General features: G+C 43.4%; 46 protein-coding genes, 1 tRNA gene and 1 rRNA gene. 31 read left to right on the top strand and 17 right to left on the bottom strand.

Features of this window, described 5'->3' with window-relative positions; genetic code table 11:
- The first annotated feature begins 2 nt into the window (after positions 1-2).
- Positions 3-118 (top strand): 5S ribosomal RNA (gene rrf / locus GQA99_RS17865).
- 104 nt (positions 119-222) lie between these two features.
- Positions 223-299, top strand: a tRNA-Asp gene (locus GQA99_RS17860).
- Positions 300-511: 212 nt separating this feature from the next.
- Here GQA99_RS17860 and rbsK read toward each other — a convergent pair.
- On the bottom strand, positions 512-1,423 hold the full coding sequence (gene rbsK / locus GQA99_RS17855) for a ribokinase (protein WP_160056222.1): 912 nt from the start codon (positions 1,421-1,423) through the stop codon (positions 512-514).
- Between the two features lie 49 nt (positions 1,424-1,472).
- On the bottom strand, positions 1,473-2,405 hold the full coding sequence (rihA, locus tag GQA99_RS17850) for a pyrimidine-specific ribonucleoside hydrolase RihA (protein WP_160056220.1): 933 nt from the start codon (positions 2,403-2,405) through the stop codon (positions 1,473-1,475).
- Positions 2,406-2,638: 233 nt separating this feature from the next.
- On the opposite strand from rihA, the gene GQA99_RS17845 reads away from it, so the two are divergent.
- On the top strand, positions 2,639-2,890 hold the full coding sequence (locus tag GQA99_RS17845; protein ID WP_160056218.1) for a YkgJ family cysteine cluster protein: 252 nt from the start codon (positions 2,639-2,641) through the stop codon (positions 2,888-2,890).
- 35 nt (positions 2,891-2,925) lie between these two features.
- Complete coding sequence (locus GQA99_RS17840) at positions 2,926-3,381, top strand: Rrf2 family transcriptional regulator (protein WP_160056216.1); 456 nt, start codon at positions 2,926-2,928, stop codon at positions 3,379-3,381.
- Here GQA99_RS17840 and GQA99_RS17835 read toward each other — a convergent pair.
- The 3 genes from GQA99_RS17835 to gpmM all read right to left on the bottom strand — a co-directional run bounded on the left by GQA99_RS17835 (position 3,356) and on the right by gpmM (position 6,932).
- Positions 3,356-4,114: a divergent polysaccharide deacetylase family protein gene (locus GQA99_RS17835; RefSeq protein ID WP_160056214.1), complete on the bottom strand. Its 759-nt coding sequence runs from the start codon at positions 4,112-4,114 to the stop codon at positions 3,356-3,358. The genes GQA99_RS17840 and GQA99_RS17835 overlap by 26 nt on opposite strands.
- A gap of 132 nt (positions 4,115-4,246) precedes the next feature.
- Complete coding sequence (locus GQA99_RS17830; RefSeq protein ID WP_160056212.1) at positions 4,247-5,380, bottom strand: murein hydrolase activator EnvC family protein; 1,134 nt, start codon at positions 5,378-5,380, stop codon at positions 4,247-4,249.
- Between the two features lie 10 nt (positions 5,381-5,390).
- Positions 5,391-6,932, bottom strand: coding sequence for a 2,3-bisphosphoglycerate-independent phosphoglycerate mutase (gene gpmM / locus GQA99_RS17825; RefSeq protein WP_160056210.1), 1,542 nt, complete (start codon positions 6,930-6,932; stop codon positions 5,391-5,393).
- A gap of 240 nt (positions 6,933-7,172) precedes the next feature.
- On the opposite strand from gpmM, the gene GQA99_RS17820 reads away from it, so the two are divergent.
- From GQA99_RS17820 to GQA99_RS17805, 4 genes are all read left to right on the top strand, one after another.
- Positions 7,173-7,607 (top strand): rhodanese-like domain-containing protein, encoded by a 435-nt coding sequence (locus GQA99_RS17820; RefSeq protein ID WP_160056208.1) that lies wholly within the window; start codon positions 7,173-7,175, stop codon positions 7,605-7,607.
- Positions 7,608-7,809: 202 nt separating this feature from the next.
- Positions 7,810-8,283 carry a protein-export chaperone SecB gene (gene secB / locus GQA99_RS17815; RefSeq protein WP_160056206.1) on the top strand — a complete coding sequence of 158 codons (474 nt, stop codon included), beginning with the start codon at positions 7,810-7,812 and terminating at the stop codon, positions 8,281-8,283.
- A 3-nt stretch (positions 8,284-8,286) separates the two neighbouring features.
- The gene (gene gpsA / locus GQA99_RS17810) at positions 8,287-9,303 is read left to right on the top strand and encodes an NAD(P)H-dependent glycerol-3-phosphate dehydrogenase (protein WP_160056204.1); all 1,017 of its coding nucleotides are present in this window, start codon (positions 8,287-8,289) and stop codon (positions 9,301-9,303) included.
- A gap of 116 nt (positions 9,304-9,419) precedes the next feature.
- Positions 9,420-10,601 (top strand): BaiN/RdsA family NAD(P)/FAD-dependent oxidoreductase, encoded by a 1,182-nt coding sequence (locus GQA99_RS17805; protein ID WP_160056202.1) that lies wholly within the window; start codon positions 9,420-9,422, stop codon positions 10,599-10,601.
- Between the two features lie 51 nt (positions 10,602-10,652).
- On the opposite strand, the gene GQA99_RS17800 is transcribed toward GQA99_RS17805, so the two are convergent.
- The gene (locus GQA99_RS17800; protein WP_160056200.1) at positions 10,653-11,060 is read right to left on the bottom strand and encodes a MarR family winged helix-turn-helix transcriptional regulator; all 408 of its coding nucleotides are present in this window, start codon (positions 11,058-11,060) and stop codon (positions 10,653-10,655) included.
- A 7-nt stretch (positions 11,061-11,067) separates the two neighbouring features.
- Entirely contained in the window at positions 11,068-12,042 is a 975-nt protein-coding gene (gene dmeF, locus GQA99_RS17795; protein ID WP_160056198.1) for a CDF family Co(II)/Ni(II) efflux transporter DmeF, read from the bottom strand.
- A gap of 335 nt (positions 12,043-12,377) precedes the next feature.
- Between dmeF and GQA99_RS17790 the strand changes: the two genes are divergently transcribed.
- The 7 genes from GQA99_RS17790 (at position 12,378) to GQA99_RS17760 (ending at position 18,692) form a co-directional block, all read left to right on the top strand.
- Positions 12,378-13,199, top strand: a complete 822-nt coding sequence (locus GQA99_RS17790) for a metalloregulator ArsR/SmtB family transcription factor (protein WP_160056196.1) — start codon at positions 12,378-12,380, stop codon at positions 13,197-13,199.
- 40 nt (positions 13,200-13,239) lie between these two features.
- Positions 13,240-13,746 (top strand): phosphatase domain-containing putative toxin, encoded by a 507-nt coding sequence (locus GQA99_RS17785; protein WP_160056194.1) that lies wholly within the window; start codon positions 13,240-13,242, stop codon positions 13,744-13,746.
- A gap of 114 nt (positions 13,747-13,860) precedes the next feature.
- Complete coding sequence (locus tag GQA99_RS17780) at positions 13,861-14,871, top strand: ArsJ-associated glyceraldehyde-3-phosphate dehydrogenase (protein WP_160056192.1); 1,011 nt, start codon at positions 13,861-13,863, stop codon at positions 14,869-14,871.
- A 6-nt stretch (positions 14,872-14,877) separates the two neighbouring features.
- Positions 14,878-16,089: an organoarsenical effux MFS transporter ArsJ gene (arsJ, locus tag GQA99_RS17775; RefSeq protein ID WP_160056190.1), complete on the top strand. Its 1,212-nt coding sequence runs from the start codon at positions 14,878-14,880 to the stop codon at positions 16,087-16,089.
- 375 nt (positions 16,090-16,464) lie between these two features.
- The gene (locus GQA99_RS17770; protein ID WP_160056188.1) at positions 16,465-16,638 is read left to right on the top strand and encodes a DUF1328 domain-containing protein; all 174 of its coding nucleotides are present in this window, start codon (positions 16,465-16,467) and stop codon (positions 16,636-16,638) included.
- A 111-nt stretch (positions 16,639-16,749) separates the two neighbouring features.
- Positions 16,750-16,944 (top strand): hypothetical protein, encoded by a 195-nt coding sequence (locus tag GQA99_RS17765; protein ID WP_160056186.1) that lies wholly within the window; start codon positions 16,750-16,752, stop codon positions 16,942-16,944.
- 68 nt (positions 16,945-17,012) lie between these two features.
- Positions 17,013-18,692: a diacylglycerol kinase family protein gene (locus GQA99_RS17760; protein ID WP_160056184.1), complete on the top strand. Its 1,680-nt coding sequence runs from the start codon at positions 17,013-17,015 to the stop codon at positions 18,690-18,692.
- 529 nt (positions 18,693-19,221) lie between these two features.
- On the opposite strand, the gene GQA99_RS17755 is transcribed toward GQA99_RS17760, so the two are convergent.
- Both GQA99_RS17755 and GQA99_RS17750 read right to left on the bottom strand, forming a co-directional pair.
- Positions 19,222-19,719: a hypothetical protein gene (locus tag GQA99_RS17755; protein WP_160056182.1), complete on the bottom strand. Its 498-nt coding sequence runs from the start codon at positions 19,717-19,719 to the stop codon at positions 19,222-19,224.
- 741 nt (positions 19,720-20,460) lie between these two features.
- Positions 20,461-21,822: a sigma-54 interaction domain-containing protein gene (locus GQA99_RS17750; RefSeq protein ID WP_160056180.1), complete on the bottom strand. Its 1,362-nt coding sequence runs from the start codon at positions 21,820-21,822 to the stop codon at positions 20,461-20,463.
- 259 nt (positions 21,823-22,081) lie between these two features.
- Between GQA99_RS17750 and GQA99_RS17745 the strand changes: the two genes are divergently transcribed.
- The 6 genes from GQA99_RS17745 to GQA99_RS17720 all read left to right on the top strand — a co-directional run bounded on the left by GQA99_RS17745 (position 22,082) and on the right by GQA99_RS17720 (position 26,492).
- Entirely contained in the window at positions 22,082-22,561 is a 480-nt protein-coding gene (locus GQA99_RS17745; RefSeq protein WP_160056178.1) for a glutamyl-tRNA reductase, read from the top strand.
- Between the two features lie 188 nt (positions 22,562-22,749).
- The gene (locus GQA99_RS17740; protein ID WP_160056176.1) at positions 22,750-23,307 is read left to right on the top strand and encodes a BON domain-containing protein; all 558 of its coding nucleotides are present in this window, start codon (positions 22,750-22,752) and stop codon (positions 23,305-23,307) included.
- A gap of 127 nt (positions 23,308-23,434) precedes the next feature.
- Positions 23,435-23,704 carry a hypothetical protein gene (locus GQA99_RS17735; RefSeq protein WP_160056174.1) on the top strand — a complete coding sequence of 90 codons (270 nt, stop codon included), beginning with the start codon at positions 23,435-23,437 and terminating at the stop codon, positions 23,702-23,704.
- Between the two features lie 301 nt (positions 23,705-24,005).
- On the top strand, positions 24,006-24,590 hold the full coding sequence (locus GQA99_RS17730) for a TetR/AcrR family transcriptional regulator (protein WP_160056172.1): 585 nt from the start codon (positions 24,006-24,008) through the stop codon (positions 24,588-24,590).
- Positions 24,591-24,688: 98 nt separating this feature from the next.
- The gene (locus GQA99_RS17725) at positions 24,689-25,252 is read left to right on the top strand and encodes an NlpC/P60 family protein (RefSeq protein WP_160056170.1); all 564 of its coding nucleotides are present in this window, start codon (positions 24,689-24,691) and stop codon (positions 25,250-25,252) included.
- Positions 25,253-25,460: 208 nt separating this feature from the next.
- Positions 25,461-26,492, top strand: a complete 1,032-nt coding sequence (locus GQA99_RS17720; RefSeq protein WP_160056168.1) for a LacI family DNA-binding transcriptional regulator — start codon at positions 25,461-25,463, stop codon at positions 26,490-26,492.
- A 96-nt stretch (positions 26,493-26,588) separates the two neighbouring features.
- Here GQA99_RS17720 and gtfA read toward each other — a convergent pair whose 3' ends face one another.
- Positions 26,589-28,070: a sucrose phosphorylase gene (gene gtfA / locus GQA99_RS17715; protein WP_160056166.1), complete on the bottom strand. Its 1,482-nt coding sequence runs from the start codon at positions 28,068-28,070 to the stop codon at positions 26,589-26,591.
- Positions 28,071-28,258: 188 nt separating this feature from the next.
- On the opposite strand from gtfA, the gene GQA99_RS17710 reads away from it, so the two are divergent.
- The 3 genes from GQA99_RS17710 to GQA99_RS17700 all read left to right on the top strand — a co-directional run bounded on the left by GQA99_RS17710 (position 28,259) and on the right by GQA99_RS17700 (position 33,311).
- The gene (locus GQA99_RS17710; protein ID WP_160056164.1) at positions 28,259-29,479 is read left to right on the top strand and encodes an MFS transporter; all 1,221 of its coding nucleotides are present in this window, start codon (positions 28,259-28,261) and stop codon (positions 29,477-29,479) included.
- Positions 29,480-29,855: 376 nt separating this feature from the next.
- Entirely contained in the window at positions 29,856-32,252 is a 2,397-nt protein-coding gene (locus GQA99_RS17705) for a TonB-dependent receptor domain-containing protein (protein WP_160056162.1), read from the top strand.
- A gap of 81 nt (positions 32,253-32,333) precedes the next feature.
- Positions 32,334-33,311, top strand: a complete 978-nt coding sequence (locus GQA99_RS17700) for a carbohydrate kinase family protein (RefSeq protein WP_160056160.1) — start codon at positions 32,334-32,336, stop codon at positions 33,309-33,311.
- A gap of 70 nt (positions 33,312-33,381) precedes the next feature.
- Here GQA99_RS17700 and GQA99_RS17695 read toward each other — a convergent pair whose 3' ends face one another.
- Positions 33,382-36,522 (bottom strand): efflux RND transporter permease subunit, encoded by a 3,141-nt coding sequence (locus tag GQA99_RS17695; RefSeq protein WP_189386251.1) that lies wholly within the window; start codon positions 36,520-36,522, stop codon positions 33,382-33,384.
- An 11-nt stretch (positions 36,523-36,533) separates the two neighbouring features.
- Complete coding sequence (locus GQA99_RS17690; RefSeq protein WP_160056156.1) at positions 36,534-37,772, bottom strand: efflux RND transporter periplasmic adaptor subunit; 1,239 nt, start codon at positions 37,770-37,772, stop codon at positions 36,534-36,536.
- A gap of 400 nt (positions 37,773-38,172) precedes the next feature.
- Between GQA99_RS17690 and GQA99_RS17685 the strand changes: the two genes are divergently transcribed.
- Positions 38,173-38,793, top strand: a complete 621-nt coding sequence (locus tag GQA99_RS17685) for a TetR/AcrR family transcriptional regulator (RefSeq protein ID WP_160056154.1) — start codon at positions 38,173-38,175, stop codon at positions 38,791-38,793.
- A gap of 158 nt (positions 38,794-38,951) precedes the next feature.
- Here GQA99_RS17685 and GQA99_RS17680 read toward each other — a convergent pair whose 3' ends face one another.
- The gene (locus GQA99_RS17680; protein WP_160056152.1) at positions 38,952-39,446 is read right to left on the bottom strand and encodes a type II secretion system protein; all 495 of its coding nucleotides are present in this window, start codon (positions 39,444-39,446) and stop codon (positions 38,952-38,954) included.
- A 204-nt stretch (positions 39,447-39,650) separates the two neighbouring features.
- Between GQA99_RS17680 and mog the strand changes: the two genes are divergently transcribed.
- Complete coding sequence (mog, locus tag GQA99_RS17675; RefSeq protein ID WP_160056150.1) at positions 39,651-40,184, top strand: molybdopterin adenylyltransferase; 534 nt, start codon at positions 39,651-39,653, stop codon at positions 40,182-40,184.
- A gap of 131 nt (positions 40,185-40,315) precedes the next feature.
- On the opposite strand, the gene GQA99_RS17670 is transcribed toward mog, so the two are convergent.
- The 4 genes from GQA99_RS17670 to GQA99_RS17655 form a co-directional block, all read right to left on the bottom strand.
- Positions 40,316-40,540, bottom strand: coding sequence for a hypothetical protein (locus GQA99_RS17670; RefSeq protein ID WP_160056148.1), 225 nt, complete (start codon positions 40,538-40,540; stop codon positions 40,316-40,318).
- Positions 40,541-40,663: 123 nt separating this feature from the next.
- Positions 40,664-41,797, bottom strand: a complete 1,134-nt coding sequence (locus GQA99_RS17665; protein ID WP_160056146.1) for an ABC transporter permease — start codon at positions 41,795-41,797, stop codon at positions 40,664-40,666.
- Positions 41,797-42,531 carry an ABC transporter ATP-binding protein gene (locus GQA99_RS17660; protein ID WP_160056145.1) on the bottom strand — a complete coding sequence of 245 codons (735 nt, stop codon included), beginning with the start codon at positions 42,529-42,531 and terminating at the stop codon, positions 41,797-41,799. Before GQA99_RS17660 ends, GQA99_RS17665 begins: the two co-directional genes overlap by 1 nt.
- Before the next feature lie 2 nt (positions 42,532-42,533).
- Positions 42,534-44,138 carry an alpha/beta hydrolase gene (locus GQA99_RS17655; protein ID WP_160056144.1) on the bottom strand — a complete coding sequence of 535 codons (1,605 nt, stop codon included), beginning with the start codon at positions 44,136-44,138 and terminating at the stop codon, positions 42,534-42,536.
- Between the two features lie 94 nt (positions 44,139-44,232).
- Here GQA99_RS17655 and GQA99_RS17650 point away from each other — a divergent pair, with 94 nt between their 5' ends.
- From GQA99_RS17650 to GQA99_RS17630, 5 genes are all read left to right on the top strand, one after another.
- Positions 44,233-44,610, top strand: a complete 378-nt coding sequence (locus GQA99_RS17650; RefSeq protein ID WP_160056143.1) for a GntR family transcriptional regulator — start codon at positions 44,233-44,235, stop codon at positions 44,608-44,610.
- Positions 44,611-44,647: 37 nt separating this feature from the next.
- Positions 44,648-45,517: an ABC transporter ATP-binding protein gene (locus GQA99_RS17645; protein ID WP_160056142.1), complete on the top strand. Its 870-nt coding sequence runs from the start codon at positions 44,648-44,650 to the stop codon at positions 45,515-45,517.
- Positions 45,514-46,806 (top strand): ABC transporter permease, encoded by a 1,293-nt coding sequence (locus tag GQA99_RS17640; RefSeq protein ID WP_160056141.1) that lies wholly within the window; start codon positions 45,514-45,516, stop codon positions 46,804-46,806. Before GQA99_RS17645 ends, GQA99_RS17640 begins: the two co-directional genes overlap by 4 nt.
- 139 nt (positions 46,807-46,945) lie before the next feature.
- The gene (locus GQA99_RS17635; protein WP_160056140.1) at positions 46,946-48,739 is read left to right on the top strand and encodes an AMP-dependent synthetase/ligase; all 1,794 of its coding nucleotides are present in this window, start codon (positions 46,946-46,948) and stop codon (positions 48,737-48,739) included.
- Positions 48,740-48,865: 126 nt separating this feature from the next.
- Positions 48,866-49,171 carry a hypothetical protein gene (locus GQA99_RS17630; RefSeq protein WP_189386250.1) on the top strand — a complete coding sequence of 102 codons (306 nt, stop codon included), beginning with the start codon at positions 48,866-48,868 and terminating at the stop codon, positions 49,169-49,171.
- The last annotated feature ends 110 nt before the right edge of the window (positions 49,172-49,281 follow it).

Raw genomic sequence — 49,281 nt, 5'->3', positions numbered from 1 at the left:
TGTCTGGAAACCATAGAGCTGTGGTCCCACCTGATCCCATTCCGAACTCAGAAGTGAAACACAGTATCGCCGATGGTAGTGTGGGGTCTCCCCATGTGAGAGTAGGTCATTTCCAGACGCCTAATTATCTCGTTAAGAGATGCTTGAAAGAGCAAGTCTCCTGGTTATGACATACTAGCGACTTAAAAAGCATTTAGCATCCTGCGTAAGCAATTTGCTAAAGGAGCGGTAGTTCAGTTGGTTAGAATACCGGCCTGTCACGCCGGGGGTCGCGGGTTCGAGTCCCGTCCGCTCCGCCAACTTAAGATGAAGGCCTTTGCAGTAATGCAAAGGCCTTTTTCGTATCTGAAATTTGAGTGTGGAAATGCCGTTTGCAGCACTATATATGTACCGCAGACGACTTGTCATGCCGTTCCTCGCGAGTTCACTTATATTACGATCATTGTTGGCTCCGACAATGACAAAAAGCCTCGTCATTTAGGCGAGGCTCTTTGTTGTGTAGAACTTGATATCAATTATTTAACTGATCTCGGTATGGAATACTGCTTTGTGCTCCATGACGGGTAACCGCAATTGATGAGGCTTTATTAGCAAAAATTACTGCTTCTTGCAGCGATTTACCTTCATCTAATGCCACCATCAGTGCGCCATTAAATGTATCTCCCGCCGCGACAGTATCGATAGCATTAACTATTGGTGCAGGTATGAGTTGCCCTTTACCTTGTTCACTAACATAAGCACCTTTGCTACCTAGGGTGATTACAACTTTATTGATACCCTGTTGATGAAAGTAATCAGCTGCTTTTGAGGCGCTTAATTCGTCACTTATCTCTACTCCTGTTAATGCATAAGCTTCTGTTTCATTTGGTGTAATAATGTCGACTAAGCTAAGTAGTTCTTTGCTCAACATAGCTGCTGGCGCAGGATTGAGTATGCTGATGCATTGATGTTGTCTTGCAAGTTGTAATGCTGCCTTAACACTTTCTAATGACGTTTCTAGTTGGATTAACATGTAACTTGCTTGAGCAAACTTAGTCTGCTGTTGTTGACAGTGTTCAGATGAGAGGTAGGCATTAGCCCCCGTAACAACTCCAATGCTATTTTCACCTTGTTGATTAACAAAAATCATCGCTGTTCCAGTACTTTGGCCTGGTATCTGATAGCAACCCGTTAGATCGATTCCATCAGAGGCCCATGCGTCGCGCATCATTTTGGCATTAGCGTCGTCACCAAGAGCAGAGATAAAGCTAACCGTTTGTTGTAAACCACGTAAGCGTGCAGCGGCTACAGCTTGATTTGCTCCTTTGCCACCAAGTTCAAGGCGATATTGTTGGCAGATTAAGGTTTCTCCGGCCTGGGGAAGATCATCAAAAGTCAGGACATGATCGGCATTGGCGCTACCGACAACTAATAAAGTGCTCATGCTTTTCCTTTATTACCATGTAGATATCAATCGACATGACATTTTGGGGTTAGTAATCGTTTAGTCGCTCTACGATAAAGTCGACAAAACCTTTACGGTTTATATTAAACAAGACTTTGGTATTGTGCGGTTTTCCTGTTAATTGATAACGGTCTACAACTGTCATGCCTTGAGTGTGTTCACCTTTTGTTTCAACGCCAACCCAACAATCTACTGTGGTAAATAAGGATGGATTTAACAACCAGGCAATGGTGCAAGGGTCATGCAGTGGCGCACCAGTAAAACCCCATTTAGGATCGCGATGATAAATCATAAAGAAGTCGAGCAGTTCAGCAACGCATTGAGCGACAGGATTATTAATTGCTCTAATACGCTCAATGTCCTCATCCATAATCTGTGCTTCATGAGTAACATCTAAGCCACACATCACAATAGGAATACCCGATTTAAACACCATGTCAGCGGCTTCAGGGTCGACAAAAATATTGAATTCAGCCGCTGGAGTCCAATTACCGACACCTGCAGCACCACCCATCAGTACAATACTGTCGATGTTATGATGTAGCTCTGGATGAGCGGATAAAAATAGCGCAATATTAGTTAATGGGCCGGTAGGAACCAGCGTAACCGGTTGTTGACTGTTTTTGACTTTCTCGGCCATTAATTCTATGGCCGTTTGGCTGACAGGAGCAAATGCGGGATCGGGTAATTTAGGGCCATCAAGGCCGCTTTCTCCATGCACATTGTCTGCAATGATCAATTCGCGTGCTAAAGGTTTAGGTGCTCCGGCTGCTACAGGTATATCATGACGGCCGAGTAAGGTCAGTACGCGTAAGGCATTATTGAGGGTCTTATCTGGTGTTTGATTACCGGCGCTGGTTGTCACCGCGAGGACGTCTAATTGGTCTGAGCTTAGTGCTAGAATTAATGAGATGGCATCATCATGACCCGGGTCGCAATCGAGAATAACTGGGCGTTTCATTGGTAATTTCCTTATTTATCAAAAAAGTCTACTGTACCACTAGGACTGTTGTCGGTTTAACGCTTAACAACTGAAAATGTGATCTGATGAGTGTTGATGAAAAATGTATCACAGATAACTTGCCTCAGCTTGCCTGTTGTTTCAATTATTGCGTGTTCAAATAATGTAATTAAACATGTCTATATGACGTTGTTTTTTAAATAAATCTGTAGCTATAATCAGTAGGAATAAATATGCATTGCCGTCTAGGTTGTGGTGCTTGCTGCATTGCCCCTTCAATTACTAGCCCCATTCCAGGGATGCCAAATGGCAAACCTGCAGGAGTGCGTTGTATTCAATTGGATGACGACAACCTGTGTTTGATTTTTGGGCAGCCAGAACGACCAGCTGTTTGCGGAGCGTTTTCAGCAAGTATTGAGGTTTGTGGTACCACAAATGAGCAAGCTTTATGGTTGATCACTGATTTAGAGTCTTCGACATGCTAACCTTTGATTATTATTTATTTTGGGCAATTTAAATCATGCAACTGACTCGATATACAGATTTTGGTATTCGGATTTTAATGTATCTCGCGGTGCAACCAGAGCGAGAAACCTTGTTTCGAATTGCAGAAGTCACCAGCGTATTTGATTTATCGTCGAATCACGTGGCTAAAATTATTCATCAGTTAGGAAAGCTGGGCTATTTGCAGACTATTCGCGGTAAAAGTGGTGGGTTCAAGCTTGCAAAAACTGCTGATCAGCTCCATTTAGGCCAATTGGTACGTGATTTAGAGCATTCGCTTGCACCAATTGATTGTGAATCGCCTTATTGCCGCTTTACGCCTATTTGTAAACTCAAAGGTGTGCTAGGTAAAGCTGTAGCCGCATATCTGGCGGTACTCGATCAATATACTTTGGCTGATATTGTTGATAATCGGTCTGATATTTTGGCAACGTTACCTGACTTGTCTATTTCAGTGTTGCAGTTGGATTAGTGCGATTTGAAGTGGCAACATTGATGTCATCAAATAACTGAGATGTATGCACTAATATAATGCCATTGGCCTCTAAGCGGGCGATGTTAGCCCGTAAAAAACGAATGGTTTCAGGGTAAGGGTGGGCAATGGCTACTAACTTACCTTGTTGTTTTGTTCGCTCAATGATCACCTTAAATTGTTTTTCTAGCCCACGTTGACTGATGTCATTATCTAAAAACACTTCTCGTCTTAGTAACGGCACCCCAAGCTGATTAGCGGTATTGCCCGCTTTAGTGTACTTAGTGGTCACGCTGTCGACAAAAAACAATTGTTGTTGTTTTAGGCTTTGCATCACCCATAACATAGGCTCATCCATTTGAGTTAATAGACTACCCATATGGTTATTGGCTCCTTTGGCAAAAGGAATGCTATTAAATGCGGCTTGTAGCTGTTGTTTTATTTGTGTTTCGTTCATGTCATTGGTTAATCCGCCCGGGCCTAAGGCTTTACCATTTAAGGCCTGCATCGGTAGATGCAACATGATTTCATGACCTTTTTGGTGGCCATCGTTAGCCAGCTTTTGGCCGAGTGGAGTATGGGGTAATACAGATAAGGTAATGTTTTGCGGCAGGGTTAATGCGGCTTCGTCAGTTAACCGATAACCAATATCATCAATGATAATGGCTAGTCTCGCGGCGCTAGCGGGGAAAATACTGCACAAGCAAAGTAAAATTATAAATTGAATTCGCACGTTAACTTATCTTTTTATGGGTTATGGATATCTGATTATTCATTCGGTCGATTTATAGTTACAATTTACAGCCTAAAACGACTTGTGAGTTAGCAGTGCAATTGTTTATTAAAATAAGGCATCACGAAAACCTTAGCGACAGTAATAAGCAGGGTCTACAGCCTGGCCTTTATTGCGTATCTCGAAATATAATCCTGGTTCGCTTTGTCCACCCGAGCTACCCACTAATGCAATAGATTCTCCGCTTTTAACCATGTCGCCTGGTTGTCTTAGCAATGTTTGTGCATGACCATATAAGCTCATATAGCCTTTGCCGTGGTCAATAACCAATACCATACCAAACCCACGTAACCAGTCGGCATAAATGACTTTACCTGATGCTACAGCATAAATGTTTTGCCCTTCAGGTGCGGACAATACGCTACCTTTCCAGACTATTTGTCCTGAGCGCCTGCTGCCAAAGCGCTTGCTCATACGGCCTTTAGTCGGCCACTTTAACTTGCCGCGTTGATTGGCTAAGCCGTCCATAGTGGGGTTGGCTTTAGCCGTTACCATGGCTTGTTGAACAATCCGTTTTAAACTGGCTTCTTCTATTTGTAACTGTTCGAGCTCAGCACCTTTACTCGACAAGGTCCGCTGAAGTTGCGTTAGCGTTTGTTTACGCTGTCCTTGTTCTTTTGATAATTGTTGTGCCTGCCTTTTTTGCTCAATCACCAAAGCATTGAGCTTTTGTTGCGAAGCTACTTGCTGTTGCTTCACTTTGTCTAAATCAATGCTGGTTTGCTTTAGCTGTTTAATCGCTTGAATTCGGGCACTGTTTAAGAATTGATAATACGCCAGCATTCGTTCAACGGTGGCAGGGTTTTGCTGATTGAGCATCATTTTTGTGTAGTCATGATTACCGGCAAGGTAGGCACTAGATAATTGCTTTGATAAGGTATCTTGTTGGCTACTTTTTGTGGCCGCGAGCTCGACTTGTTGTTTGTCTAATTCGCGTAATTTAGTGTTAACTGCGGCAAGAGAGGCTTGTGATTGATTGACTTTTTGAGCCGCTTTTGCAATGGCTTGTTCGTCACTTTTTAATAAGTTAATCAGTTTCTCGCGCTGTTTAGCGGTATCTTTTAGTGAGCTTTGTTGTTGGTTTATTTGTGCTTGAATAGACTTTAACGCCGATTGACGTGAGGCCAAGTCAGCACTGTTTGCCGTACATGAAAGGATTAGAAAGCCAGCAATTATGCTGGCTTTAACAAATAAACGAGTTATCACGAGTTAATGTTTACTCTTTAAGGTCAATGATACAGCGTCCGCTCATTTCTTTCGGGATGCTTTGGCCCATCAAGGTTAACATAGTTGGCGCGATATCGCTCAAGCGTCCACCATCTTTTATTGTGGCGTCACGGCCAACATAAACGAACGGTACCAAGTTACTGGTGTGAGCTGTGAATGCTTGTCCGTTAGAAGGATCTTTCATTTTTTCAGCATTACCATGATCGGCAGTAATCAAGCATTCGCCATCAACTTTCGCTAACGCTTCAACCACTCGTCCAATACAGGCATCGACAGCTTCACAGGCTTTAACCGCAGCATCAAAATTACCCGTATGACCAACCATGTCACCATTGGGGTAGTTACAAATGATCACATCGTATTTGCTTGATTCAATTGCGGCAACGAGTTTATCGGTAAGTTCAGTAGAACTCATTTCTGGCTGTAAATCGTATGTCGCCACTTTAGGTGATTGGATTAAAATCCGATCTTCACCTTCAAACGGATCCTCTTTGCCACCGTTAAAGAAGAACGTCACGTGTGCATACTTTTCAGTTTCTGAAATACGCAATTGGGTTTTACCCTGATTTTGCAAGGTTTCGCCCAGAGTATTCACTAGATCTTCTGATGGATAAGCCACTGCAGCGTTAATGTCGCCAGCGTACTCAGTTAACATCACAAAATCGACTTTTGGGGTTTTATTACGAACAAAACCATCAAAGTCAGGGTTGACGAAACAACGGGTAATTTGGCGGGCACGGTCAGCACGGAAATTCATAAAAATAAGTGCATCGTTGTCGTTTAATTCAGCGACTTGACCTTGATTATCAGCAATGGTCGATGCAGCAACAAACTCATCGTTTTCATCACGAGCATAAGCTGCTTCTAGCGCTTCAGGGGCGCTTGTATAGCTAAAATTGCCTTTGCCTTCTGTGATTAGTTCGTAGGCTTGTGAAACGCGATCCCAACGATTATCACGATCCATCGCAAAGTAACGACCAATAATCGATGCCGTGCGGCCATGGCCTAATGAGGCAAATAGTTCATCAAAATGCACTAAGCTGTTTTTGGCACTACGCGGTGGCGTATCACGACCATCTAAAAAGGCATGTAAATACACTTTTTTTGCGCCACGCTCAACAGCCATACGGCACATGGCTTCAATGTGCTCTTCGTGGCTGTGTACGCCACCAGGAGACAATAGCCCCATGATGTGAACCGCACCATTGGCTGCTATAGCTTTGTCTACCGCATCACAAAGCGCCTGATTTTTTTCAAACTCATGATCAGCAATAGCTTTACTGATACGAGTCAGTTCTTGATACACAATACGGCCAGAACCAATATTGATATGGCCAACTTCAGAGTTACCCATTTGGCCGTCTGGTAAACCAACATCAATACCAGAACCTGAAATTAAGCTGTGAGGATATTGTGCATTTAGCTTATCTAGCACTGGGGTGTTTGCATGGAAAACCGCATTGTCTTGCGGATCTTCACTGTAACCCCAGCCATCGAGGATAAGTAATGCTAAAGGACGTTTCTGAGTCATTTGCAAGTACCTTTTAAGTTAAAAAGAGAAGTGTTATAAAATTTTAATTGTATGAATATTACTACTTATCGATAGCGTGCAAAAGGCATATAGGTTTGAAGATATAACTAAAGCATTCATTAAAGTGGTGCGAGTCACGAATAAACGCGTTATTTAGGCGTTTCACTAATGAAAACTACCTAGCAAAACGATATACTCGGTGGCATCTCATCTTAGTCATCGTCAGAGAAATCAGTAATTATGCAAGAGTACATGGAATTTTTTAAAGCTAACCCAATGTTAAGTTTAGCGTGGGTAGGCTTATTTGTGGCGCTTGTTGTTAGCGTCATTAAATCGGGTACATCTAAAGTAAAAAACGTTAGCCATCAAGAATTAACCATTATGGTTAACAAGCAAGATGCCAAAGTTATTGATGTACGCGGTAAAGAAGAATTTAAGAAAGGCCACATCGTTGATGCACTAAACGTGACCTTGTCTGAAATTAAAAATAATCAAGTATCAAACCTTGAAAAGTACAAAACTAGCCCCATTATAATAGTATGTAACTCAGGTATGACATCGTCACAAGCCGCTCAACTCCTTATTAAACAAGGTTTTGAAAACGTGTTTAACCTTAAAGGTGGCATGGGCGAATGGCAGGGTGCAAATTTACCCGTAGTTAAAAGCAAGCGTTAATACGCCGCTTAATATATGCAGTGTTAACAAATTGGGAATGCGCTAGCACTGCTTATAAACAAGGTTTTGTTGAAGGTTTTCAGCAAAATCAACTTTACGGGACAGCACTAACGATAAGTCAATCGATTGATTATTAGTTGCGAAAGCCCAACACAATTAGCTTCACAGAAAAGCTAAATAACATATATATAGGTAGGATATTATGGCTGAAGTCGCAAACAACGAAGCACAAGCACCACAATTTAACATTCAGCGTATTTATACAAAGGATTTGTCTTTTGAAACGCCAAACAGCCCAGCTGTTTTCCAAAAAGAATGGAACCCAGAAGTAAAATTAGACTTAGATACTCGCAGTAATAAATTGTCTGACGATACATTCGAAGTGATTTTATCTCTTACTGTTACCGCTAAAAATGGCGAAGAAACCGCATTCTTATGTGAAGTGCAGCAAGCGGGTATCTTCTCTATCTCTGGTTTAACAGAGCCGCAACTTGCTCATTCTTTAGGAGCATACTGCCCTAACGTGTTGTTCCCATACGCACGTGAATTAGTGGGTAACCTAGTTGGCCGTGGTACATTCCCACAACTAAACCTAGCGCCAGTTAACTTTGACGCGCTATTTGCTCAGTATGTTCAACAGCGTCAAGCTGCTGCAACTGAAGAAGCAACAGCATAATTTATGAGTAATACTGCCGAAATTACGGTATTAGGGGCGGGGTCTTATGGCACCGCCCTTGCTATTTCTTTGGCAAGCAACGGCCACAAGACTTTGCTTTGGGGACATGATCCTAAAAGCATGCAAGTATTAGCAGACAGTCGCAGCAACGAACGGTTTTTGCCTGGTATTCAGTTTCCTGATTGTTTAGCAATCGAGCCTGACTTAGGTAAAGCCTTAGCTGCTAGCAAGAATATTTTGGTTGTTGTGCCAAGCCATGTATTTGGTAATGTACTGCAACAAGCTAAGCCATTATTGCGCGAAGATGCACGCATTGTCTGGGCCACCAAAGGTCTAGAGCCTGAAACTGGCCGTTTATTACAAGACGTTGCACGTGAGCAGTTGGGTGAGCAATATCCATTAGCGGTATTGTCAGGCCCAACGTTTGCGAAAGAACTCGCCGCAGGCTTACCTACTGCCATTTCGGTTGCAGGTACTTGTCCTCAGTTTACCCATGACTTAGTTGAACTACTCCACAGCCCAAAACGTTTACGTGTTTATGCTAACGACGACTTTACTGGTATCCAGTTAGGCGGCGCAGTGAAAAACGTTATCGCCATTGGTGCTGGTATGTCAGACGGTATTGGCTTTGGTGCTAATGCTCGTACTGCATTAATTACCCGTGGATTAGTCGAGCTGACTCGTTTAGGTGAAGCGCTCGGCGCTGATGCCTCTACCTTTATGGGGATGGCCGGTTTAGGTGACTTGGTACTGACATGTACCGACAATCAGTCGCGTAATCGCCGTTTTGGTTTGGCCCTAGGCCAAGGTAAAGATGTGATGACCGCACAAGATGAGATTGGCCAAGTGGTTGAAGGTTATCGTAACACCAAAGAAGTGTTTACCTTAGCTAAACGCCTAGGGGTAGAAATGCCCATCACTGAGCAAATCTATCAAGTGCTATATCAGGGTAAAGCGCCAGTGGAAGCAGCAAAAGAGTTACTGAGTCGTGATAAAAAGTCTGAGACACTCAAAAAATAGTGTGTCACAACGGCTAAGTAAACTGTGAATACATAATAAAAAGGATGCTAAAATAGCATCCTTTTTTGCATTTATACGTAACGTAAATCATCAATTCAAATTGTGTGGAGTATAGCGTGAAACATCATGACGTAATCATCATCGGCGCCGGTGCGGCAGGGTTAATGTGTGCTGCAACAGCGGGCTATCGAGGTCGTGATGTATTAGTGCTAGACAACGCCAAACAGGCTGGTCGCAAAATTTTGATCAGTGGCGGTGGGCGCTGTAACTTCACCAATCAAAAGGTTGAACCGCATCAGTTTATTTGTGGCAATCCACACTTTGTTAAATCGGCATTAGCGCGTTATCGCTCAAGCGACTTTATTGAGTTGGTTGAACGCCATGGTATTGAATATCACGAGCGCGATCATGGTCAGCTATTTTGTAACGATTCAGCCAAAGACATCGTCACCATGTTAATGACCGAATGCGAGTGGGCAGGCGTTAAGATAAAGCTTCGCACAGAAATACTCTCGGTAAGTAAAACGGAGAGTGGCTTCAGCTTAAGTACCTCAAATGGTGACTTTAGTTGCACATCGCTAGTGATCGCCACTGGCGGATTATCGATGCCTAAACTCGGTGCTACGCCATACGGGTATAAGCTCGCGGAACAATTTGGTTTAACCGTATTACCCACCAGTGCAGGGTTAGTGCCTTTTACTTGGCATGCCGATCAAAAGGTGCGTTTTGAACCGTTGTCGGGTATTGCAGTTCCTTCAACGATCACCGCACAAGATGGCACTCAATTTAGCGAAGCACTATTATTTACCCATCGCGGTTTATCTGGCCCAGCTGTACTGCAAATTTCAAACTATTGGCAAGCAGGCGAAGCTATTTCAATTAATTTATTACCGGGTGAGAATGCGTTAGAAAAAATCGAACTCGCGCTTAAAAATCATCCCAAACAAAGTTTACGCAACACCCTTAGCCATTGGTTGCCAAAACGCCTAGTCGAAGCCTTATTTGAAGAAGCACTATTAGATAAAGCCTTAAATCAACTTGGCCACGGCGAGCGTGAACTACTCGCTCAAAACTTAAATGACTGGTCAATTGTGATGAATGGCACCGAAGGTTATCGCACCGCAGAAGTCACCTTAGGTGGTGTTGACACTAATGAGCTGTCATCGAAAACCATGCAAGCTAATAACGTCCCAGGATTATACTTTATTGGTGAGGTAATGGACGTAAGTGGTTGGTTAGGCGGGTTTAATTTTCAGTGGGCCTGGTCATCTGGCGTTGCAGCAGGGCTGGCTGTTTAGTGTTTTTTTATAAAAATGGCTCGCTGAGCATTTAACTCAGCGAGCCTCATTTCAAAACTCGCGGTTCATTTTTTCAAAGCTTTGAGTGAGCACTTTGATCGACTCTGGGTCTAAATGACGGGTGATGTCTTCTGTTAGTTGTAAATGCATGCGGTTGTGGTGCTTGTGCAACGCTGTACCTTCACTGGTTAATTCGACCAGTATTGAGCGGCGATCAACCTCATGCGGAGTGCGGACGATAAGACCCAATTGCACCAACTTTTCTACCTGCACCGTTAGTGTGCCGGTGGTAATCCCCAATCTATCAGCTAACTCTTTCATTCGCATTGGGCCGTGCGAGCCCAATACTTCAATGGTATGTACCTGTGCTAATGAGTAACCAGTATCTTTAACGACAGACAGCTCCCAAGAAGACAGTTTGTCGTAAAATTCGATGATTAGGTTATTCAAAGAATGCATAAGAGCCTCAGGCGTAATTCACTTCGATTGTTAAGTGGTTTAGCTTACCAAACTTACTCAGTGATTGTTTAAATGTTTCAGCATTCGTGTCGCTTGTGGTGCAAATTGCAATGGCGGCCGAATAGTGATCTGCGCTTATTCTCCAAATGTGAATGTCGGTCACTTTGGTTTGCTCATTTTCAAGTGCGTTAATAATGTCAGCTTGATAATGCTTGTCGATGTTTTCATCTAACAAAATTGGGCTCGTTTGTTTCATTAAGCCTAAAGCCCATTTCGTGATAACCACGGCACCCACAATCCCCATAACAGGATCTAACCAATACCAGCCAAGATACTTACCCACTAAAAGCGCACCAATAGCTAACACTGAGGTGAGCGCGTCAGCGAGTACGTGAAAATAGGCTGCTTTGAGATTATGGTCGCTATGTCCATGATGGCTATGATCATGATCGTGTGTATGGCCGTCATCTTCGTGGTGAGCATGGTCATGATCATGGTGGTGGTCGTGATGATCGTGCCCATGGTGGTGATGTTCATGACCAAGAATAAACATGCTCGCCACGTTAACCACTAAACCGATAATTGCGACCATAATGGATTGGTTAAATTGAATATCAACTGGCGACAGTAAGCGATGTATTGATTCAACCAACATAATGAGCGCGACAATACCCAAACCAATCGCACTAGTGTATCCGCCGAGTACGCCAACCTTACCTACACCAAAAGAGAATCTGTCGCTATTGGCGTGTTTTCTTGCATAGTGATAAGTAAATAGCGTGATGCAAAAAGCGGCTGCGTGGGTTCCCATGTGCCAACCATCGGCAAGTAACGCCATAGAGCCATAAATCGTACCGGCGGTCACTTCGATAACCATAGTAATAATCGTAATCACGAGTACGTACCATGTACGGCGTTCGTTTTGTGCATTCACAGAGGTGAAGTTATGCTGGTGGGCATATTTATCGGCAAAGTTGGTCATAATTTATTAGTTTGATTATCAAGTTATTTGGACTTTATGTTATTTGACAATCAAAGTAAATGGTTGGTGGTTGATTTTATTGCTTCTGATATGCATCCATTAAATATTGAAGACAGAGCTTGTACGTGAATTTAAAAGAAAAGCTGTAATGTTAGTGGCTAAAACAGCATGTCATTAGTATGGCCCTTAGCCTTGAATTGGCTAGATAAACACTAGCGTTGAGCGTTGTTATAAGCCTATTCATCATTTTGAATAGGTTTTTTATTGCCCTAGTCTTGTATATATAAATAATCATATATACAATGTTTTTAAGATCCCAGCTGAGTCCATTATCTATGAAAAAGAAAAGCGTATTGTTTTTGTGTACTGGAAATTCTGCCCGTTCACAAATGGCCGAAGCGTTATTAAGAAGCAAAGCCGGTGATCAATTTGATGTATTTAGTGCGGGTACCCAGCCAGAAGACATTGATGTTAGGGCGATTGAAGCAATCCAAAAGTTTGGTGTCGACGCCAGTCATTTAGCGTCTAAAAATGTACAAACGTTTGCAGGGCAAGCCTTTGATTACGTGATTACGCTTTGCGATAAAGCCAATACCGAATGCCGCAGTTTTCCTGGGGCGGGTAAGCAACTCGCCTGGGATTTTCCTGATCCTAAAACGCGCAAAGGTAATCATCCTTTCTCCAGCACTTTAACCGAGCTTAACAATCGCTTATCGATGTTTTTGCTGGTGGAACGTAAAGCGTTTGCAGCAGCAACTATTGAAACACCAGCCGAAGTTGAACCGCTCGCCGAGGAGGCGCTAACCGATGTCGATCCCATCGCGTTTTATAAATGCTTAACCGACGACATCCGTCTAAAAACCTTAATGTTGACCCATTATCATGGTGAGTTGTGTGTGTGTGAGTTGATGACGGCGCTTGATGAAGATAGCCAACCTAAAGTATCGCGTAACTTAGCCTTACTGAAAAAAGCCAACATTCTTAGCGATCGAAAACACGGCCAATGGGTGTTTTATCGGATTAATTCAGCGTTACCGTTATGGGCAAAGTCGGTGATTGCGCAAACGACTGAAAATAACATCGCGTTAATTTTGCCGTATCTTGAGCGTTTAGACGCTATGAAAAATCGCCCTGATAAAGTCAGTTTTTGCCGTTAGATTTTGCCGTATTTCAATATATAAGATTTGGGAGTAATTAATGTCGCCACATCCGTTTAATATTTTGCCTTTAGATCCACTCAATGAGAATGGCGCTAAATTGATTTTTACCCCATGCCCAGGCACTAAAGAGCAAGCATTGGCTGAGTCGCTCACTACGTTAAAAGCGGCGGATACTCAAATGCTACTTACCTTGATGTTTGACGAAGAAATGGCCCGCAATCAAGCCAGCGATTTAGCCGCACAATGTGCCAACCAGGGCATTAAATGGGTGCAATTACCTATATTAGATGACGCCGCACCGGGCGCTGAATTTGAAGCCAGCTGGTTAACCAATAAAGCGCAAATCTTAGATTTGATGCACAACCAGGGCACAATTGCTGTGCATTGCAAAGGCGGCTCAGGACGCACAGGGCTAGTGATTGGATTGATTCTTGCCAGCTTAGGCTGGCCAAAAGACAAAGTCGTTAGTGCAGTACAAGAATTGCGACCAAAAGCATTAGCGCACCCAGTACAGCGCGAATATTTTGATGCGTTTACTCTATGATCTTTTTCATACGAGATTGTTCATAAGAGATTATTGATAAAAGATTACTGATTAAAGACGACTAATTAAAGATTACTGACTAATAAGCCAAATAACATTATTTAGGACAATATTATGACGATTAAGATAGGTATTAACGGTTTTGGCCGTATGGGACGTTTATCAATGCGCGCAGCGTACGATTGGGACGACGTGGAAATTGTCCACATTAACGATCCTGCTGGCGACGCCGCAACGTTAGCACACTTAATGACCTTTGATTCAGTGCATGGGCGCTGGCATCACGAGGCGACCCATCAAGGCGACGCCATTGTGATTAATGGCAAAGCCATTCCATGTACTCAAAATAAAGCCACTCAAGATACCGATTGGTCACAATGCGATGTAGTGATTGAAGCGTCGGGTAAAATCAAAACCAAAGCGTTACTGCAAGCGTATTTAGATCAAGGTGTTAAGCGTGTTGTGGTAACAGCACCTGTAAAAGAAGAGGGCGTGCTCAATATTGTGATGGGCGTGAACGATGATCTTTATGATAAAGCGATTCACCCGATAGTGACGGCGGCATCTTGTACCACCAACTGTTTAGCGCCAGTGGTAAAAGTAATCCACGAAAAAATCGGCATTAAACATGGTTCGATGACCACAATCCACGATATCACTAATACCCAAACCATCTTAGATGCACCGCACAAAGACTTACGCCGTGCCCGTGCATGTGGTATCAGTTTAATCCCCACCACAACTGGTTCAGCTACCGCCATTACCCATATTTTCCCTGAGCTTAAAGGCAAGCTAAATGGCCACGCGATCCGTGTACCGTTAGCCAATGCTTCAATTACCGACTGCGTATTTGAAGTGGCACGCGGCACCACAGTAGAAGAAGTGAATCAACTGCTTAAGCAAGCCGCAGATACTGAGCTTAAAGGCATTATGGGTTATGAAGAACGCCCATTAGTGTCAGTTGATTATAAAACCGATCCACGCTCGAGCATTATTGATGCCTTGTCGACCATGGTCGTTAACGACACTCAGGTGAAATTATACGTGTGGTACGACAATGAATGGGGATACGCTAACCGTACTGCTGAGCTTGCCCGCAAAGTCGGCCTAGCAGATAAGGAATAACCCAGCATGGGGCTGTTATCACTGAGCGCATTGCCGCCGCAGATTAAACAATACCTAATTATTACCGGTAATTATTGGGCGTTCACCTTAACCGACGGCGCATTGCGGATGCTGGTGGTGTTGTACTTTCATCAACTCGGTTACAGCCCGCTTAACATTGCCATGTTGTTTTTGTTTTATGAAATCTTTGGCGTAATAACCAACCTCGTTGGCGGCTGGTTAGGCGCAAGGTTGGGGTTAAATAACACCATGAACATTGGTCTTGGGCTGCAAATTGTCGCCCTTGCCATGCTAACGGTACCCGCCGATATGCTTACCGTAATGTATGTTATGGCAGCGCAGGCCTTGTCTGGTATTGCTAAAGATCTCAATAAAATGAGCGCCAAAAGCGCGATTAAAATGCTGGTGCCGGGTGATGCTCAGGGTAAGTTGTATCAGTGGGTTGCGATTCTTACGGGGTCAAAAAATGCCTTAAAAGGGGTTGGCTTCTTTTTAGGTGGCTTATTGCTAACGTTACTTGAGTTTCGCGGCGCCGTGATAGCAATGGCCGCCATGTTGACCATAGTGTGGCTAATGAGTTTACTCAGCTTAAAAGCCGATTTAGGTAAAGCTAAAAACAAGCCTAAATTTACCGATATGTTCTCAAAAAGCCCGGCAATTAATATGCTGTCGGCAGCGCGGATGTTTTTGTTTGGTGCCCGCGACGTATGGTTTGTGGTGGCATTGCCGGTATTTTTAGCGGTTACATTTCAGTGGGATCATTGGTGGGTCGGCGGCTTTATGGCCAGCTGGGTCATTGGTTACGGTATTGTGCAATCATTTGCGCCGTACTTTACCGGTAAAAAACAAGGCAAGGTGCCAACAGGGCGCTCGGCCTTTTTATGGGCTGGTTATTTGTTAGTTATCCCTGCAGCCATTGCATTAGCGTTACATTTTGACTTTTATATCCAGCAGTCATTAATCGCCGGTTTATTGTTGTTTGGTGCGGTATTTGCGATTAACTCATCGCTGCACAGTTACCTTATTGTCAGCTATGCCGGTAATGATGGCGTGTCACTCGATGTCGGCTTTTACTACATGGCCAATGCCATGGGGCGCTTAATTGGTACCGTGCTTTCGGGTTGGGTTTATCAGCAATATGGCCTTGAGGCCTGTTTATGGATCTCAAGTGCATTTGTGACGTTAGCGGCGCTCATATCCGTTAAATTACCAAGATAAACATGCGATAAACCGTAAATCAGCATCATAAAAAATAGGGTTGCCATTGTTGGCAGCCCTTTTTTATATCTGTTGGTTTCCCATTAGGCTTTGAGCCTGAAACTCTTACCGAATTGTCGGTAAAAATTTCCCACCGCGTGGTATGCCGTCGATTGTACCTATTACACTCTGAATAATTAAATCTATATTAATTAATTGCTTATGCTTTATTTTCGAAGTTGGCACGATGCTGGCTTTAGTAAATATACCAACGATGAGAAATATACCAACGATGAGAAGTATACGAAACACAGATACACAGAAACATCGCATGTACGAATATCGTTAGTTCATATTCAGTACATTGAAGACAAACCGTACACCAAGGAGGTTTTTATGTTGGGCTGGACATTAATGTTTTTAGTGATAGCCGTTATCGCAGGTTTATTGGGATTTACAGGTATTGCAGGTGCAGCAGCGGGAATCGCTAAAATTATTTTCTTTATCTTTGTGGTGTTGTTGCTGATTTCGTTAGTGTCGAATGCACTGCGTGGCAAGTCACCTCGATAAAAGTCATTTAAATAATAAACATGGCAAAATTGATAATTAAGCTTATCTTAATATAGCTGGTTGCAATGTTTACCAGCAATTAAGTCTTTACCATCATCAAGGAGATGAATTATGAAATTATTAAAATTAATCACAATGGCAAGTTTAATGGTGTTGTTAACAGCTGGTTTGTCAGCATGTTCAGATAACAAAGCCGAAAATGCAGGTGAGAAGGTCGATGAGATGATTCAAGATGCTGGTAATGCGGTTGAGGATGCTTGTGAAGATGTAAAAGAAGGCATGAAAGCCGAAGATCCTGACTGTTAATAATATTACGGCACTCATGCATTAGGCATGAGTGCCGCTTTTGTTATTTCACTCCAGGAGGACAGTTTATGCCGACCCAAATCCACATTAAATATTATTACACCCTTGGTACTTTTATCGCATTGTGTTTATGCATCGCATTGTGTTTATGCATCGCATTGTGTTTATGCATCGCATTGCCTTATGCAGTGCTGCAAGTGGTGTTTGGCTGGGTGGCATTGTCATTAGGTTTAGTCAGCTCTGCCTATTGGTTTAATAGCGCAGGCATTTTTCGTAAAAGCCAGGACGGCAGTATTCCCTGGTATATCAGCTGGAGTTTTATCCCATTTTTAATGGGCAGTCAGGCGTATAACGCGTGGGCAAGAAAGCACGACAAAGTACCTGCTATTCAACAAATCGATAAGCAGTTGTATTTAGCTTGTCGCTTGTTTCCAAGCGACGTTGAACAACTTAAACGTGAAAAAATCGGCGCTATTTTAGATGTTACCGCCGAGTTTGACGCACTTGAATGGACCTTAGTGGATGAGAATATTGAGTATTTAAATATTCCGGTACTAGACCATAACGTGCCAACCATTGCCCAAGTCAATCAGGCAGTAAACTGGTTACACACTCAGGTGCGTAAAGGCAACAATGTGGTAATGCATTGTGCCTTAGGCCGAGGCCGTTCAGTATTAATGTTAGCCGCGTATTTAGTGTGCCGCGATAAGCAACGTCAGTTTAGCGACGTGCTTAAAAGCATTAATGATATTCGTCAAACTGCTAGGTTAAATAAATGGCAGTTAGCGGGTGTTGAAAAAATGCATCAACAGCAGCAAATTAATATCCATAAGCAAGCCTGGTTAATTGTTAATCCGGTATCGGGCGGTGGTAAGTGGCACGACGAAGCCGACTATATTAAACAAACCCTATCGCGCTATTTTCAGCTTAATGTGCTCTACACCGCCAAAGATAAATCGGCAGTGCAATTAGCCGAACAAGCTAAAGAAAAAGGTGCCGATATCATCATTGCCTGCGGCGGTGACGGCACAGTTAACGAGGTCGCCTCGGTGTTGGTCGACAGCGATATTTATTTAGGCATTATTCCAATGGGCACCACTAATGCATTAAGTCACACCTTATTTGGGGTTAACAGTAAATTGATACCCGTATCGCAGGCGTTAGATATTTTAATTCAAGGTCATCACCAACGCATTGATACCGCAATGTGTAACGACAGCATTATGTTGTTGCTGGTGGGCTTAGGGTTTGAGCATAAAATGATTCAAAAAGCCGACCGTGAGACCAAAAACGACATGGGCCAGTTAGCGTATTTAACTGGTTTGTGTGAGGCTATTGATGAAAATCAATCGTGGTCGATTCGCATGCAGTTAGATGACGGTGAAACCCACACTATCGACACCACCAGTTTGGTGGTTGCCAATGCCGCGCCATTTACTAGCGTTTTAGCCCAGGGTAATGGTGAACCGATTATTAATGATGGTTTACTCGATATCACCTGGATTGAGGCGAGTGACACTTCGCCACAACAATTACTTAGTATGACCGAGTTATTGTTTGCAGGCTTAACAGGCAGCCGTGCTCACAACGCTGAAAATAGTGCGATTCATCATCAGCAGGCTAAAAAAGTCTATTTAACAACGAATGCTCAGTGTCAGTATGTGATTGATGGCGAGTTGTTTGAGGCAGGCGATATGCTAATTGAGGTGAAACCAAAGTCGTTGTCTGTGATGATTCCACAGAGGTAATCTTCATTTTATGGCCTTACGGCCACACCAATTTTCAAACTCCGTTTGAATCAAGATCGCAAGGTTCCACCCTGCACGGGCCAAAAGGGGATCAACAGCAATCCCCTCTTGGATCACCTGTGCCGTTCCGGCAACATTTTCGCTTTTTAACCAAACAACAGCAGCGAAAAAATTGCGACGGAAAATTATCCAGCTTTGGGCCGCATTTTTAGCCTGCTTCGGCCTTATTCGGAAATGCTAACGCTTCAGATGGGGCGTCCCTTCCCCTCCAAAGCTAGCTGGCCGTCCATGGCCAGCTCACGTTATTTTCTTCAACGACCTCAAGTTCAGAGTTGAATTTAGGCGTTTAAAAGCTAAGACCAACTCATTTTTGGGCAAAAGTGAGTTAAGACATAAATTTTTTATGAAAGCTCACTGTAAACAATTAAGGTGTTGATATAATGAAATTAATAAATGATCATGTCTCACATTTAGGGCTTGAACATTACTTGGGATAAGGACACAATTTTGAGTGGTATATCCTTATTTGTTATGTGAACTGATATTTCGCAGTAAATCTTTCACCATAGAGTGATTCATATTTGATAACTATTTCAATTCGTTTAAATTCTGACTCAAAATCTTTTCTCAAAGATTTAGAGTAATTTTCCATATCGTAATGCAGTATTTGTTGCTTCGTACTCGCAGCTAGGGAGCTATTCGGATTGAGTGCCATTCCACCAAATGAAACACTGGGGGTATTCAATTTTTTTAGCGTTTCTGTTACGAGTTTACTTCCTTCGTTCGGCTGTAAAACTCCATCTAAGAAAAGTTCGTATTTTTTAACAATTGCAGGGCCAATTCCATCATTTTTAAGCCAAAGAGTGAAAGTTTCGCCGTCACTATATTTTGAGCTAAAATCTAAATGTGGCTTAACAGCCAACCGATTGTGGCGTCTAGTAGAAACCCCCTGCCAAATTGCTAGGCCAAGTGCTGATAGAGCAATTATTTCGCTTGCGCTATTTCCAATAAATTCCCAAAGTTTCATTATCCCTTGAGTTCTCCGTTCACAAAACGTTTTAGTATTTATGCGTTGAGTAGTTTGCAAGGCATAAATCGCTTGCTGGACTTGACCGATACCACACCCATATTAATCGGTAATTCTTTATCTAATGTAGGATGCTATAGGAATTAGCTTTTTAACGGTAGTTATTTTTTGTACAACCTCTCGACTAATTATCTGTTCTGATCACATCTGTTAAGATGGTTTTTATAGTGCTTCTTCCATCATCATTGATAGATTATTACCTCGTCCCTGATATACCTTACTTACTAGGAATTGGGCATAAATGAGTTACGTATATTGCTTGCAACAGTCCAAATTCAACTCTGGACTTGAGGCCGTTGAAGAAAATGACGTGAGCTGGCCATGGACGGCCAGCTAGCTTTAGAGGGGAAGGGACGCCCCATCTGAAGCGTTAGCATTTTCGAATAAGGCCGAAGAACACTCAAAAGAAGTTAAAAGCTGGATTTGACCACGTCGCGAAATTATCGCTTTTCAGATAATTTTGATGTGGCGGCTGGGAGTTCCAAGAGGGAACAGCCGTTGGTTTCCTCTTGGTCTGGTGTGGGCGAAGCGCCACGACGTTGGTGGCCGCAGGCCATATGTACAAAAGTACAAAAGTACAAAAGTACAAAGCTAACACCTGGATCCCGGCTCAAAAGCACTGCCGGGATGACCATATTGGTGTGTCCCGGCTCAAAAGCATTGCCGGGAAGACTGGGTCAATTAATCCTCTGAGCTGGTTTGATCCTGGTATTTACTCAGTTTGTTGTACAAGGTTTTGACACTAATGCCGAGTTGTTTGGCTGTGTCATTTTTATTGCCGGCGGTTTGATCGAGTGCTTGATAAATGGCGACTTTTTCAAGTTCATCTAAACGCATGCCTGCGGGGATTTGGACATCGTCTTCCGCTGACTCGGTAGACGGTTCTAGCGGGTTAATATTGATATGGCTGACATCAATAATATCGTCGGCGAGAATATAAGCGCGTTCGATGGCATGCTTTAACTCGCGTACATTGCCAGGCCACTTTTGTTGTTGAATTAAACTCAGTGCATCGTCGCTAAAGGTTTTGCTGAGCTTTTCAGCCGAGTTACGATATGCCAAAAAGTGTTGAGCTAAACCGCTAATGTCGTCGCCTCTGTCTCGTAATGGCGGTACGCGGATTGGAAAGTGGGCTAAGCGAAAGTATAAGTCCTCGCGAAATTGCCCTTGCTCAATGGCCTTGGCGGGGTCGCGGTTGGTGGCGGCCACGATGCGCACATTGGCCTTTTTAACCTTTTGGCTGCCCACTTGACGATATTCATTATTTTCAAGCACCCGCAACAACTTCACTTGATGCTCGAGCGGCATTTCGGTGACTTCATCTAAAAATAACGTGCCACCTTCAGCTTGTTCAAATACCCCTGAGTGGTCTCGATTTGCCCCAGTAAATGCGCCTTTTACATGACCAAATAACTCGCTGTCGACTAACTCTGGGCTTAATGCGCCGCAGTTAATGGCAATAAAAGGCTCGTTAACTCGAGTGCTGGCTAAATGAATTGTATTGGCCACCAACTCTTTACCGGCTCCGCTTTCACCAATAATAAGCACATTACTTTCGGTTACTGCCACCTTACGAGTGGTGCGATACAGTTTATGCATGGCGCGCGACGAGCCCACAAGCAAACCATATTGGTCTAGCTCGCTCGAAAAGGGTTGCTGCTTTTTGGTTGATTGCGAGACTAAATCCTGGGCAAAGTCTTCTAAGGTGTCGTCAATCAATGTCATGTCGTAAGGCTGACGGAAATGATACCCCGCGCCAGTTGCCATAAGCTTATCGAGATTAGGGTTAGGCTTACCTTCGCTTAAAAAGATAAATTCGATATCTGCCATTAATTCGCTGTTGGCGATATCGATATAGTCTTGCTGGCTTAGATTGGCGAGTTCGATTATCGCGACATCAACAGCATTGTCTTCAAGCTGTGTTAACCAGGGTTGATCGATACTGCTCGCAATCTTATTAAAATGCTGGCTGGCTGCAACTTGCAATAGTTGAGTTTGTGTTTGCGGCTGGCGCAAATGATAAAAAAGTACTGGACGACCCATGCCGATGTTACTCCCTGTCTATTAATAACCACTGTAATCGGTGATGTAGATTTGACAATTAAAGGCGGTAATTTTTTCCTATTCGGCGTTTGTCCCGAGAACGTATTGCTAGCATAACAATTTAAAATCAACAGTTTAATTAAATTTTGTCAATGTGTATGAATTATGCAAGTGATCATAATGACTCAATATTACATTCATTAGCAAGTCATCACACATGTTAACGATAATCATTAACAGGTGATAAGGAGATATGACGTTGAATAGCAAGCGATCCAATGAGGCAGTGCACGATGGCAGCGACTTATGGTTAATCAATGAAGCGATTGATTTGTGCCAGGCGGGACAACTATTTTATAGCCAGGCTACCAAAGGGGCCATTGATTACAATATTAAGCGCATATTTGGCCATATGGCAGAGGTAAGAAAAGGCATGTTAAGCCGTTTAACGGCGCTTTTTAAGCAAGTCGAACCGCGCTATCCACGAGTAGTAGAAAGCATTGGCCATTTAACGCCGCCATTGAGCCCCTATTATGCAGAGGCAGAAAAAGCCATGGCGCAAAACCGCATGACAAAAGCGATTAAGGTGCTGATTGCCGCAGAGCAATATGTGTTAAGCCGCCTCAAGCTTGCCGCTAAGCGCGCGAATAGCCAACGTGTTACCAGACAATTGGCAGAGGGTATTGCATGGCTGCAAATCAGTTGCGACAGCATGAAAAACTTACCACTTAACGAGTAGAGCCAATCGCCGTGAAATTTTTACATCAAGTCGGTAAAAAAGTCCGAAAGTAAGTCACTATCATCGATAAGCTTTGCTCGGGAATTAACAGTAAATCACTTTAAAACAGTAACTTAAAAAACTTGGCACAGTTCGCGCATTATCTAAGGTGTAATACAGCATTAACACTAACAATGGAGAATATCTTTATGAAAAAGACTACATTATCAGTATTAACAAGCATCGTTCTTGGTTCAATGGCATTCACTGCAAACGCAGCTCAAGATTGGCAGGATGATGCAAAAGATGCATGGATTGATGGTAAAGCTGAAACCACGTTATTGTTAAACACTAACCTTAACTCTTTTGATATTAATACCGACGTAACAGACGGCAACGTCACCTTAACCGGTAAAGTAAACAGCAGTGTTGATAAAGCGTTGGCTGCCGAATTAGTCAAAAGTGTCGATGGCGTTAACGAGGTTAATAACGAATTAACCGTGATGAAAGCGCATCATGATAAAGACCATGACAGCGAAACGTTAGCCGATACTTTAACTGACTCAAAAGTGGCAACCGTAGTGAAAACTCGCTTATTATTTTCAACTGACATCTCAGGTACCGAAATTGATGTTGATGTTGAAAACGGCGTAGTTACTTTAGAAGGTACGGTATCGAGTGACGCTGAACGTGATTTAGCCTTAACCATTGCCAAAAATACCGACGACGTTAAAAAGGTTGTCGATGAATTACGCATTACTGGGTAATCGTGATTGATTAGCATATTATTAACCAGCCTTCGGGCTGGTTTTTTAATGGGGCATATTTTAATAGGGTCACTTTTTAATGGAATAACTTTTTACAGGGGTCATTTTTTAAAGGAGTAAAGATGATATGCATGATGACAAAACAAGGCGTGATTATTTGGTAGTATCATCGAGGTATTTCCCGGTCTTAGTTGTGGCTGCGAGTGTGTTGTTAAGCGGTTGCAGTAGCGTGTTATGCCAGGCACAAACAGATAAAACGACCGATCCATTAAGCCAATATGATCAACAAAAACAATGTGAGCAATTGGTTAATCAGCATATCGATGATGAACGTCGCCAAAAACGTTTAAACACACAACAGCTGCTAGATGAGTCCATTCAGCAAAATACCCACTAATACCTGGCGACTCGTTATTTGTTACTCGCTCTTTGCTCACTACCAGCTACTCATTAGCCGTTGCTCATTAGTAGTTGCTCATTGCCAGTGACTAATCGCAACTCATTGTCTGACTCTTTTACATCAATGCCTCTAACCTCAATCTCACTTATGCCGACAACACTTAGCCCACTAAAGCTGCTTATGCCACAGCCTTTTTAACGCTGTTTATCTGCAGCGGCCTCCAATATTATTAATAAACTGGAAATGTATAGACGACTGGTCTATTTTTGTTTATCGTAGCGCCAAAATTGGAGAAACTATGAACAAAAATACCACCAGTAAACAGTCAATTTGCGCCGTCGGTGAAAAGCTATTTGCTTTACACGGATACAGCGCCGTGGGGATTAAACTCATTTTGGATGAAGTGGGCATTCCTAAGGGATCGTTTTATCACTATTTTGCCAGTAAAGAAGCGTTTGCCGCCGAAGTTGCACAATATTATTTTGGCCAACGTATCGCCCCAATAGCCATGGACCCTAATGCTAACTTTAAAACCAATATCACCGCGGTATTGGGCGGCTACCATCAACTGATCGACTTTTTGTTTAGCGACAGCCAACCCCGCGGGTGCTTAATGGGTAACTTAATGGTTGAAGTTAATCCGCAAATGACATTGCTGCATCAGACACTTAATCAACTGTTTGACCAGTGGTTGAGTCTATTTAATGCGCTTATTGAGCAAGGTCAGCAGCAAGGGTTTATTAAAACAGACATGAGTGCTAGTGTGTTATCGAACATTTTTTGGTCAAATTGGCAAGGGACTATGCTACGCTGTCAAATTAAAGCAGATAAAACCGCAGCAAAACGCGCCATTGTGCAATGTATGCAGCTAATTACCCGTTAAATTAGCTTTACTCAGTGGCTTGTGACGTATTTTGATTGTGTATTTATCTAAAGGTCTTTATATTTCGGTGATTTTTTTCGGGTCTGGAGTGGGTCGAGTTGGCTAAAAGAATATTATTTGCTTGTTTAGTGGTGTTGTTGTCAGCGTGTGCATCTAACCCGCCAGTGGTGCAAGCCCCTAAACCTGTGGTGGTGCCACCTATGCTTAAGCCTGAGCCGCCTAAGTGGAGTGAGTCAAACTTACTCAGTTTTCATGATCAATGGAAAGGCACGCCTTATCGTTTAGGCGGCCTAAGCCGTAACGGTATTGATTGTTCAGGCTTTGTGTATTTGGCTTACCTGGACATTGTGGGCAGCAAATTACCGCGCTCGGTTAATGCACAACGTATTTTAGGTAAAGAAGTCCCAAGAAGTGAGCTTGTTATTGGTGATTTAGTGTTTTTCAAAACCGGTAGAACCGCACGCCATGTAGGGATTTACATGGGACAGGATAAGTTTTTACATGCCTCGACTAAAAAGGGTGTGAAAATTTCTAGTTTAAATAATGTCTATTGGAAGCCACGTTATTGGTTTGCTAAGCGTCTAAACAAGCCGACAGAACAGCAAAATATGTCGATAGCCAGTTTAGTTGATTACGCCCAGCATTACGATTTACAAGAATAACCCCTAGGTCCTGTTGAATCTTCGCTGCAAAAACAACTTTGAAAGATCAGCAGGCCCTAGTATTTGTTTAATTTGTGTCCAGCATTCCGCATGGGCACGCTTTATCTCTCCGTATAGTTCCTCTTAGATTGTTTTCAATGTCTTGCATCGGTATATTCATATTATCTATTGCTCATTGCGAGCTCAGCTACGACTAAAGCAGACCCATATGTCAGACCCTAAGCATTGGACATTAAAAAGTATCGCTAAAGAATTAGGCGTGTCGAATGCGACTGTGTCTAATGCTTTTAATCGTCCTGATCAATTGTCGGAAAAGCGCCGCACTGAAATTTTGGCAGCGTGTAACGAGTTAGGTTACTTTGGGCCTAACAAGGCCGCGCAATCATTACGCCGTGGTAAGTTTGATACTGTTGCCCTGGTGTTGTCAGACAGTATTGAATACATGGTGTCAGATCCGGTCGCAAGCCGTTTTATGAAAGGGGTCGCCGCCGTATTTGAGCAACATAAAATTAATTTGCTCTTGTTTTCTGGCAGTTCAGATAATGTAAATGGTGTGAATGATTTTGTTGATGGTTTTATTTGTTATGGTCGTCCACGTAATCGACTGTTGGCTGAGCAGCTGAAAAAAATTCGTAAAAAAGTCGTTACTGTTGATTTTAATATCCATCGAAGTGCGTCTGTGAGTATTGATAATAAAGCGGGGGCCTATGAGGTGGCAAAACTGGCTATTCAATCCTCGCAAGATCAAGTGGCCATTTTAGGCTTACGTCTACTCGATACTCATTTAACGTGCCGCGTTTATGACATCCATTCGATGGAAATCGACACATCTGTAGCGCATCAACGCCTACAAGGGTATTTAGATGCCATTAGTGATACAGGGGTTAAGTTAGGTGATGATCGTATTTGGAATATTCCTGAAAGTAATGCAGATTTTGCGAGTATCGCAGCTAAAGAGGCGTTAAATAGTGTGCCTCGTCCTAATGTATTTTTGTGCATGAGTGACTTAATTGCATTGAGCTTAATGCGCGAAGCGGTTCAGCAAGGGATCCGTATACCTGAAGATATTCGGGTTGTTGGTTTTGACGGTATTGATGAAGGTATGCGGACCACTCCTAAGTTAACTACGGTTTATCAACATTCGGAACAAAAAGGGCGTAAAGCGGCAGAAATGTTTATTGCAGATGCCCATCATGCTGAGGTGCTAGGTTATGAATTGTCGCGAGGTGGCAGTTGCTAGCATGAATGCTAAATTATTAACGTTGTACTTTAACTGAGTTTGACCTAAAAAATATGGCGCCAATTATTGGCGCCTTATTGTTGTAAACACGGATGGTTACTGTTGGTGTTTTGCAAGTAACTCCGTGAGTACGATACGTTGAGATTGTTGTTTATTTGTGACACTGATTTGAGCATCTTTAATCGCAAAATCAACGATTAACCTCGCAGTGTCATCACCATTTATCCAGGTTAGCTGTAACTGCTGATTGTCATAGCTCATGCTAAATTCACCATTAAACGCCGGTAGGGTATTACGCAACTTAATAAGTTCACACAATGCTTTTACCACAGGTTTTTGCATTGATGTTTGGATATCACTCACATGCAAATAAGGGCGGTTAATATCGCGTCCTACTTGAGTCTTGTTGAGTAATTCCATTGCGTTGGTTTCGGCCAGTAACCCTGTGTAATACACCTGCGGAATGCCAGGGGCAAAAAACTGAATACTGCGCGCAATTAAGTAATCTACATCGTTTTGAGCCAGTGCATCGTAATAAGTACAATTCACTTGGTAGAGGTCTACGTTGCTTGCTGCAGCGCCTGTTGCCTGTAAGCTCTCACCTTTGCTGTTGCTGTGAATTTGATTAACCAGGTTGTCTATTTCAGCTGGCGTTAATAAACCCGCTTTATTGCCAACAGGTCCCGCATCGATAATACCAATACCATCGTGGGTATCTAGTACGGTTACGCAGTTTCGAGGGGCTATTGATAACCAGTGAGTTAAGGCGCTCGCATCCTTGCTAAATAAGCTGTGTAAAATCAATGGCGGCAGTGCAAAGTCGTACACCATATCAACACGTTTAGCGATGTCGATTTGAGTTTTATAATGTGAGTGGATCTCGGCTAATGTGGTCATGCCAAGGCTGTTGGCTTGTTTGGCTAGCTCATCCACAAATGCAAATGACTCATCAATCATAAAACAACTGGTGCCAGGTTTTTTAATGGCATAACCAGCAGCATCGAGCCTGATAAGGTCTACTTTACTTTCATGAAATCGGCTTAACACATTATTTAAATGCGTTTTACCTGCTTCGGTGTGCACATTGATGTCAATTTGGTTTGCGGTAAATGTGGTCCAAAATTCAACCTCAGAGCCATCTGCCAATGTGTAGGTTGTGAAACAACTGCCTGGGCGAGGGCGATAAATTTTAGCCTGGTCTTCTGCACTTAAGCCATTTGGGAACACGCTGTCTTTGGTTAAGAATAAGCCCCAATAAACCGATTGTTTGCCGTTTGCTAATACGTCTTGAAACTCAGTCGATTCGGCAGACATATGGTTAACGATTAAGTCGGCCATAATGTCGTATTGCTGGCCAATTTGTTTAACGTCATTCCAATCACCCAAGCGTTCATCTACTTTGCCGTGATCGATTGGGTCAAATCCGGCATCGCTACCATCAATAGGGTAGTAAAAAGGCAATAGATGTACACCACCAAAAAGATCATGTAGTTCTGTGTCTAGAACCTGTTTGAGCCCTTTTAAATTTGAGTGAGCTATACGATCTACGTATGTGATCAGCTGAACATTATTTTTCATTTTGGCGACTCTTAAAGTAGATTTCTTAAAAAACTTAATCGATTAAGTTGTATATTTAACCAAGATGAAACATTATTCAAGGGCTTTGTTTAAAAATTGAGTTCGTTTTCTGTGGGAGAAAACGAATGTGAGCGGAAAATTCGACTCATAAACCACAAATAAGAGCATATAACAAGAAGGTGGACAGTATGGTTAGTCATTTGAATACAAATGAAAATAGCGGTAATGCACGGATTAGAATGTTGACATATTTGATGTTTTTTATGTTCGCAATGACTTCTGATGCTGTGGGGGTGATTATCCCTGAATTAATTACAACATTTGATTTATCAATGTCGCAAGCAAGTGCTTTTCATTATATGCCAATGTTATTTATTGCATTGAGTGGGCTATTTTTAGGCTTTTTGGCTGACAAGTTAGGTCGTAAAACCACAATCCTAATGGGATTGTTATTGTTTGCTGCCGCGAGTTTTATGTTTGCGTTAGGTGAATCATTTTATTATTTCCTGTTTTTACTCGCCTTAGTCGGGATTGCCATTGGTGTATTTAAAACGGGAGCGCTGGGACTCATTGGGGATATTTCTACAAACTCAAAACAACACTCAAGCACTATGAATACCGTTGAAGGATTCTTTGGTGTTGGCGCAATGGTTGGCCCTGCAATTGTGAGCTATTTGCTGGTGACCGGTGTGTCATGGAAATACCTTTATTTTGGTGCTGGGGTATTTTGCTTAGTGTTATGTTGGCTGGCTTATCGTGCACCGTATCCACAAATTAAGCGCTCATCTACGCAAGATATCAACTTAGCTAGCACCTTTAAAATGATGAAAAACCCGTATGCATTAGGGTATTCATTGGCTATTGGTTTGTATGTTGCTACCGAAGTTGCCATTTATGTGTGGATGCCAACCTTACTACTCAATTATCAAGGTGATTTAGTCGTAGTTGCGACGTATGCGTTAACCATCTTCTTTACTTTGCGAGCGCTTGGACGGTTTTTAGGTGGCTGGATTCTTAATCGGTTTAGCTGGCAGCAGGTGATGTTTTGGTTCAGTTTGGCGATCAGCTTATGTTACTTAGGTGCAATGATATATGGCATATCAGCAGCGGTAATTTTATTGCCTTTGTCTGGCTTATTTATGTCGATGATATACCCAACACTAAACTCTAAGGGGATCAGTTGTTTCCCTGTGGAGCAGCATGGTTCTGTTGCAGGCGTTATTTTGTTTTTTACAGCGTTATCTGCGGCATTAGGGCCGTTATTAATGGGATTTGTGGGTGATATATTTGGCCATGTTAAATATGGTTTTTACCTTGCTACTGGTTTTGCTTTTTTATTGTGTTTTATGGCTGCTTATAACCTGTTACGCGATCCCTCAGGACACTTACTCACATCGAATGTTGAATAATTGAACACTTTGATAAAATCATATTTATAGAATAAACATTTACTTAAGTCATATTTGTTAAATTTCACGTTGCTTTGAACATAAATTGTACTTGCAATTATTTAATTAGTTGCTAATTTGTAACTTAATCGATTAAGTTGAGTTTTTGTTTACGCTTTAACTTGAGTTAAAAACGGGTTGGCTTTGGGCTTAAACATGGGATTTAAGCCTACTCACAACACAACCGATTTAGCTGGATTAAGTGAATCGCTCAACTCAGAGCATATTTCACTAAGTTGGCCTAGATAAGCTTAAATCGATTGAGATGAAAAAATAATAACGATGCTGTTATGGGGATATTCAACTGCATCAATACACTCTATGTGGGGACATAAAAATGATAAACAGCACATCGAAAAAGTTTGTACTCAGTACGCTTGCAATGATGGTTAGCTCAAGCCTATGGGCTGCTGACGCAGAAACAACCGACACACAAAAAGATGCCATTGGCCTTGAGCGTATTACTGTTACAGGTGTAGCTCGTGGAACTCGCGTAATGGACTCTAGTGTTTCTGTTAGTAGCTTATCTCCAGACGATTTGGCGATCAGTTCGCCACGCTCATCTGCTGAAGCATTTCGAATTATTCCGGGGATGAAAGTCGAGTCAACGGGTGGTGAGGGCAATGCAAACATCGCAGTGCGCGGTTTACCAGTGGCTTCAGGTGGTGCTAAGTTTTTACAGATCCAAGAAGACGGTTTACCCATTTTACAGTTTGGCGATATCGCCTTTGGTAACGCAGACATCTTTTTACGTATTGATTCTACAACGCAAACTATCGAATCAATCCGTGGTGGTTCAGCATCAACAGCGGCCAGTAACGCGCCTGGCGGTATTATCAACGTCATTAGCAAAACCGGCACTAGTGACGCGGGCAGTGTTTCATCTACTGTGGGTTTAGATTACGACACGCTGCGTACCGATTTTGAATATGGTGCAAGTATTAACGATTCAATGCGTTTCCATATTGGTGGTTTTGTTCGTACTGGTGATGGTCCTAGAGACCCAGGCTATACGGCCAACAAAGGCGGACAAATTAAGGCCAATATCACTAAAGAATTTGATAGCGGTTATGTCCGTTTATACTTTAAACATTTAGACGATAAGAGCATTGGCTACTTACCGATGCCTATGTATTCAGATGGTAGCTCAATTGCTGGTTTTGATTCCAAGTCAGATACCGTTCATTCAGCAAATATGTTATCGACATTGCGATTAGATGCAGACGGTAATATTAGCCGTGGTGATATGCGAGATGGCATGAACCCCATTGTGAATTCCGTGGGCTTAGAGGCTTCATTTGATCTTGGAGAGGATTGGTTAGTTGAAAACCGTTTCCGTGTCTCTGATGTTAGCGGCAACTTTATGTCGTTGATCCCTGCCGAGGTAGGCAGTAGCTCAAGCATCGCTGATAGTATTGGTGGGGCTGGTTCGCAATTACTTTATGCCAACGGTGCCAATGCGGGTGAGGTTTTTCAAAGCGACCTAGCGATGCGAATTCATACATTCGACGTCACTATGAACGATTTTGGTTCGATTGTGAATGACATGAAGTTAACCAAAACGTTTGACGACTCAAATGTCACTTTTGGTTTTTATACCGCCACTCAAAACATCAATATGAGCTGGATGTGGAACTCATACTTAATGGAAGTGAAGGGCGATAATGCTGCGCTTCTTGATGTAGTTGCTGCTGACGGTACGTCATATTCTGATAACGGTTTATACGCCTATGGCGTGCCTTACTGGGGTAACTGTTGTCAACGTAATTACGATTCTGACTATACCATTAAAGCACCTTATATTGCCGCATCAACTAAGTTTGGCGACTTATCGCTAGACGGTAGCGTACGTTATGACTCTGGTGATGCCAGTGGTTATTACGCGGGTAATGTTCAGTCACAAGTTGATATGAATCGTGACGGCACCATTTCTCAGCCTGAACTGAGTGTATCGTCAATAGATAATGCTAACCCACAATTGGTTAATTACGACTGGGGTTACACTTCATATTCATTAGGTGCTAACTACCAAATCTCTGAAGATTTAGCGGCATTTGGCCGTATTAGCCATGGTGGTCGTGCTAATGCTGACCGCTTATTATTTGGTAAAGTGCGTGCCGATGGTTCTGTTGCTGATGAAGACTCGGTCGATGAAGTTGATCAATATGAAATGGGTGTTAAATATCGTTACGACAGCTTGTCGGTATTTGCCACTGCGTTTTACTCTGAAACCGAAGAGCAAAACTTTGAAGCCACTAGTCAAAACTTTTTTGACCGTAAATATGAGGCAAAAGGACTGGAGCTAGAAGGCGCTTACTATCTAGGTGACTTTGATTTCCGCGGTAACGTGACCTGGACAGATGCAGAAATTGTTAAGGATGCGCTTAACCCAGATGTTATTGGTAATACTCCTCGTCGTCAGGCTGATTTTATTTACTCGCTAATGGGTCGTTATAACTTTGATAAAGGCTCTGTTGGTGTCAATTTAATTGGTACGACAGACACTTACGCACAAGATAATAACGATTTAGAGTTTGATGGCTATACTCAGGTTAACGCATTTGCATCATACAACTTAACTGACGCGTTATCGCTAGCATTAAACGTCAATAACTTATTTGATACTGTGGGCATTACTGAAGCCGAAGAGGGTTCAATTCCTGATAACAACATTATCAGAGCTCGAACAATTAATGGCCGTACGACCACAGCTACGATTAAATATGAGTTTTAATTGCTGATTTAGCCTGCAAATTTGTTAAGCAATCCCCTGTTAACAAGCCCATGAAAATGGGTTTTTTTTTGGATATTTTATATGAAGACATTACTCAGTTTTGGTGAGGTTTTAGTCGATTTACTACCAACCGATACAGCTGGTTTAGAACATCAACCGATTGCTGGTGGTGCCCCCGCAAATGTGGCAGTAGGGTATGCAAAACTTGGTGGTAACAGTATTTTTGCTGGCGGGATAAGTAGTGATGACTATGGTGTAATGCTCCAACAATCCCTAGTCGAGCAAGGTGTTGATATCAGCGGTTTAGCGTTAGTACCAAATGCAGCAACTGCTACAGTGTTAGTCAGTTTAGATGCTGATGGAGAGCGTTCATTTAGTTTTAATCGACATGGCACAGCGGACATGCTTTACAGCGCAACTCACTTTGATGCGATAACTTGGTCTGCTGTGGATATATTCCATTTCTGCTCAAATACGTTTACAGAAACCGAGATCTTTAACAGCAGCTTATATGGTGTAAAGCAAGCTTATGCCAAGCAAAAGTTAGTCAGTTTCGATGTTAATTTACGATTGTCTTTATGGGATGATATTCACTTATTAGCGGGCCGTGTGGAGCAATGCCTACCTTATACTCATGTACTCAAAATGAGCCATGATGAAGCTGATTTTTTGGCTAATGCTCGCGGTGTTGATGTTGAGGAGTATTTACAATTTTGCTTGAACCAAGGTGTAACATTGGTTTTAGTGACCAATGGCCCTGAGCCGGTGCGCTGTTACAGTAATGCATTCTGTTTTGAGGTCATGGTTCCAAAGATTAATCCTGTAGATACTACTGCCGCAGGTGACAGCTTTGTGGCTGGACTATTGTGGCAGCTCGGGCAATGTTTTGAGCAGGCTGGCGCAAGCGAATATGGCACTTTAATTGATGTGTTATCTAATCGAGTTGACGTGCAGAAAGTTGTTGAATTTGCGATTAAATGCGGAGCAATAACTTGCAGGGTTAAGGGGGCGTTCCCGGCATTGCCGAGTTGCGCGCAAGTGCTTGCAGTTATTGTGTAACATGCAAATAAAAAAGAGGTAAACCGTAAGGTTTACCTCTTTTTTGTTTTTACACTAATGACGTCGTTGGTTATTCAGCTTCTACTGTTTTAGCGCGTTTTGCTAATGCGTAGTAAAACAGTGGTGTGAGCAGTAGACCAAATATAGTCACACCAATCATACCGGCAAACACTGCGACACCAATGGCTTGACGCATTTCTGCTCCTGGGCCACTCGAGAACACCATAGGTACTACACCCATAATGAAGGCAATAGATGTCATTAGAATGGGGCGTAAACGTAAGCGGCCCGCTTCAAGAATGGCTTCTAACGGCGTCATGCCTGTGTCTTGCAGCTCTTTAGCAAACTCAACAATCAAGATGGCGTTTTTGGTCGCCAGTCCCACCAGAACGATGAGTCCGATTTGGGTAAAGATGTTGTTGTCGCCGCCGTAAATTAATACACCACTGATTGCCGACAGAATCGTCATCGGAATAATCAAGATAATCGCCAACGGTAAACTTAAGCTTTCATACTGCGCGGCTAATACCATAAACACTAATAAAATGATTAATGGGAAAATATACACGCCTGCATTACCGGCCAGTATTTGCTGGTAAGTAATTTCAGTCCACTCGTAAGTCATACCGTTTGGTAAAGTTTCGGCCAGGATTTTTTCAATCGCAGCTTGTGCCTCGCCACTACTAAACCCAGGTGCTGCACCGCCATTAAGCTCGGCAGTGGTAAAGCCGTTGTAGTGCATCACACGATCTGGGCCGGCCACATTAGCCACGTTAATAAATGAGCCAATAGGCACCATTTCACCCTGATTGTTACGCACCTTGAGCTGAGCGATTTGCTCTGGTGTTTGTCTAAACTGCTCGTCTGCTTGCACGTTAACCTGGTATGTACGGCCAAACTGGTTAAAGTCGTTGGCGTAAACCGAGCCCATGTAACCTTGCAACGTGGCAAACAATTCGTCTAACGACACGGCTTGTTGCTTGGCTTTGGTACGGTCAACTTCAACTTCAAGTTGCGGCACATTAACCTGATAACTTGAGAACACACCTGCTAACTCTGGTGTTGCCCAGGCTTTTTGCATGACTTGCATGGTGACTTTATATAACTCATCGTAACCGTAGTTTGCTCGGTCTTGAATTTGTAATCTAAATCCGCCAATTGTCCCTAAACCTTGTACCGGTGGTGGTGGGAAAATCGCAATAAACGCACCATCAATCGAGGCAAACTTCTGGTTTAACGCCGCTGCAATTGCCCCTGCTGAAAGCGATGGGTCTTTACGGTCGGCAAAGTCATCTAGCGGGGTGAACAAAATCGCGCTGTTAGTGCTGTTAGTAAAGCCGTTAATGCTTAAACCAGGGAACGCCACTGCATGTGCAACGCCGGGCTGGTCTAAGGCAATGGATGACATTTGTTTCACGATGGCTTCGGTGCGATCAAGCGATGCCGCATCGGGTAATTGTGCAAAGGCAATTAAGTACTGCTTGTCTTGCCCTGGGACGTAACCTGTTGGCGTGCTGGCAAATTGTAAACCTGTTACACCGACTAAGCCGATATACAACACACCCACAACAACACCAAAACGAATCACTTTTTTGACGACCCAGCCGTAACCGTCAGACAGTTTTGCAAAGAAACGGTTAAACGGGGCAAATAACCAACCGCCAAGCATTTTGTCCATACCACGGGTAAGGAAGTCTTGCTTGTCGTGATGACTTTTAAGGAGCAATGCCGATAATGCAGGGCTTAAGGTCAACGAGTTTATCGCCGAAATAAAGGTCGAAATAGTAATGGTTAAGGCAAACTGCTTATAAAACTGACCGGTTAAACCAGACATAAACGCCGTTGGAATAAATACCGCTGCCAGTACTAATGTGGTGGCGATAATTGGGCCGGTTACTTCTTTCATGGCTTTTTGCGTTGCGGCTAAAGGTGATAAGCCTTCTTCGATATTACGCTCAACATTTTCCACCACTACAATGGCGTCGTCGACCACAATACCAATCGCCAGTACCAGACCAAATAACGACAAGGCATTGAGCGAGAAGCCCATTAAGTGCATAAAAGCAAAGGTACCGACTAACGACACTGGTACCGCCACTAATGGAATGATTGAGGCGCGCCAGGTTTGTAAAAACAGCACCACAACTAATACCACCAGTAAAATGGCTTCTAGTAAGGTTTTAATTACGGCTTCGATAGAACCGCGTACGAATACCGTTGGGTCGTAAACGATGTCGTAAGTTAGGCCTTCTGGGAAGTTGGCTGATATTTCTTTCATTTTGGCGCGAACGTCATCAGAAATCTGTATCGCATTAGAGCCAGATGCCTGGAACACCGGCAGTGCCGCAGCATCTTTATTGTCTAGCATTGAACGCAGTGCATAAGTTGATGCGCCTAGTTCAACACGGGCAACATCTTTTAAGCGGGTGATTTGGCCTTGTGAGCCAACTTTAACAATGATGTTTTCAAACTCTTCAACGTTGGCTAAACGGCCTTTCACATTGATAAGTAATTGGAAATCACTTTCGCCACTGGGTTGAGCACCTAGGCTACCTGCGGCGGCTTGTTGGTTTTGCTCACGGATCGCAGCAACCACATCATTCGGTGACAATCCAATCGCGGCTACTTTATTTGGGTCTAACCACACACGCATGCTGTAGTCGCCGGCGCCAAATACACGCACAGCGCCCACACCTTCAATACGGGCAAGTTCGTCTTTAACTTTTAACACCGCATAGTTAGACAGGTACAGCATGTCATAACGATTATCGGGCGAGGTTAAATGCACCACCATGGTTAAGTCTGGTGATGATTTTTCGGTAACAATCCCTAAACGCTGTACTTCTTCAGGTAAACGCGGTTTTGCACGTTCAACTCTGCTCTGTACCTGGGTTTGGGCTAAATCAACATCGGTACCAATGGCAAAAGTGACGGTTAATGTCATGCGGCCATCAGAGGTGGCTTGAGATGACATGTAAAGCATGTTCTCAACGCCGTTGATTTCTTGTTCCAGCGGTGATGCGACTGTTTCAGCGATCACTTTTGGGTTTGCGCCAGGGTAATTGGCAGTAACTACTACCGTTGGCGGAACCACTTCTGGGTATTCGGTGATCGGTAATTGCCAAACAGCCAGTGCGCCAGCGATAAAAAACAATAGCGACAGCACTGCGGCAAAAATCGGTCTTTTAATAAAAAATTGCGACAACATGATAGGGGTATTCCTTAGCCTTGACTTGCTTCATCAGCAATTTGAGCTGTAAGCGGCTGATTATCAAATAGTAACTGTGCTTGGTGCAGTGCTTCTATTTGGCTGCTATCGGCCATATCGGTCAATTTAGGGGTAATGGTTACACTAGGACGCACTTTTTGCAGACTGTTAACCACAATGGTGTCTTCTGGTTGTAAACCGGCAGTAATAATGCGTAAACCGTGAATTTTTTCGCCTAACGTTACACCACGATATTCAAGGGTGTTTTGCTCGTTTACCACTAAAACATACTTGTTGCTTAGGTCGGTAAAGATGGCTTTATCGTCAACCAAAATACCTTGATAAGACGCGCTACCGGCAATGCTAATGCGCGCAAATAAGCCAGGCATTAAGATATTGCTTGAGTTGGTAAATGTGGCACGTACGCGAATAGTACCGGTTTGTTGATTAACGGCATTATCAACAAAGTCGATCACACCCTGGTGGGTAAACTCAGTTTCATTGGCTAGGGCCATTAATACAGTGTTGTTACCTGAGCGTGGGTCCTGGCGTTTGTTCTCGCCCGATAGCGAGGCATACTTAAGGTATGTTTGCTCGTCGATATCAAAGTAGGCATGCATATTGGCTGTTGAAACCAAGCTGGTTAGCGGAGTTTGACCTGCCGTGACATAGTTACCTGCGGTTTCGTTGGCGTAAGACACTCGGCCAGTAATGGGCGCAGTAACCTGGGCGTATTCAACGTTTAATTTTGCGCTGGTTAATGCCGCTTTAACAGATGCGACCGCAGCAGCGGTTTGGTGCATTGTGCTACGGCGAGTATCGATAAGCTCTTCAGACACAGCTTGTTGACTGAACAGTTTGTTGGCACGTTCAAAGTCGTTTTTCGCTAATTCATGTGCTGATTTTGCACTGGTTAACTCAGCTTGCAGACGTTCAACTTCAGCAGTGAAAACTTTAGAATCGATGGTGAACAGTATGTCACCCTTGTTGACCAGGGCACCTTCTGTAAAGTTTACTGACTCAATGTAACCCGATACTCGTGGTACTAGGGTGACTTCTTCTGGTGCTTGTAAGCGTCCAGTAAACTGGTCCCACTCGGTAATGCGCTCGTGCAATACGTTAGCAACATTAACTTCAGGGGCGGCAGGCGCAGCACCAGCTTGTTGTGCTGCAGGTTGTTGCCCACAAGCCACTAGCAGTACTGCCGTTAGGCTTACTAACAAAGTAGATTGAATTGATTTAAACATAGTCATGTTGCTGTCCTCTAATCAATAGCTTTTACGTCATTTAACGGGCTACTGGTTGCGTTACTTTTTGTCTGTGACTACAGTTTTATACCGTTTGGTATAAAATATTCTGTACCGAACGGTAATATATAGATTAAAATACCCCTGTCAACGTATTTTGTACCGATGGGTATGAAATTATTTTGACCAGGTGTTCATTTAGTGTGATGATGAAATAAGCGCATACGATAAAGTGTTTGTGGTGGCTCACATCAATAGGTAATTAATCACTGGTTTTGTGATAAACCTGCACACAATTAGCACGATTTGTGGTTTAATAATGCGCAAAGATATGCCCATCCTTGATTGAGTGTTGTACGTTAACATTTTGATAATCAAGGGTTCGTTAATATATGAGGTACGACTTATGACAATAACAAAAGCAGCTTGTGTCGGTCGCCCACGTGGGTTCGATATCGACCTTGCATTGGAGCAAGCGCTTAATGTGTTTTGGCGTAATGGTTATGAAGGGACTTCTTTAAACGAACTCACAGAAGCGATGGGCATTAAAAAGCCGAGTTTGTATGCGGCTTTTGGCAATAAAGAACAGTTATTTTTTAAAGCGATCGACTTATATGAAAATCGACCAGACTCGCTATTTAATATTGCTTTTCAGCATGAGCGCGTTGCCGATGTTATCCGCGGATTATTACTTGGTGCCGCCGCCCAGTTTACAGACTGTAGCCACCCACAAGGTTGCGCGTTAATTAACAGCACGTTTTCATGTAATGAGGCGAGCGAGTCAATTAAACAAACGGTGTTAGCGCGTAAATCAAAACATAAACAACGGCTCGTTGACCGCTTTGAATTAGCGCAAAATCAAGGCGAATTACAAGAGGGTTGTGAACCTGTGGTATTGGCTAGCCTGATGACTGCCTTGTTTCAAGGTTTGTCGATGCAAGCGTCTGAAGGGGCAAGCCTTGATGAGTTGCAAAAAGTCGCGACTATGGCTGCAGAAGGTATTTTAACCGTCAACGTTAAGCGTTAATGCTGTTAAACGTCTAAGCGCCTATAAGCCTTAAACGGTAGTTCAGCGTTAAGCGTAAGTGCAACGATAAATCCAATATCGATACAGTGCGAGTAAACTAGCGGCGAACAGTATCAATCTAGTGGGTTGATTTATTGAGTTCAGTGTGAGCTTGGAAATTAACAACCGCTAGTCGTTAGGCTGTAAAAGGCAGGTGCTGGCTGAGATGAGTCAACATTGTAGAGCAGATTGCAGCTGTCAAACGTGGCAAACCCCTTAGGCACTATGTACATAGATGCTCCGCCAGGTACGTTGAATATTCCCCAGTCAGCAGTAATAGCATCATTTGCACCAACCATCACTTCAAATGAACCATCGAGAGCCAATGTAACATTAGCCCCAAGAGGCGTTAAATATCCGACTCTAGTCGTCACAGCACTACCATTTAATGTCACCGACCCTGGGTCGAGTTTTTCCTGGCCAGCCAATACGGCTTTTGAATACACCAGAGTGTTAGCCGACTTTAATGCACCTTGTAAGCCTTTTAAATTGGCAATGACCGCATCACTTTTTAAGTTTATAAACTTCGGCGCGGCGACTACCGCTAAAATTCCTAAAATAATAATCACTACCACTAATTCAATTAGGGTAAAACCGCGTTGTTGTTTTTGCATAATAAAATGCATCCATTGTTTGAATAGCTGCGATGAGTATAAGCAACCGCTTGGTTGATGTCATTTCTTGAGACAGTTTGCATTTATGGGTCTGTAATTTTGTGATGTAGATGTTTTTTGGTAGATTAGCTGCCTGTAGCCAAATTATTGATTTAACCTCAACGCGAACCGAGGCTAATGACCCCACATTAGGGAAATATCACCATGAGTAAAGCTAAAATCGGCATCGTGACTGTCAGTGACCGTGCGAGCGCGGGTATATATGAAGACTTGTCTGGTAAAGCCATTATTGAAGTATTAAGTGAGTATTTAACCTCGGAGTGGGAGCCTGTGTATAAGGTGATCCCAGATGAACAAGATGTGATTGAAGCGACCTTGATTGATTTAGCTGACAATCAAGATTGCTGCTTAATTGTCACCACGGGTGGTACCGGCCCGGCCAAACGCGATGTGACCCCAGAAGCAACTGAAGCTGTGTGCGACCGTATGATGCCAGGCTTTGGTGAGCTAATGCGCACCGAGTCGTTAAAGTTTGTGCCAACGGCTATTTTGTCGCGTCAAACTGCAGGGTTACGTGATGATTCGTTAATTGTGAATTTACCGGGCAAGCCTAAGTCTATCCGCGAATGTTTAGACGCGGTATTCCCCGCTATTCCGTATTGTATCGACTTAATGGATGGTCCATTTTTAGAGTGTGATGAAGCGGTCATTAAGCCATTTAGACCTAAAGTAAAGTAGTGCTAGCAGATATTGCAGAGACACTAATCACTACAGCTTTATTTCAAAAAGAATGCCGTCAAAGATGACGGCATTTTTATGTCTTGATTTGCTTGTCGGCAAAGGTTGGTATGAGCGACCGAGCTGCAACACTACAAGTTTTTAAACTGTTGCTTGAGCTCAAAGTCGCTGTCGGTCACTAATCTTTCCAGCACTTGTATGCGCTCAATCAATGCCTGATTTTGTGCTTTTAAGTCGGCTAGGCCATCGGCTTCATTTTTTTGCTTATGCTTTAAATACTGTTTAAACATTTCTGATGCCGTAGTACCAACAATTACGATAAATACCAGTGCGATAATCGCCATATCTTCGTTCATAATCACTCCTTAATTTATGTTGTTTTTTGTCAATGTTATCGTCTTAAAGTCCTCGCCTTAATTCATATAATTAAGGCGAGTAGATGTATTAACTGGATCTATTAACTATTTTATAACTATGGCTTACAGCCCAAAGACCACCTTTTCACTTTTTAATGACTTTTCTAACCCTGCTGCGAGGGCTACTGCAATGACTAAAGTGGTCACAGATGACACGATTAACTGCATCATTGGGATTTCGCGGCCTTTAATAAAGTCCATTAACGCTTGTTGCTGGCCTGATACTGGTAACCACTGCAATACGTCTGGGGCAATGTTGTAGCTGGCTGCCATTGACAGTGCCAGTGGTACAAATAACACCATAGTTAAGTATGACTGCGCTTCTTTAAAGGTTTTGGCCATAAACGACACATACAATTGCAAGGTAGCTGCCATGAGTGCGACAGGGATGCCGACCAGGAACATAAGCCCCATAAAGTCCTGGCTAATGTTGACGGTAAAGCCAATTTCTTGCCAAGGCACAAAGGGGTAGGCCACTTTTGATACCAGCAAGATTAAAATGAGTCCTAGCAGTGCAAAGCAGGTCACGGCAATAATTTTGCCCAACACCAACTCACGTGTGCTCATTGGGTGACTGAGCAGCAATGCCAGTGAGTTACGCTCACGTTCGCCAGCACTGGTGTCGATGGCGAGGTTCATGCCAGAAATAAACACCGAATACATCATGGTGAAAATCGCCAGGCCTAAGATCATTCCACCTTTAGAATCTGCTGTAGCCTTGTCTTCAACATTGATTTTGATTGGCTGAGTTATGCGAGGGTTAATTCCGCGGGCAATTAAACGCAAACTACCCATTTCAGCGCTATATGCTTGTAACTGTACCTCAAGACGGCGGATAGACTTTTGCAGCTTTTCATCAGAGTTATCGGCAACTAATAATACTTCTGCTGGTTTGGCCTTGGCCATATTGGCAGCGTAATCGTCACTAATGGTTAAGATGATTTTTTTTGCCTCGTCGTCATCACCATGATTAATACCGTTATTGCTTAAGTAGCGCACTAAATCAGGTGCGTTATTAGCGTTTTTAATGTTGATGTTAAGGTCTTCTGGGCTAGATAATTGACCAATTAGCACCATAAATAGGCCACACATGATCAGTGGCGTACCCATGGCATAATATAAACCAGCCATGACAGAGCGTTTGTCTCGTGCGGCATCGATAAGTTCTTTGCGCACCATTGCGAGTATCATTTTCATTATGCTGCAATCCCTTCGTCAGTACCGATAAGTTCGATAAATGCATCTTCTAGTGAGTCTTTGCCCGTTTGCTGACACAGTTCGTCAGGGCTACCAATGGCGACCACTTTGCCGTTTGCCATAACAATGACTCGGTCACATAAGGCGGCAACCTCTTGCATTACGTGGCTTGAAAACAACACACAATGTCCTTGTGCTTTTAGTTGCAATAAAATGTCGCGCAGTAAGCGGGTGCTCATCACATCAAGTCCGCGGGTGGGCTCATCTAAAATGATATTACTTGGCTGATGCACTATGGCTTGCGCCAATGCCGTTTTCATCCGTTGGCCTTGCGAGAAGCCTTTGCAGCGACGGTCGCTAATGTCTTCTAGCTTTAATTGGGCAATGACATTGGCGGTGGCTTCTTTGGCTTGCTTACGCGTCATACCGCTGAGCTCGGCAAAGAAACTAATGTATTCACGCGGCGTAAGGCGTTCGTACAATCCAAATGGGTCGGGGAATAATCCTAATTGCTTTTTTGCGCCTATTGGGTCAACCGCGACGTCAATATTGTCTACTGTGGCGGTGCCTGAGTCTGGTTTGAGTAAGCCAAACAAGGTGCGTAAACAGGTGGTTTTACCGGCGCCATTTGGCCCAAGTAAACCCGTTATTTGGCCATTTTCAGCGCTAAAACTTAAATTGTCTAACGCCTGCACATCGCCGATTTTTTTGGTTAAGTTTGCAACAGTAATCATGACTATTCCTTATCTTCAGCTGTATTTGCTGGCGCTGTTGTGTCGGTTTTAATATCCGTGTTAGTGCTGGCAATCGGTAATGCTTCTACTGTGTTGGCATTAAGATAAAAGCTGCGGCGCACATCTTTTTGTAAGCATTCGCCATCAATCTCTTTTATTGAGCCTTGATCAACTAATTGCGCAATTAAATCGTTACCGCAACTTTGATAGGCCACACCGTGAGTCGCGTAAGGCGCAATAAAATGCTTCGACTTGGTGAGTTTTTCTTGTGCCAGTGCGCCCCAGTTTGGTGGTGTTGCAGGGTCGAGTTCGCCAGACAATAATAAAGTAGGAATGTCGCTGTCGATTGGGTTACTAAAGCTGTCATCTTCTTGCTTTGTTGGCCATGCCTCACAGGTTTTTTCTAACCCGTCTAACATGCTGCTACTGATGTAAGATTCTTTAGCGTCTTTACGCATTTGTTCGGTAATACGGTGAATATCCTCACCGCATACAACTGATGCATGCATACCCATTGCTATCCCTGTACTGCTGGCCGTTAAGGAGTAAATACCTAAAATGGGCTGGTAGTTACCTTGTGCTGCCTGGTGTATTGCGTGAGGAATAAGCGAACGGGTATTGGGCATATACATTGCCATGCGGATAGCCCCTGAGTACTTACTGCGAGTGAGCAAAAAGTCGCTAGGCTCGTCAGTTTGTGGGTCGCGCACTTTTTGGCTAATCGGTGCATCGGCGAGTTGTTGATCGACTTTATTATACTCGTCGACTAAATCAGGAAACTGCTGCTGACATTCAGGATTGCTTTTACAGTCGCGCCACAACACGTTTAAACCACGCTCAATTGAACTACCAATGGCAACTACGCTTTGCTGCATTGGCACTACACCGTCCAATGTTACTGTGGCTAATGCTTCAGGATAATGGCGCATATACAACTGAGCCATGCGTGAACCATAAGAAATACCGTATAAGTGCAGCTTGGTATAACCTAAAAACTCGCGTACTGCCTCAAAGTCTTTTAATGCGATGTTGCTGCCGTATTGAGTCACGTCGGCATCGATCCCCGCTAAACATTCTTCGGTTATCGCCAGCATGTCGAGGTCGTCTTCATTGATGTTGAGTGCATTTAAATCACCGTCGTCACAACTCAAAATATTGGATTGGCCTGTACCGCGCTGGTCGATAAGTAAAATATCGCGTTGTTGACGTACTTTGGTCAACATACGGTCAAACCCTGCTGCATTTTCGATAGCCGATTGACCAGGGCCACCGGCAATGGCGAGTAATGCCTCATCTGGGTGGGTGTTTTTAATTGCAGGTAAAATCGCAAAGTGAATATCGATTTGCTTACCGTCAGGTTGCTTTGGGTTTTCAGGTACGCTGATTTTGCCGCACTGAAACTGCTCATCTAAGCCATCTAAATAACATGTGGTTGTTTTAGCTGGCGCAGCAACGAGCGTGTCTGCGGTATCTGCAACGCTGTGGTTAGCGAGTAAAATAGCCACTGCAACAGCGACCCAGCGGCTAGCACGAGTTGCCGATTGGCATAAACCTAAAGCGCGTAATCGCGATATTGAGGTTGTGTTGACAAACTTCCTGTTGATCATCGGAACGTTTCCTTTTTGCATTTCATGACGATTGTGATACCTTAACACCTAGTGTATGAGTGTATCAATGTATTAATACAGTTGTTAAAGGCTAATGTTAGAATTACTAAATGTCAACCCCAGCAGTGGCGAACCCATTTATCGACAATTGCATGATCAAATCGTGCGCTTAATTGTTGGCGGCCAATTGCACCCTGAAGATGTACTTCCTTCAGTGCGCCAGTTAGCCGAACATTTGGCGGTAAACCCAATGACAGTGTCGCGTGCGATGCAACAACTTGTCGACCAGGGCTGGGTTGAACGTCGTCGTGGCCAGCCGTCACGCGTGGCCGCGAGAACATCAGCAAATAACGCCTCAGGCAGCAGTTTGTTAGCGCCGCAGTTAAGCGCATTAGTTGAGCAAGCACAACAATTAGGTGTTGATTACGACGAGTTGCAACAGTTATTGAAGCAATTTTGGCAAAAAGAATAGCCGTCATTTAAGCTAAATTTTGGTAGGAAAGTCGAACATGGAAGCCGAAGATAAGCCCGTTTTACAGTTTACTTTAGTCAATAAAACCTATGCCGAGACAACTAAGTCTGCAACCGGGCATAAGGTGTTAGCCGATTTATCGATAACACTTTACCCTGGGATGGTTGTGGGATTATTAGGTCAAAATGGCGCGGGTAAATCGACATTAATGCGCTGCGCGTTAGGAATTGTTGATATCGATAGCGGCAACATCAATACCCTAGGCGAATCGCCAGAAACCCTCTCCATTGAAGCAAAACAGCATATCGGCTATGTGCCACAACAGCCTTTTGGTTACGAAGGCTTTACCATAGATAAAGCCTTAGAATTGCACCGCAGTTTTTACCCGCAGTGGGACATCGCCCTAGAACAAGATTGGTTAAATCGCTTTGATTTAGATGTTACTCAAGCCGTGCAAAAACTGTCTGTCGGTCAGCGTCAATCGTTAGCCTTGATTATGGCGATGGCGTATCGGCCGACCTTGTTGTTACTCGACGAACCCGTCGCTAGCCTCGACCCTATCGCTCGTCGCCAATTTATGGGTGATCTGTTCGATCTTGCCCTCGACTCTGGTTCGGCGGTATTGTTTTCATCGCATATCACCTCAGACTTAGAGCGTGTCGCCAGCCATGTAGCATTAATCAAAAAAGGCGACTTAGTGCTGTTTAAAGAAATTGATGCCCTGCGTGAAGAGGTTAAATTACTCACTATTAACGACGATACTCAATTACCTGCAAGCTACAGAATATTGAGCCAAACCGGCCAAACCGTGCTGGTGGACACCCAGGGTAACTCGGATGCTATTGCTGGTGTGCAAAATGAAAAATCATTAAATTTAGAACAGTTATTTATGGAGCTGCACCGATGAGTGCGCAGCAACCTCAAAGCCCACTAGCCGCTTGGCGTAAACCCTATCAGGGTATGTTGCGTCTGTGGTTATATGACTTAGGTAGCGTCAGTTTTTTAGGCACGAGCCTGCTTGGACTCGTGCTTGGACTTGCGTTGTTAATTAGCGGAAAAACCGACGTGGTGAGTTTAGTTTTTGCTATGTCGACTGTCTCAGCGGCTGCCAGTATTGCTTGGCAGTTAAATCGCTTAGTGGCGACAGAGACCAGCCAATTAATCCCGGGTTATCAAGCCAATGTATTACAACAAGCACTGACTATTGCAGTGGCTATTATTAGTTTGCAGGTGTTGGCCTGTGTGATCTTTTCGGCATATGACGTCATAGCGCAATTGTGGTTAGCCGTTGCGGTAGGGCTTGGCTTTGTATGGTTATGCTTGTGGCGCAGTCATTATTTTCATTTATCGTTTGCGCTGTTTATTGCGGTGCCATTTTTAGATGAGCTCGCCTCTCGTTTGTCGCTGTGGGCCAGCTTAATCATTGTTGCCATGCTGTTTTATCGTGTGGTTGGCTTATGTCGGCAACTGCGCTGGAACAGCGATGCGCGGGTAGTGTACCTCAATGCCGTGCAAATGGGCTGGATGTGGTTACCGAGCATTAAAGGTGTTGCGTGGGTGGGTAAATTCGAGCGCCTGTTTCATCCAATGAATTTCTTTATTGGCCCTGTATTAACCATGATGATGTTAGCTCTGCCTGTTATTGCTATCGGGTTAATGCTGTTTTCGTGGCTGTTTGACTTTAATTTGGCTGCGATGTTTTTAATTGCTCAATTATCGGTAATAAGCTGTGCGATTATTCATTGGAGCCGTATTCAGCGTTGGCGTGCCACCGAAACCTTATTTTTATTGCCTTGTTATAGCGGGTTAAACGGGATGAAAGACGCCTTTTTTTACAGCCAATACCGTTTTATTGCAGCCATGGTGTTCATTGTCGCAGGGATTGGTTTATTGCAATTCTTTTTTGAGCCACAATTTAGCTTATTGTTTTTAGTCCACTTAGGGTTAAGCACCTTTTGGGGTTGCGCCATTATGCTCGGTACTGGGGCTGCAAGCCGAAATAGTCATCAAGCCACAGCGGCGATGTTGGTGGTGCTTTTGCACTCGATAGTGGTGTCTATGAGTTTTGCTGCGCTAAGAGATGGCGACAGTATTACTCCGTGGCTATTGCTGGATATTCCGCTAACCGTCGTCGGTGTGCTGGCATTGATGTGGGGTAAGCGACAGCTTTGGAAGCACGGTATTACCGCGCCTTAAAGCGGTGTTTGTTGTTTATCAGTTTTGCTTGTGAACGTGATGTTAATCGCACAAATAGAGCAAAAGCTCTTATGATTTTTTTTAGCTTCAGGTAGAATGCAAAAGCGGAACACTTGTAAGCTAAAAAGGTCACTGTTAAATGTCATTAAACCAATACCACGTCGTACGACTTCTGCAACAGCAAAGTCAGTCTTTAGGCAGTAACATTGCCCTAGAAGGCTTTGAAATGCCAGCGCCCTGGCACACAGTAACGTGGAATAAATTCAATACCTTAACTGACTCAGTTGCCCAATTGCTGATTGAGTTTGGCTTACAAGTGCAAGACAAAGTGGTGATATTATCGCAAAACTGCCCACAATGGACTTGTGCCGATATTGGCGCACTTAAAGCACGTAATGTGGTGGTACCTGTTTACCCAACCAGTACACTTGAACAAGCGGTGTTTATTGTTAACGATGCCCAAGCTAAATTAATTTTTGCCGGTGATCAGCAACAATATGACATGGCGTGTAACATTGCCGCGCAAGCCGACTGCGTGCAGCAGATTGTCGTATTTGATGGCAATGTAACTTTAAAAGCCGACAATCACCTGTTTTTTGATTCGCTATTAACCGCACAATTTAATCCAAGCGTAACCCAGGAGTTAACCAGCCGATTAGCCAATACTGATCTGGATGACTTACTGACGCTGATTTACACCTCAGGCACCACAGGCAACCCAAAAGGGGTGATGATCGATTACCGCAATTTTGCCTCGATGATCAGCCAGCATGACCAAAAACTGCCTTTCACCGCCGGCGATGTGTCATTAGCCTTTTTGCCGCTAAGCCATGTATTTGAACGTGGTTGGAGCATGTATGTATTATGCCGTGGCGGTCATAATGTTTACTTAAATGACACCAATAAAATTAAACAAGCTCTTGTTGCCGTTAAGCCACACACCTTATGTGTAGTGCCGCGATTTTTAGAAAAAATTTACAGTGCCGTGCATGACAAAGTTGGTAAAGCGCCTAAAGCACGCCAAGCGTTATTTGCCTGGGCAATGAAAGTAGGTAAGCGTCAATTTGAAGTCAATCAAGGCCGCGCTAAGCCGAGTTTATGGCTAAGTGCCCAGTGGAAACTGGCTAACAAGCTGGTTTACAGCAAATTACAGCAAGTACTCGGCGGCCGACTTAAGTTTATGCCAGTGGGCGGTGCAGCATTAGATGTTAATGTTGGCAGTTTTTTTCACAGTATTAGCGTGCCTGTATTGTGTGGGTACGGCATGACCGAAACTTGCGCGACCGTTACCTGTAATACCCTCGATAATCGTGTGCCAGGCTCAAACGGTAAGCCGTTAGAAGCCATGCAAATTAAGCTGGGCAAAGACGATGAGATTTTAGTCCGTGGCGACACTGTAATGCGCGGTTATTACAATCGCCCCGATGACACCGCCGAAGCCTTTGAAGACGGTTGGTTAAAAACCGGTGATGCAGGGCGTATTGATGAGCAAGGTAACTTATACATTACTGACCGCATCAAAGAGTTAATGAAAACCTCTAACGGTAAATACATTGCCCCACAGCGCGTTGAAGGTAAGGTTGCTTGTTGCCCATTTATCGAACAAGTGGCTATTGTTGCCGATGCACGTAATTACGTGTCAGCCCTTATTGTGCCAGCATTTGAAGCGTTAAATAGCTGGGCTACAGCGCAAGGTATTCATGTTGAAAACCCTATTGAGTTACTGCGTCACTCGCAAGTGGTCGCGCATTTTGAGCAGCGTTTAATCGAGCTGCAGCATGAGTTAGCCGGCTTTGAAAAGATTAAAAAATTCACTTTATTGCACGAAGCATTTTCAATGGAATCTGGACTAATTACTCCGACGTTAAAACTGCGCCGTAAGATGATTTACAGCAAATATCACAGTGAAATTAATGCCATGTATGGGCAGTAACGCTTCATCAATAACACCTCCAAAGGACGCATTCGCGTCCTTTTTAGTAATACTTAGTGATAATTGTCAGTATTTTCAGTAGCGGTATAATACTCTATTTTAAAATTAGGCAACGTAGAGGGAACTATGGAAATTATCACGGTAAATGGAAAGCCTGTTTTTAGATCGAGCACTCAGTCGTTTTATGACAATCAATTTAGCCAGAAAGTGTTGGCTAATATCGATACAAAAACTCTTTTTAAAAAAATTGATGCGATACCAGGGCTTGCGGGTGCAGGAATCGTTTATATTGATAGCAAATACAACATTATTGAATTAAGAAAATTCGAACCTGTTTGCCAACTAAATCCGATTAAAATCGTTCTAAGGGAGCCGCCTCAATTAATGAGTCAGGCCGAGTTTGCCTCCCATTTAAAAGCAGGGCGGGATTAAGCTTTGTTAAATCTTTTAACCAAAGAAAATCTCGCTCCTAAAATCACCATTCCATGCTGCCTTTCTTATTTTGGTTGGTTTACTGGCTTTTAGCGGATGCTGCTCTAAAA

This window comes from Shewanella litoralis, assembly GCF_009828585.1.
Taxonomy (GTDB): Bacteria; Pseudomonadota; Gammaproteobacteria; order Enterobacterales; family Shewanellaceae; genus Shewanella; species Shewanella litoralis.
The sequence above is the reverse complement of the archived record's forward strand: the minus strand, read 5'-3'. Positions and strand labels throughout refer to the sequence as shown.

Excerpts from the sequence above, each read along its gene's own strand:
- rbsK (WP_160056222.1), bottom strand. The coding sequence starts at position 1,423 with ATGAGCACTTTATTAGTTGTCGGTAGCGCCAATGCCGATCATGTCCTG.
- rihA (WP_160056220.1), bottom strand. The coding sequence starts at position 2,405 with ATGAAACGCCCAGTTATTCTCGATTGCGACCCGGGTCATGATGATGCC.
- GQA99_RS17845 (WP_160056218.1), top strand. The coding sequence starts at position 2,639 with ATGCATTGCCGTCTAGGTTGTGGTGCTTGCTGCATTGCCCCTTCAATT.
- GQA99_RS17840 (WP_160056216.1), top strand. The coding sequence starts at position 2,926 with ATGCAACTGACTCGATATACAGATTTTGGTATTCGGATTTTAATGTAT.
- gpmM (WP_160056210.1), bottom strand. The coding sequence starts at position 6,932 with ATGACTCAGAAACGTCCTTTAGCATTACTTATCCTCGATGGCTGGGGT.
- GQA99_RS17820 (WP_160056208.1), top strand. The coding sequence starts at position 7,173 with ATGCAAGAGTACATGGAATTTTTTAAAGCTAACCCAATGTTAAGTTTA.
- secB (WP_160056206.1), top strand. The coding sequence starts at position 7,810 with ATGGCTGAAGTCGCAAACAACGAAGCACAAGCACCACAATTTAACATT.
- gpsA (WP_160056204.1), top strand. The coding sequence starts at position 8,287 with ATGAGTAATACTGCCGAAATTACGGTATTAGGGGCGGGGTCTTATGGC.
- GQA99_RS17800 (WP_160056200.1), bottom strand. The coding sequence starts at position 11,060 with ATGCATTCTTTGAATAACCTAATCATCGAATTTTACGACAAACTGTCT.
- dmeF (WP_160056198.1), bottom strand. The coding sequence starts at position 12,042 with ATGACCAACTTTGCCGATAAATATGCCCACCAGCATAACTTCACCTCT.
- GQA99_RS17790 (WP_160056196.1), top strand. The coding sequence starts at position 12,378 with ATGAAAAAGAAAAGCGTATTGTTTTTGTGTACTGGAAATTCTGCCCGT.
- GQA99_RS17785 (WP_160056194.1), top strand. The coding sequence starts at position 13,240 with ATGTCGCCACATCCGTTTAATATTTTGCCTTTAGATCCACTCAATGAG.
- GQA99_RS17780 (WP_160056192.1), top strand. The coding sequence starts at position 13,861 with ATGACGATTAAGATAGGTATTAACGGTTTTGGCCGTATGGGACGTTTA.
- arsJ (WP_160056190.1), top strand. The coding sequence starts at position 14,878 with ATGGGGCTGTTATCACTGAGCGCATTGCCGCCGCAGATTAAACAATAC.
- GQA99_RS17770 (WP_160056188.1), top strand. The coding sequence starts at position 16,465 with ATGTTGGGCTGGACATTAATGTTTTTAGTGATAGCCGTTATCGCAGGT.
- GQA99_RS17765 (WP_160056186.1), top strand. The coding sequence starts at position 16,750 with ATGAAATTATTAAAATTAATCACAATGGCAAGTTTAATGGTGTTGTTA.
- GQA99_RS17760 (WP_160056184.1), top strand. The coding sequence starts at position 17,013 with ATGCCGACCCAAATCCACATTAAATATTATTACACCCTTGGTACTTTT.
- GQA99_RS17755 (WP_160056182.1), bottom strand. The coding sequence starts at position 19,719 with ATGAAACTTTGGGAATTTATTGGAAATAGCGCAAGCGAAATAATTGCT.
- GQA99_RS17750 (WP_160056180.1), bottom strand. The coding sequence starts at position 21,822 with ATGGGTCGTCCAGTACTTTTTTATCATTTGCGCCAGCCGCAAACACAA.
- GQA99_RS17740 (WP_160056176.1), top strand. The coding sequence starts at position 22,750 with ATGAAAAAGACTACATTATCAGTATTAACAAGCATCGTTCTTGGTTCA.
- GQA99_RS17735 (WP_160056174.1), top strand. The coding sequence starts at position 23,435 with ATGCATGATGACAAAACAAGGCGTGATTATTTGGTAGTATCATCGAGG.
- GQA99_RS17730 (WP_160056172.1), top strand. The coding sequence starts at position 24,006 with ATGAACAAAAATACCACCAGTAAACAGTCAATTTGCGCCGTCGGTGAA.
- GQA99_RS17720 (WP_160056168.1), top strand. The coding sequence starts at position 25,461 with ATGTCAGACCCTAAGCATTGGACATTAAAAAGTATCGCTAAAGAATTA.
- gtfA (WP_160056166.1), bottom strand. The coding sequence starts at position 28,070 with ATGAAAAATAATGTTCAGCTGATCACATACGTAGATCGTATAGCTCAC.
- GQA99_RS17710 (WP_160056164.1), top strand. The coding sequence starts at position 28,259 with ATGGTTAGTCATTTGAATACAAATGAAAATAGCGGTAATGCACGGATT.
- GQA99_RS17705 (WP_160056162.1), top strand. The coding sequence starts at position 29,856 with ATGATAAACAGCACATCGAAAAAGTTTGTACTCAGTACGCTTGCAATG.
- GQA99_RS17700 (WP_160056160.1), top strand. The coding sequence starts at position 32,334 with ATGAAGACATTACTCAGTTTTGGTGAGGTTTTAGTCGATTTACTACCA.
- GQA99_RS17690 (WP_160056156.1), bottom strand. The coding sequence starts at position 37,772 with ATGACTATGTTTAAATCAATTCAATCTACTTTGTTAGTAAGCCTAACG.
- GQA99_RS17685 (WP_160056154.1), top strand. The coding sequence starts at position 38,173 with ATGACAATAACAAAAGCAGCTTGTGTCGGTCGCCCACGTGGGTTCGAT.
- GQA99_RS17680 (WP_160056152.1), bottom strand. The coding sequence starts at position 39,446 with ATGCAAAAACAACAACGCGGTTTTACCCTAATTGAATTAGTGGTAGTG.
- mog (WP_160056150.1), top strand. The coding sequence starts at position 39,651 with ATGAGTAAAGCTAAAATCGGCATCGTGACTGTCAGTGACCGTGCGAGC.
- GQA99_RS17670 (WP_160056148.1), bottom strand. The coding sequence starts at position 40,540 with ATGAACGAAGATATGGCGATTATCGCACTGGTATTTATCGTAATTGTT.
- GQA99_RS17665 (WP_160056146.1), bottom strand. The coding sequence starts at position 41,797 with ATGAAAATGATACTCGCAATGGTGCGCAAAGAACTTATCGATGCCGCA.
- GQA99_RS17660 (WP_160056145.1), bottom strand. The coding sequence starts at position 42,531 with ATGATTACTGTTGCAAACTTAACCAAAAAAATCGGCGATGTGCAGGCG.
- GQA99_RS17655 (WP_160056144.1), bottom strand. The coding sequence starts at position 44,138 with ATGATCAACAGGAAGTTTGTCAACACAACCTCAATATCGCGATTACGC.
- GQA99_RS17650 (WP_160056143.1), top strand. The coding sequence starts at position 44,233 with ATGTTAGAATTACTAAATGTCAACCCCAGCAGTGGCGAACCCATTTAT.
- GQA99_RS17645 (WP_160056142.1), top strand. The coding sequence starts at position 44,648 with ATGGAAGCCGAAGATAAGCCCGTTTTACAGTTTACTTTAGTCAATAAA.
- GQA99_RS17640 (WP_160056141.1), top strand. The coding sequence starts at position 45,514 with ATGAGTGCGCAGCAACCTCAAAGCCCACTAGCCGCTTGGCGTAAACCC.
- GQA99_RS17635 (WP_160056140.1), top strand. The coding sequence starts at position 46,946 with ATGTCATTAAACCAATACCACGTCGTACGACTTCTGCAACAGCAAAGT.
- GQA99_RS17630 (WP_189386250.1), top strand. The coding sequence starts at position 48,866 with ATGGAAATTATCACGGTAAATGGAAAGCCTGTTTTTAGATCGAGCACT.